The 56,452-nt window shown below is 66.2% G+C and carries 53 protein-coding genes (1 of these 53 running past the window's edge); 27 read left to right on the plus strand and 26 right to left on the minus strand.

All coding sequences use genetic code 11. The annotated features are described in order from the left end of the window. A protein-coding gene (locus tag ACQPYR_RS41135) for a TetR family transcriptional regulator (protein WP_433625183.1) crosses the window boundary here: on the minus strand, window positions 1-578 show its 5' portion. Its footprint begins 13 nt before the window's first position; only the first 578 of its 591 coding nucleotides appear in the window; its start codon is at window positions 576-578; the stop codon falls past the left edge of the window. A gap of 100 nt (window positions 579-678) precedes the next feature. Between ACQPYR_RS41135 and ACQPYR_RS41140 the strand changes: the two genes are divergently transcribed. Further along, window positions 679-1,860: an FAD-dependent oxidoreductase gene (locus ACQPYR_RS41140; protein WP_433625185.1), complete on the plus strand. Its 1,182-nt coding sequence runs from the start codon at window positions 679-681 to the stop codon at window positions 1,858-1,860. A 115-nt stretch (window positions 1,861-1,975) separates the two neighbouring features. On the opposite strand, the gene ACQPYR_RS41145 is transcribed toward ACQPYR_RS41140, so the two are convergent. Together ACQPYR_RS41145 and ACQPYR_RS41150 are read right to left on the minus strand one after the other, a co-directional pair. Beyond that, window positions 1,976-2,803, minus strand: a complete 828-nt coding sequence (locus ACQPYR_RS41145) for a thioesterase family protein (protein WP_433625188.1) — start codon at window positions 2,801-2,803, stop codon at window positions 1,976-1,978. A gap of 97 nt (window positions 2,804-2,900) precedes the next feature. Further along, the gene (locus ACQPYR_RS41150; protein ID WP_433625191.1) at window positions 2,901-4,550 is read right to left on the minus strand and encodes an acyl-CoA synthetase; all 1,650 of its coding nucleotides are present in this window, start codon (window positions 4,548-4,550) and stop codon (window positions 2,901-2,903) included. Between the two features lie 86 nt (window positions 4,551-4,636). Here ACQPYR_RS41150 and ACQPYR_RS41155 point away from each other — a divergent pair, with 86 nt between their 5' ends. Then, complete coding sequence (locus ACQPYR_RS41155) at window positions 4,637-5,413, plus strand: crotonase/enoyl-CoA hydratase family protein (RefSeq protein WP_387286449.1); 777 nt, start codon at window positions 4,637-4,639, stop codon at window positions 5,411-5,413. Between the two features lie 78 nt (window positions 5,414-5,491). Here the strand turns inward: ACQPYR_RS41155 and ACQPYR_RS41160 are convergent, their stop codons facing one another. Then, window positions 5,492-5,908, minus strand: a complete 417-nt coding sequence (locus ACQPYR_RS41160) for a VOC family protein (protein WP_433625194.1) — start codon at window positions 5,906-5,908, stop codon at window positions 5,492-5,494. Between the two features lie 254 nt (window positions 5,909-6,162). Between ACQPYR_RS41160 and ACQPYR_RS41165 the strand changes: the two genes are divergently transcribed. Further along, window positions 6,163-7,155, plus strand: a complete 993-nt coding sequence (locus ACQPYR_RS41165; protein WP_433625197.1) for a sigma-70 family RNA polymerase sigma factor — start codon at window positions 6,163-6,165, stop codon at window positions 7,153-7,155. 647 nt (window positions 7,156-7,802) lie between these two features. On the opposite strand, the gene ACQPYR_RS41170 is transcribed toward ACQPYR_RS41165, so the two are convergent. Together ACQPYR_RS41170 and ACQPYR_RS41175 are read right to left on the minus strand one after the other, a co-directional pair. Continuing rightward, window positions 7,803-9,335 (minus strand): acyl-CoA synthetase, encoded by a 1,533-nt coding sequence (locus ACQPYR_RS41170; protein WP_433635385.1) that lies wholly within the window; start codon window positions 9,333-9,335, stop codon window positions 7,803-7,805. Between the two features lie 85 nt (window positions 9,336-9,420). Next, window positions 9,421-10,458 carry an LLM class F420-dependent oxidoreductase gene (locus tag ACQPYR_RS41175; protein WP_433625200.1) on the minus strand — a complete coding sequence of 346 codons (1,038 nt, stop codon included), beginning with the start codon at window positions 10,456-10,458 and terminating at the stop codon, window positions 9,421-9,423. Window positions 10,459-10,627: 169 nt separating this feature from the next. Here ACQPYR_RS41175 and ACQPYR_RS41180 point away from each other — a divergent pair, with 169 nt between their 5' ends. The 5 genes from ACQPYR_RS41180 to ACQPYR_RS41200 are packed head-to-tail and all read left to right on the plus strand — an operon-like array spanning window position 10,628 to window position 15,169. Further along, a complete protein-coding gene (locus tag ACQPYR_RS41180; RefSeq protein ID WP_433625202.1) occupies window positions 10,628-11,590 on the plus strand; it encodes a Zn-ribbon domain-containing OB-fold protein in 963 nt (320 codons plus the stop codon). Between the two features lie 9 nt (window positions 11,591-11,599). Beyond that, window positions 11,600-12,637: a thiolase domain-containing protein gene (locus ACQPYR_RS41185; RefSeq protein WP_433625205.1), complete on the plus strand. Its 1,038-nt coding sequence runs from the start codon at window positions 11,600-11,602 to the stop codon at window positions 12,635-12,637. Beyond that, on the plus strand, window positions 12,634-13,857 hold the full coding sequence (locus tag ACQPYR_RS41190; RefSeq protein WP_433625208.1) for a thiolase domain-containing protein: 1,224 nt from the start codon (window positions 12,634-12,636) through the stop codon (window positions 13,855-13,857). The genes ACQPYR_RS41185 and ACQPYR_RS41190 overlap by 4 nt, the downstream gene beginning before the upstream one ends. A gap of 8 nt (window positions 13,858-13,865) precedes the next feature. Next, window positions 13,866-14,756 (plus strand): TIGR03619 family F420-dependent LLM class oxidoreductase, encoded by an 891-nt coding sequence (locus ACQPYR_RS41195; protein WP_433635386.1) that lies wholly within the window; start codon window positions 13,866-13,868, stop codon window positions 14,754-14,756. Beyond that, window positions 14,753-15,169 (plus strand): nuclear transport factor 2 family protein, encoded by a 417-nt coding sequence (locus ACQPYR_RS41200; protein ID WP_433625210.1) that lies wholly within the window; start codon window positions 14,753-14,755, stop codon window positions 15,167-15,169. Before ACQPYR_RS41195 ends, ACQPYR_RS41200 begins: the two co-directional genes overlap by 4 nt. A gap of 137 nt (window positions 15,170-15,306) precedes the next feature. On the opposite strand, the gene ACQPYR_RS41205 is transcribed toward ACQPYR_RS41200, so the two are convergent. Beyond that, on the minus strand, window positions 15,307-16,614 hold the full coding sequence (locus tag ACQPYR_RS41205) for a cytochrome P450 (protein ID WP_433625212.1): 1,308 nt from the start codon (window positions 16,612-16,614) through the stop codon (window positions 15,307-15,309). Between the two features lie 98 nt (window positions 16,615-16,712). On the opposite strand from ACQPYR_RS41205, the gene ACQPYR_RS41210 reads away from it, so the two are divergent. Both ACQPYR_RS41210 and ACQPYR_RS41215 read left to right on the plus strand, forming a co-directional pair. After that, the gene (locus ACQPYR_RS41210) at window positions 16,713-17,876 is read left to right on the plus strand and encodes a steroid 3-ketoacyl-CoA thiolase (protein WP_433625214.1); all 1,164 of its coding nucleotides are present in this window, start codon (window positions 16,713-16,715) and stop codon (window positions 17,874-17,876) included. Window positions 17,877-18,237: 361 nt separating this feature from the next. Beyond that, complete coding sequence (locus tag ACQPYR_RS41215) at window positions 18,238-18,654, plus strand: helix-turn-helix domain-containing protein (RefSeq protein WP_011207048.1); 417 nt, start codon at window positions 18,238-18,240, stop codon at window positions 18,652-18,654. Window positions 18,655-18,958: 304 nt separating this feature from the next. Here the strand turns inward: ACQPYR_RS41215 and ACQPYR_RS41220 are convergent, their stop codons facing one another. From ACQPYR_RS41220 to ACQPYR_RS41240, 5 genes are all read right to left on the minus strand, one after another. After that, window positions 18,959-19,969: a hypothetical protein gene (locus ACQPYR_RS41220; RefSeq protein WP_433625216.1), complete on the minus strand. Its 1,011-nt coding sequence runs from the start codon at window positions 19,967-19,969 to the stop codon at window positions 18,959-18,961. Beyond that, the gene (locus ACQPYR_RS41225; protein WP_433625219.1) at window positions 19,966-20,481 is read right to left on the minus strand and encodes an ImmA/IrrE family metallo-endopeptidase; all 516 of its coding nucleotides are present in this window, start codon (window positions 20,479-20,481) and stop codon (window positions 19,966-19,968) included. Before ACQPYR_RS41225 ends, ACQPYR_RS41220 begins: the two co-directional genes overlap by 4 nt. Before the next feature lie 10 nt (window positions 20,482-20,491). Next, window positions 20,492-21,613: a hypothetical protein gene (locus tag ACQPYR_RS41230; protein ID WP_433625222.1), complete on the minus strand. Its 1,122-nt coding sequence runs from the start codon at window positions 21,611-21,613 to the stop codon at window positions 20,492-20,494. 513 nt (window positions 21,614-22,126) lie between these two features. After that, entirely contained in the window at window positions 22,127-23,038 is a 912-nt protein-coding gene (locus ACQPYR_RS41235; RefSeq protein WP_433600000.1) for an SDR family oxidoreductase, read from the minus strand. A 36-nt stretch (window positions 23,039-23,074) separates the two neighbouring features. Further along, window positions 23,075-23,872 carry an SDR family oxidoreductase gene (locus tag ACQPYR_RS41240; protein ID WP_433523407.1) on the minus strand — a complete coding sequence of 266 codons (798 nt, stop codon included), beginning with the start codon at window positions 23,870-23,872 and terminating at the stop codon, window positions 23,075-23,077. Between the two features lie 60 nt (window positions 23,873-23,932). Between ACQPYR_RS41240 and ACQPYR_RS41245 the strand changes: the two genes are divergently transcribed. The 4 genes from ACQPYR_RS41245 to ACQPYR_RS41260 are packed head-to-tail and all read left to right on the plus strand — an operon-like array spanning window position 23,933 to window position 27,481. Further along, window positions 23,933-24,706 carry an enoyl-CoA hydratase family protein gene (locus tag ACQPYR_RS41245; RefSeq protein WP_063047705.1) on the plus strand — a complete coding sequence of 258 codons (774 nt, stop codon included), beginning with the start codon at window positions 23,933-23,935 and terminating at the stop codon, window positions 24,704-24,706. Then, window positions 24,706-25,590, plus strand: a complete 885-nt coding sequence (locus tag ACQPYR_RS41250) for a CoA transferase subunit A (protein ID WP_433625225.1) — start codon at window positions 24,706-24,708, stop codon at window positions 25,588-25,590. The genes ACQPYR_RS41245 and ACQPYR_RS41250 overlap by 1 nt, the downstream gene beginning before the upstream one ends. Next, window positions 25,587-26,396 carry a CoA-transferase subunit beta gene (locus ACQPYR_RS41255; protein WP_433625228.1) on the plus strand — a complete coding sequence of 270 codons (810 nt, stop codon included), beginning with the start codon at window positions 25,587-25,589 and terminating at the stop codon, window positions 26,394-26,396. The genes ACQPYR_RS41250 and ACQPYR_RS41255 overlap by 4 nt, the downstream gene beginning before the upstream one ends. Next, entirely contained in the window at window positions 26,393-27,481 is a 1,089-nt protein-coding gene (locus ACQPYR_RS41260) for an NAD(P)H-dependent flavin oxidoreductase (RefSeq protein WP_433625231.1), read from the plus strand. The genes ACQPYR_RS41255 and ACQPYR_RS41260 overlap by 4 nt, the downstream gene beginning before the upstream one ends. 135 nt (window positions 27,482-27,616) lie before the next feature. On the opposite strand, the gene ACQPYR_RS41265 is transcribed toward ACQPYR_RS41260, so the two are convergent. The 5 genes from ACQPYR_RS41265 to ACQPYR_RS41285 all read right to left on the minus strand — a co-directional run bounded on the left by ACQPYR_RS41265 (window position 27,617) and on the right by ACQPYR_RS41285 (window position 32,539). Then, a complete protein-coding gene (locus ACQPYR_RS41265) occupies window positions 27,617-28,804 on the minus strand; it encodes an acetyl-CoA C-acetyltransferase (protein WP_433625233.1) in 1,188 nt (395 codons plus the stop codon). A 95-nt stretch (window positions 28,805-28,899) separates the two neighbouring features. Further along, window positions 28,900-29,505: a TetR/AcrR family transcriptional regulator gene (locus ACQPYR_RS41270; RefSeq protein WP_040696837.1), complete on the minus strand. Its 606-nt coding sequence runs from the start codon at window positions 29,503-29,505 to the stop codon at window positions 28,900-28,902. 45 nt (window positions 29,506-29,550) lie between these two features. After that, window positions 29,551-30,279: a hypothetical protein gene (locus ACQPYR_RS41275; RefSeq protein ID WP_433625236.1), complete on the minus strand. Its 729-nt coding sequence runs from the start codon at window positions 30,277-30,279 to the stop codon at window positions 29,551-29,553. 224 nt (window positions 30,280-30,503) lie between these two features. Then, a complete protein-coding gene (locus tag ACQPYR_RS41280; protein WP_433625239.1) occupies window positions 30,504-31,355 on the minus strand; it encodes an SDR family oxidoreductase in 852 nt (283 codons plus the stop codon). Further along, window positions 31,352-32,539 (minus strand): acyl-CoA dehydrogenase family protein, encoded by a 1,188-nt coding sequence (locus ACQPYR_RS41285; RefSeq protein ID WP_433625242.1) that lies wholly within the window; start codon window positions 32,537-32,539, stop codon window positions 31,352-31,354. The genes ACQPYR_RS41280 and ACQPYR_RS41285 overlap by 4 nt, the downstream gene beginning before the upstream one ends. A gap of 97 nt (window positions 32,540-32,636) precedes the next feature. Here ACQPYR_RS41285 and ACQPYR_RS41290 point away from each other — a divergent pair, with 97 nt between their 5' ends. The 7 genes from ACQPYR_RS41290 to ACQPYR_RS41320 all read left to right on the plus strand — a co-directional run bounded on the left by ACQPYR_RS41290 (window position 32,637) and on the right by ACQPYR_RS41320 (window position 39,762). Next, entirely contained in the window at window positions 32,637-34,184 is a 1,548-nt protein-coding gene (locus tag ACQPYR_RS41290) for a FadD3 family acyl-CoA ligase (RefSeq protein ID WP_433625244.1), read from the plus strand. Further along, entirely contained in the window at window positions 34,184-35,071 is an 888-nt protein-coding gene (locus ACQPYR_RS41295) for an enoyl-CoA hydratase (protein WP_433625247.1), read from the plus strand. The genes ACQPYR_RS41290 and ACQPYR_RS41295 overlap by 1 nt, the downstream gene beginning before the upstream one ends. After that, a complete protein-coding gene (locus ACQPYR_RS41300; protein WP_433625250.1) occupies window positions 35,071-36,288 on the plus strand; it encodes an acyl-CoA dehydrogenase family protein in 1,218 nt (405 codons plus the stop codon). The genes ACQPYR_RS41295 and ACQPYR_RS41300 overlap by 1 nt, the downstream gene beginning before the upstream one ends. After that, entirely contained in the window at window positions 36,285-37,316 is a 1,032-nt protein-coding gene (locus tag ACQPYR_RS41305; RefSeq protein ID WP_433625252.1) for an acyl-CoA dehydrogenase family protein, read from the plus strand. Before ACQPYR_RS41300 ends, ACQPYR_RS41305 begins: the two co-directional genes overlap by 4 nt. A gap of 20 nt (window positions 37,317-37,336) precedes the next feature. Next, window positions 37,337-38,416 carry an acyl-CoA dehydrogenase family protein gene (locus ACQPYR_RS41310; RefSeq protein ID WP_433635387.1) on the plus strand — a complete coding sequence of 360 codons (1,080 nt, stop codon included), beginning with the start codon at window positions 37,337-37,339 and terminating at the stop codon, window positions 38,414-38,416. A gap of 90 nt (window positions 38,417-38,506) precedes the next feature. Beyond that, window positions 38,507-38,971, plus strand: a complete 465-nt coding sequence (locus tag ACQPYR_RS41315; protein WP_433625254.1) for a MarR family winged helix-turn-helix transcriptional regulator — start codon at window positions 38,507-38,509, stop codon at window positions 38,969-38,971. A 38-nt stretch (window positions 38,972-39,009) separates the two neighbouring features. Beyond that, a complete protein-coding gene (locus ACQPYR_RS41320) occupies window positions 39,010-39,762 on the plus strand; it encodes a DUF427 domain-containing protein (protein WP_433625256.1) in 753 nt (250 codons plus the stop codon). Window positions 39,763-39,778: 16 nt separating this feature from the next. Here the strand turns inward: ACQPYR_RS41320 and ACQPYR_RS41325 are convergent, their stop codons facing one another. The 4 genes from ACQPYR_RS41325 to ACQPYR_RS41340 form a co-directional block, all read right to left on the minus strand. Then, entirely contained in the window at window positions 39,779-40,141 is a 363-nt protein-coding gene (locus tag ACQPYR_RS41325; RefSeq protein ID WP_433625258.1) for a DUF5615 family PIN-like protein, read from the minus strand. After that, window positions 40,138-40,371: a DUF433 domain-containing protein gene (locus ACQPYR_RS41330; RefSeq protein ID WP_433625261.1), complete on the minus strand. Its 234-nt coding sequence runs from the start codon at window positions 40,369-40,371 to the stop codon at window positions 40,138-40,140. Before ACQPYR_RS41330 ends, ACQPYR_RS41325 begins: the two co-directional genes overlap by 4 nt. 118 nt (window positions 40,372-40,489) lie before the next feature. Then, complete coding sequence (locus tag ACQPYR_RS41335; protein ID WP_433625264.1) at window positions 40,490-40,750, minus strand: type II toxin-antitoxin system Phd/YefM family antitoxin; 261 nt, start codon at window positions 40,748-40,750, stop codon at window positions 40,490-40,492. Between the two features lie 37 nt (window positions 40,751-40,787). Continuing rightward, the gene (locus ACQPYR_RS41340) at window positions 40,788-41,708 is read right to left on the minus strand and encodes an AraC family transcriptional regulator (RefSeq protein WP_433625267.1); all 921 of its coding nucleotides are present in this window, start codon (window positions 41,706-41,708) and stop codon (window positions 40,788-40,790) included. Between the two features lie 95 nt (window positions 41,709-41,803). Here ACQPYR_RS41340 and ACQPYR_RS41345 point away from each other — a divergent pair, with 95 nt between their 5' ends. Beyond that, entirely contained in the window at window positions 41,804-42,124 is a 321-nt protein-coding gene (locus ACQPYR_RS41345; protein ID WP_433625270.1) for an NAD(P)H-binding protein, read from the plus strand. A 210-nt stretch (window positions 42,125-42,334) separates the two neighbouring features. On the opposite strand, the gene ACQPYR_RS41350 is transcribed toward ACQPYR_RS41345, so the two are convergent. Further along, complete coding sequence (locus ACQPYR_RS41350) at window positions 42,335-44,944, minus strand: LuxR C-terminal-related transcriptional regulator (RefSeq protein WP_433625272.1); 2,610 nt, start codon at window positions 44,942-44,944, stop codon at window positions 42,335-42,337. Between the two features lie 81 nt (window positions 44,945-45,025). Further along, window positions 45,026-46,315, minus strand: coding sequence for an adenylosuccinate synthase (locus ACQPYR_RS41355; RefSeq protein ID WP_040696877.1), 1,290 nt, complete (start codon window positions 46,313-46,315; stop codon window positions 45,026-45,028). Between the two features lie 307 nt (window positions 46,316-46,622). On the opposite strand from ACQPYR_RS41355, the gene ACQPYR_RS41360 reads away from it, so the two are divergent. Together ACQPYR_RS41360 and ACQPYR_RS41365 are read left to right on the plus strand one after the other, a co-directional pair. Next, window positions 46,623-47,285 carry a hypothetical protein gene (locus tag ACQPYR_RS41360; protein ID WP_433625275.1) on the plus strand — a complete coding sequence of 221 codons (663 nt, stop codon included), beginning with the start codon at window positions 46,623-46,625 and terminating at the stop codon, window positions 47,283-47,285. 2 nt (window positions 47,286-47,287) lie between these two features. Next, window positions 47,288-48,073 carry a site-2 protease family protein gene (locus tag ACQPYR_RS41365; protein ID WP_433625278.1) on the plus strand — a complete coding sequence of 262 codons (786 nt, stop codon included), beginning with the start codon at window positions 47,288-47,290 and terminating at the stop codon, window positions 48,071-48,073. Window positions 48,074-48,369: 296 nt separating this feature from the next. Here ACQPYR_RS41365 and ACQPYR_RS41370 read toward each other — a convergent pair whose 3' ends face one another. Next, window positions 48,370-49,473, minus strand: coding sequence for an FUSC family protein (locus ACQPYR_RS41370; protein WP_433635388.1), 1,104 nt, complete (start codon window positions 49,471-49,473; stop codon window positions 48,370-48,372). Window positions 49,474-49,575: 102 nt separating this feature from the next. After that, on the minus strand, window positions 49,576-50,025 hold the full coding sequence (locus tag ACQPYR_RS41375; RefSeq protein ID WP_040696903.1) for a DUF3151 domain-containing protein: 450 nt from the start codon (window positions 50,023-50,025) through the stop codon (window positions 49,576-49,578). A gap of 1,876 nt (window positions 50,026-51,901) precedes the next feature. On the opposite strand from ACQPYR_RS41375, the gene ACQPYR_RS41380 reads away from it, so the two are divergent. The 3 genes from ACQPYR_RS41380 to ACQPYR_RS41390 all read left to right on the plus strand — a co-directional run bounded on the left by ACQPYR_RS41380 (window position 51,902) and on the right by ACQPYR_RS41390 (window position 54,797). Next, on the plus strand, window positions 51,902-52,168 hold the full coding sequence (locus ACQPYR_RS41380) for a hypothetical protein (protein ID WP_433625280.1): 267 nt from the start codon (window positions 51,902-51,904) through the stop codon (window positions 52,166-52,168). Next, on the plus strand, window positions 52,165-53,610 hold the full coding sequence (locus ACQPYR_RS41385) for an Rv0361 family membrane protein (RefSeq protein WP_433625283.1): 1,446 nt from the start codon (window positions 52,165-52,167) through the stop codon (window positions 53,608-53,610). Before ACQPYR_RS41380 ends, ACQPYR_RS41385 begins: the two co-directional genes overlap by 4 nt. Before the next feature lie 116 nt (window positions 53,611-53,726). After that, entirely contained in the window at window positions 53,727-54,797 is a 1,071-nt protein-coding gene (locus ACQPYR_RS41390) for a fused (3R)-hydroxyacyl-ACP dehydratase subunits HadA/HadB (RefSeq protein WP_433625286.1), read from the plus strand. Between the two features lie 10 nt (window positions 54,798-54,807). Here ACQPYR_RS41390 and ACQPYR_RS41395 read toward each other — a convergent pair whose 3' ends face one another. Next, the gene (locus ACQPYR_RS41395; protein ID WP_433625289.1) at window positions 54,808-56,262 is read right to left on the minus strand and encodes a DUF4185 domain-containing protein; all 1,455 of its coding nucleotides are present in this window, start codon (window positions 56,260-56,262) and stop codon (window positions 54,808-54,810) included. Window positions 56,263-56,452 lie beyond the last annotated feature (190 nt).

Here is a 56,452-nt window from a genome sequence, read left to right on the forward strand (position 1 = left end):
GGCGCCGATGTCAGGTAGCGCTGGAGGGTCGGTGCGATATCGGCGATGATCTGCTCGCGCGTCAGGCCGACCACCGGCGCCAGCTCGAGCACATAGCGGCACAGCGCGAGCCCGAGCAACTGGGTGACGATCAAACCCCCGCGGCGCTGCGCGTCGGCCGGATCGCCGAAGCGCAGCACCGCGGGCAGCACCTGTTCGGCGAAGATCTGCCGAAAGCGTTGGCTCACCCCCTCATCGGTGATGGACGAGCGCAGCAAGATCACCAGCACCTTGTTGTCGGGCTGGTCCTCCCAGACCGCCAGGAATCGGCGAACCAGCAACTCCCCGAGGGCATCCGGATCGGCCGCGGCGAGATCCGGCAGGTCCAGGCGCACATCGACGGCCGCGGCGAAGAGTCCGTCCTTACTGCCGAAGTAGCGCATCACCATCGACGGATCGATCGCGGCATCGGCGGCGATGGCGCGAATGGTCGCCTTGCGAAACCCTTCGGCGGCGAAGCGGGCGCGCGCCGCCGCCAGGATGGCCGCGCGGGTGGCATCGGAGCGACGTGCAGGTGGTTGATCAGGGTCGATGTTCATGCCAACAAGTGTAGGCCAACAGCTGTTGACTTCCGCGAGCCGGTAGCGCTACGGTTATGCCAACAAGCGTTGGCCTACAGATGTTGACCTAGGAGTTCCAATGAACACCACCCCGCTGCCGGAGACCACTTCCGTCGTCATCGTCGGGGCCGGTCCGGCCGGACTGACCACCGCGATCACCCTGGCCGACGCCGGTATCGACTTCGTTCTGCTGGACCGGCTCACCGAGGGTGCGAACACCTCGCGCGCCGCGGTGGTGCACGCCAGGACCTTGGAGGTGCTGCGGGAAATCGGCATCGCCGAGGAACTCGTGGACCGTGGCATCGTGGTGCCGACCTTCCGGGTGCTGGACGGCAACCGCACACTGGCGACAGTGCCGTTCGGCGGACTGCCCACCGAGTACCCGTACACGCTGATGGTTCCACAGGACACCACCGAGGCCGTACTGCTCGCACGGTTGCGCAAGGCGGGCGGGGATGTGCACCGGCCCTATCGGATCACCCAGGTTCTCGATGAAAATGACGGCGTCACAGTCGAATACATCGACGGCGCGGGCGCGGCAGGCACGATCCGCGCGGGCTATGTGGTCGGCGCGGACGGGATGCACAGCGTCGTGCGGGAGCAGGCGGGTATCGGCTTCACCGGCGACACCTACCCGGAATCCTTCGTCCTCGCCGATGTACGGATGGACTGGCCGATCGCGCGTGACGAAGTGGCACTGCACCTTTCGCCGGAGGGCGTGACGGTGGTCGCGCCGCTGCCGGACGAGAGCGATCCGAATCGGTACCGGGTCGTCGCGACCGTCGACGAGGCCCCCGAGCACCCGACCATCGAGGATATCCAGGCCATCCTGGACACCCGCGGCCCCGGCGGCACCGTGAAAGTACGTGAGGTGCTGTGGAGCTCGCGCTTCCGGGTGCACCACCGCGTCGCCGATCACTACCGCGCGGGTCGTCTGCTGCTGGCCGGCGACGCCGCACATGTGCACAGCCCGGCAGGTGGACAAGGTATGAACACCGGCATCCAGGATGCGGCCTTCCTCGGTCCGCTGCTGGCCCGGGTCGTCAGCGGCGAGCCCGACAGCGTGCTCGACGCCTACGAGACCACCCGTCGCCCAGTGGCTCTCGGCGTCGTCGCCTTCACCGATCGCATGACGAAGATGGCCACCTTGCACCCGCTCCCGGCACGCATCGTCCGCAATACCGTTATGACGGTGGCGACTCGCATCCCGGCGGTCCGGAACAAGCTGGCATTCCGCCTCGCGGAACTCGCCAACCGCTGAAACCGGGCCACGCCAGCGTGAAGGCCTCAGCCGCCGCGCACCGATTTACCTGCCGCACAAGGATTTGCCCGGTCATTCGATGCGCGCCGGACGGTGCGCGGCGTCGGGCATCGTCCTACCGGATGCCGACTCTCCGGAGCGGATCGCCATTGGCGAAGTCGACTTGGCGGTCCGCGTTGGACAGCGCCGTTACGACGCAGGTGCCGAAGGAACCGGACCGGTCGAACAGTGTCGCGCTGCCGACGGCGATTCCGTCCGCGCTGATGTGGCTGTCGGCCTCCACACCGATCTCCAATCCGATGACAGGTCGGGCGAGCGCGAGCGTCAGATCGGCATTGATAAAACCGATTCCGGCCGTACCCCAGTTGGTCATGAGGCTCGTCGATTCACCGATCATCGCGGCAGCGGCGAAGGCCGAGGGGGGCTCATCCTCGACCACCGAAAGCGGAGCCTGCCACATGCGTTTGCGTCCGTTGTTCTGATGCTCACTGATCCGGGATGACCAGCCATCGGCGGTGCCGTCGCTGTTCCACATCGGCGTGGTAGGGCCGTCTGCGATCGGAACCAGCGGCGGCCGGGGCGATTCCGCACGCGTCCACAGCTCGCCCGGAGGCTGCACCGACCGCTTCAGGAAGACCGCGCTGGCGCGAGCCACGTCCGCGCCGTCCTGCATCAGTGCGGCATCGGCGACACGGATGCGCCGACCCTCGCGTACCAGCTCGGTCACCACCGTCACGGGTTTTCTCAGGGTGGGACGGAACAGGTCAACGGTCAGCCGGGCCGGGGTGAATCCCGTGGCACAGTGCTGCTGTTCCAGCGCCCTGGCCAGCAGGCCGCAGATCGCGGGCCCGTTTACCATCTTTGATGACCAGCTGCTTGCCGCAAACGGCAACGGCTCGAAACCGTCGTCCTTTGCCGCGAAAAACGCATAGGGCGTTGCCAATTCGATCTCCTGCCGCACCGGCCCACTCGGATACCGCAACGGCAAGGGCCACCGCGATGTCGCGGCAGCCCTTGCCGTTAACGGTCGAACCTACTGTCTACTTGCTACTCGCCTCGATGTGCTCGTCGGCCGGGCGCTCCTCGGTTTGCGCCTTGGCCCAACGGTAATCGGGCTTGCCCGCCGGATTGCGCTTGATCTGATCGACGAACCACACGCTGCGCGGCAGCTTGTAGGACGCGATCTCCTGGGTGAGCACCGGACGCAGTTCGTCGAGGGTGGGTCGCTTGTCGCCGCGACACTGCACAACCGCGGCCACCCGCTGTCCCCACCGCTCGTCCGGAACACCGACCACGAGCGCGTCGAAGATCTCGGGGTGGATCTTGAGCGCGCCCTCGACCTCCTCCGGATAGATCTTCTCACCGCCGCTATTGATGCTCACCGAACCGCGGCCGAGCATGGTGACGGTGCCGTCCTCCTCGACCCGGGCGTAGTCGCCGGGAATGGAGTAGCGAATTCCGTTGAACTCCTTGAACGTTGCCTTGGTCTTGGCCTCGTCCTTGTAGTAGCCGACCGGAATGTGGCCGCTGCGCGCGAGGAACCCGACCTGCCCGGAGCCCGGCGCCACCGGATTGCCCTGGTCGTCGAGCACCTGGGTAGCGGCATCGATCTTCACCCGCGGACCGCCGGTGTGGTTGGCGCCCTTGGCGACAACGGCGAGACCGCCGAAGCCGGTCTCGGAAGACCCGATGGAGTCGGTGATCATCCGGTTCGGCAGGCGTTCCAGGAACTGGTCTTTGAGCGTCGGGGAGAACAGCGCCGCACTGCTGGCGATCAGATACAGGCTCGAAAGATCGTACGGCTCACCGGTTTCCGGATTGCCCTCGGCCAGCGCATCCATCATCGGCCGGGCCATGGCGTCACCGGTGATGAAGATGAGGTTGATCTTGTGCCGGTCGATGTGCTGCCACACGCCGTGTCCGGTGAACTCCGGAATCATCACGGCCTTACCGCCGTCGAACAGGCTGTGGAAGGTCGCGGTCTGCGAACCGCCGTGGATCATCGGCGGAATCGGGAACCGCACCATCTGCGGATTGCCCGCACCGGTCTTGGCCTGATGCCATTCGTCCTCGACGTATTCGCCGGTGAGGAAGTTGATGCCGCCGCCGAGCACGCGCCACCAGTCCTCGTGCCGCCACATGACGCCCTTGGGCAGGCCGGTGGTGCCGCCGGTGTAGAGCATGAAGATGTCATCGGGCGAGCGCTCGCCGAAGTCGCGCTCACCGGAGGACTCGGCCAGCACCGTCTCGTATTCCACCGAATCGGCTGCGGTCGCAATGGTGCCGGTCGTATCGTCGTCCACGACGATGACCGTCTTCAGCAGGGGCGTATTCGGGCGAACCCCGGCCACCCGGTCGCTGTAGCGGCGCTCGTGGATCAGCGCGACCATATCCGAATTGTCGAAAATGTACTGCAACTCGTTCTCGACGTAACGGAAGTTCACGTTGATCATCACGGCGCGTGCCTTGAAGACCGCGACCATGGCCTCGACGGCCTCGACCGTATTCCGTGAATAGATGCCCACCTTGTCACCCGGTTGGACACCCTGTTGCAGCAGGTAGTTCGCGAGTTTGTTGGCCCGCTCCTCCAGCTGCGCGTAAGTCACCTCGCGGCCGTCGTCGGCCAGCGCTACGCGGTCGGGCATCAGATCGATGGCGTGTTCGACTAGGTCCGCTATGTTGTAGCTCACAAAGCTAAAAATAGAACGTGTTACTGTTTCTGACAAGGCTGAATTCGACTCACCCCGGCCCCCTGGAAAGTCAGGAGAATCTCCCAATGCCAGATTGCCTCGTCGAGAAGCGCGATCACGTCCTCATCGTCACCATGAATCGGCCCGAGGCCCGCAATGCCCTTTCGGCCGAGATGATGGCGATCATGCGCGACGCCTGGGACCAGGTGGACAGCGATCCCGATATCCGTGTCGCGATCCTGACCGGTGCGGGCGGTGCGTTCTGTGCGGGCATGGACCTCAAGGCGATGACCGCGCGGCACCCCGGCGACAACGCGAGCAGCTTCGATCCGACCAAATTGGAGGCGCTGCTCAAGGGCCGCCGACTCACCAAACCGCTGATCGCGGCGGTTGAGGGTCCGGCCATCGCCGGTGGCACCGAAATCCTGCAGGGCACCGATATCCGGGTGGCCGCCGAAAGCGCGAAATTCGGTGTATCCGAGGCGCGTTGGGGCCTGTTTCCGCTCGGCGGCTCGGCCGTGCGGCTGGTCCGCCAGATTCCCTACACCGTGGCCGCCGACATTTTGCTGACCGGTAGGCACATCACCGCCGGCGAGGCCAAGGAAATCGGGCTGATCGGGCATGTGGTCCCGGACGGCACCGCCTTGGACAAGGCGCTCGAACTCGCCGCGCAGATCGCCGCCAACGGTCCCCTCGCGGTGCAGGCGATTCTGCGCACCATCCGGGAGACCGAGGCCATGCCGGAAGAGGACGCCTTCCAGATCGAGGCGAAACTCGGCATGTCGGTCTTCCGTTCGGCCGATGCCAAGGAGGGCCCGAAGGCCTTCGCCGAGAAGCGCAAGCCCACCTTCACCGGCAGCTGAACTACGTTCGCGCCGAGGCAAGTCGAGTGGTGCCCACCCGGATCACTCGGGCCACCATTCGACCGGCATCGGCGTCGATCAGTTGCCGGGGTAGTCCATCCAGAAGGGCTCCCACTGGTGGCCGTCCGGATCGATGAACGTGCGGCCGAACATGCCGACCTGGGCTTCCTGGGCGCGGCGGTCGTCGTTGATTTCCTCGGTGGCGCCTGCGGCCAGGGCGGCATTGGTGAGCGCGTCGACCTCCTGTGCGCTGGCCAGGGATAACGCGTAAGCGCCGCCGCTGGTCGCGATCGTGTCGGCGATCGGGCGCTTGCTGAAGTTCGAATAGAAGTCCTTGGTCAGCAGCATGGCGCAGATGTTGTCGTCGATGACGATGCACGCGGCATTCTCATCGGTGAAGTCCTGATTCACCTTCCAGCCGATCGCCTCGTAGAAGTTTCTGGACCGGCCCAGGTCCGCGACGGGAAGGTTGATGAAGAGCATCTTGCTGGGCATGCGGGATCCCTTACGTCGGCTTCGGCGGTCTCTATGTAGAGACGGATCGAGCGCGCGAAACTCATCGCTTCCAGGCACTGTGTGGCCGAACACATCTGCCACACCGCAGCGATGATCTTGAAACCGCTGGTAGGCGGTGGTCTCGCATTCGCTCGCCCAAGCGCAAGAGACTAATGACGGACTGCGTCCGGCGGCGCCCGATCGTGGCAATTCAGGTCTCGAATGTGTCGGTGGGCTGTGGCAGGGTGACACCCATGAACGACTCCGTCGGCCTCACCCCGGACGTCCTCGATTCCTTCGAAGGACACCGGCGGGAACTGTGCGCCTACGCCTATCGCATGCTCGGTTCCTCCTTCGAAGCGGAGGACGCGGTGCAGGAGACCTTCACGCGCGCGTGGAAGTCCTACGACTCGTTCGAGGGTCGCGCCAGCCTGAGGTCCTGGCTGTACAAGATCACCACCAATGTCTGCCTCGATATGCTCGACGGCCCGCAGCGCCGGGCCCGGCCGATGGATCTGTCCGGTCCGTCGCGGCCGGATTCGCCGCTGCCGATGCCGCAACCGGATTACGTCTGGATCGAACCGATCCCGAATGCACTGGCCTTCGGATCGGATCCGGCCGAGCACGCCTCGGCCAAGGACACATTGCGGCTGGCGTTCGTCGCGGCCTGTCAGCATCTGCCCGCGACCCAGCGCGCCATCCTGATCATGCGCGAGGTGCTGCGGTTCTCGGCCAGCGAGACGGCCGAGGCACTCACCATGTCCCCCGCCTCGGTGAACAGCGCACTACAGCGCGCCAGGGCCACCATGTCGAAGGTGCAGCCGACGGCCACCGATACTTATGACGAAACCGATGACGATCAGCGCAAACTCGTCGACGATTTCGTCAAGGCGTTCGAGGCCTACGATATGGACACCCTCACCACCCTGCTGAAAACCGATGTGGCACTGTCCATGCCGCCGATCGAACTCTGGGTCTCGGGCCCCGAGAATGTGGCCGCGTTCATGCTCGGCCACGGCAAGGGCTGCCGCGATTCCCGCATGATCCGGTTGGCAGGCGCCAACGGGTTGCCCGCATTCGGCCACTACAAGCCGAGCGAGACCGAGCCGGGCGTCTGGGTGCCGTGGTCCATCACCGTGCTGGAGTTGGACGGCGACTCGATCGCCGGACTCAATTTCTTCCTCGACACCGAAAAGCTGTTCCCGCTCTTCGGTTTGGCGCCGGAGTTGCGCGAACCGGTTGCGTGAGGCTGCGCCGCCAGGGTTCGGGCAGTCCGGGGAATGGGCAGGTCGGGCGGCGGCCGAGCATGGCCTAGCCGGTCACAGTCGGACCACATAGGGGCAGGTCGGGCGGTGAGGTCGAACAGGCTAGGACGGGCGACCAGGCAGGTGGGGCTGCACGTCAGGTGGTGCCCGGATGCTGTCGCACAGCCCGTAAGGGTCGCGCAGAGGCAATGACTGTCGCATAGCCCGTAAGAGTCGCGCAGAGGCAATGACTGTCGCACAGAGGGCACAGCCTCTGCGCGACGTTCACCCGATATGCGACAACCAGTTTCGCTACATCCACCGGCCGAACAAGCCAAGCGAGCGACAAACCGAGCACTCAGATGGCACCCCGACGCATCACACAGAAAGTGAACGTCGCACAGAGGCAACGGCTGCCGCACAGAGGACACCCCTCTGCGCAACGCTCACCCGATATGCGACAACCAGTTTCGCTACATCCACCGGCCGAACAGGCCAAGTGACGGGACAAGCCGAGCACTCAGGCGGCACCCGACGCCATCACACAGAAAGTGAACGTCGCACAGAGGCAACGGCTGCCGCGCAGAGGGCACACCCTCTGCGCGACGTTCACTCGGTATGCGACAGCAGATCCGCTGCGTTCGAGGGCGTTACGATGCCGGGATGTAGCGGTCGCGGAGTTTGCGCTTGTAGAGCTTGCCGTTGGGGTCGCGGGGGAGTTCGTCGAGGTAGTCGATGGAGCGGGGCATCTTGTACTTGGCCAATTGGGTTGCGGCGAAGGACATCAGTTCGGCGGTGAGTTCTTCGTTGCCCTCGACACCGGCGACCGGCTGGACGACGGCCTTGACCTCCTGGCCCCAATCCGGATGGGGCAGACCGAAGACCGCGACATCCTCGACCTTCGGATGGGTGGTCAGCACGTTCTCGATCTCGGCCGGGTAGATGTTCACACCGCCGGACAGGATCAGATCGGAGCGGCGGTCGTGCAGGTAGAGGTAGCCGTCCTCGTCGAGGTGGCCGATATCGCCGACCGTGAAAAGGTCACCGACCCTTGCCTCTTCGGTCTTCTCCTTGGCGTGGTGGTATTCGAAGCTGGACGCGCCCATGCGCATGTAGACCAGACCGGTCTCGCCCGTGGGAACTTCGGATCCGTCTTCCTCGCTCAGCACCTTGATCACCGACCAGGGCCAGGCCTTGCCGACCGAGCCGGGCTTCGTGAGCCATTCGGTCCCGTTGATCACCGTGCCGCCGCCCTCGGTGGCCGCGTAGTACTCGGTGACCGTCGGGCCCCACCACTCCAGCATCTGTCGCTTGGTCTCGGCCGGACACGGCGCCGCGCCGTGCACCATGCTGCGCAGCGACGAAACGTCATATTTGGCGCGCACATCCGCGGGCAGCGCGAGCAGGCGATGGAATTGGGTCGGCACCATATGGCTGTGGGTGACCCGGTGCTTGTCGATGAGCCGCAGCATTTCCTCGGCGTCCCAGCGATCCATCAGAACGACCTTGTGCCCCAACTGGATCGAGATCGTCGCGAAGTTCAGCACGGCGGTGTGGTACAGCGGCGAACCACAGATGTGCACGTGATCGTCGTAGGGCTTCAGCCCGAACAGGCCGAAGAAGGCGGGCGAATGCGGCGGTACGACATCGGGGTCGGTGCCGGTGAGCGGACGCCGAACACCCTTGGGCCGCCCCGTGGTTCCCGAGGTGTAGAGCATCGGCGCGCCGGTGGTCCGGTTATCGGGGCGACCGGTATCGGCCGCACCCAGCCACGACACCGACTTGAAGCCCTCGATCTCACCGACCGCGAAGCGCGCGGCGGCGGGCAGCCCGGCCTCATCCGCCGCGGCGATCGCGGCGGCGGCGAACCGGTCGCTGGCGATGAAGGCCTTGGCCTCGCTGTCGCCGAGGATGTAGGCGACCTCTGGGCCGGTCAGATGCCAGTTCACCGCGACGATGTACAGCCCGGCCTGATAGGCCGCGAAGTAGGCGGCGACCGCCTCAACGCAGTTGTGCACCATGCTGACCAGCACGTCGCCGGGCTGCAGGCCGAGCGCCCGCAGTCCGGTGCCGTAGCGGTTTGCGAGCGTGGCCAATTCGCGATAGCTCACCTCGCGGCCGGATGGATCCACCAGTGCGAGCCGATCGGGTTCCGCGTTCGCGATGTTCCAGAGACCGAGAATTTCTACTGACTCCCTCTGGGGATGGTGAGGAGGCGGGGCCGACGGGGTGGGTGAATCAGTCACCCCTACGAATCTAGAACGTGTTCTACATCTGTACAAGGGGTGCGAGCCGATGCAATTGCTCGATATCTGGAACCGACACGAGCATCTCGGTGACGCCTGCGGCTTCCCACACGCCGAGTTGCTTACGCACATGCTCCTCGTCGCCGATGATCGATGTATCCAGAATCAGCTCATCCGGCACGATGGCGGCGGCCTCGGCCTTCTTCCCGGCTTGGAACAGCCTGCCGATCTCGTCGACCTCGCGCTCATAGCCCATCCGGCGGTAGACCTGGGCATGGAAATTCAGTTCAGGCGCGCCCATACCGCCGATGTAGAGCGCCATGATCCAGCGCATCCGCTCCAACTCGCTCTTGGGATCGTCGGTGATCACCACCTGACAGCTCGCGGCGATCTCGAAATCCGCCCGCGAACGCCGTGCGCCCGCCCTCGCGAAGCCTTCGTCGAGCCAGTCGTTGTACATCCCGGCCAGCCGCGGCGCGTAGTAGATCGCCAGCCAGCCGTCGGCGATCTCGGCCGTCAGCGCCACATTCTTCGGCCCCTCCGCACCCAGCCAGATCGGCAAATCCGCTCGTAGCGGATGCACGATCGGCTTGAGCGGCTTGCCGAGTCCGGTGGCACCTGGTCCGGTGTAGGGCAGCGGGTACTGCGGCCCGTCATTGGTGACCGGCGCCTGCCGCTCCAGGATGCGGCGAATGATGCCGACGTACTCCCTGGTGCGTTGCAACGGCTTAGCGAACGGCTGGCCGTACCAGCCCTCCACTACCTGCGGCCCCGAAACGCCGAGCCCGAGGATGGCCCGGCCGCCACTGAGATGATCCAACGTCAGTGCGTGCATGGCCGTCGCGGCGGGCGTGCGCGCCGACAACTGCACCACCGAGGTGCCCAACCGCACCCGATTCGTGGACGAGCCCCACCACATCAGCGGCCCGAAGGCATCCGACCCCCAGGATTCGGCCGCGAAGACCGCGTCGAAACCGGCCGCTTCGGCGGCGACCACTATCTCACCGGCATTCTGTGGCGGCTGCGCCATCCAGTACCCGAGTTGCAATCCGAACTTCATGGGAGACCTCTTTCCAGCCAACTTCTTGCCACCAGAATAAGAACCTGTTCTACTCGATTTCGTGGCTGAAGAAAATACAGCGTCGCGGAGCGACTCCGTGAGGGGTGGTGGTCGGGCGACGGGTGGGCATACCGCATCCGGCACAATCACGGATGAGAGAGGGTCGGATTTGAACACCGGACCCGATGTACTCAGCGCACCCCTGCGGGTGCAATTCGACTACACGCGATCGGTCGGACCGACCATCGGCACCTTCCTGGCCAAGCTGCGCGCCCGCCGGATCGTCGGTGTGCGCGGCTCGGACGGGCGGGTATTGGTGCCGCCGCCGGAATACGATCCGGTCACCTCCGCACCGCTGACCGAATTCGTCGATGTGGCCGATACCGGCACCGTCCAGTCGTGGACCTTCGTGCGCGAACCACTGCCCGGTCAGCCGTTCGACCGCCCGTTCGCCTGGGCGCTGATCAAGCTCGACGGCGCGGACACCACGCTGCTGCACGCCGTCGATGTTTCCACACCCGAGGACATCCACACCGGACTGCGCGTGGTCGCGCGCTGGGCCGAGGAGACCATCGGCAGCATCAAGGACATCGCCTGCTTCGAACCGGGCGAGACGTCCACCGCACCGGCGGAATCCAGCGCGGACGGCGAGCCGATCGAGGTGCTCATCACCCCGGTCGACCTGCAGTACATGCACAGCGCGTCGCCACAGGAGACCATCTACCTGCGCGGTCTGGCCGAGGGCAAGCTGCTCGGCGGGCGCACGGACGCCGCGGGCAAGGTGTACTTCCCCCCGCGCGGCGCCAATCCGACCGACGGCAGGCCGACCGACGAAATCGTCGAACTGCCCGACCGCGGCATCGTCACCACCTTCTGCATCGTGAATGTGCCGTTCATGGGCCAGCGGATCAAGCCGCCGTATGTGGCGGCATATGTGCTGCTCGACGGCGCGGATATCCCTGTGCTGCACCTGGTGCTCGGATGCGACGCGAGCGAGGTGCGGATGGGCATGCGGGTGGAGGCGGTGTGGAAACCACGCGAGGAGTGGGGCTTCGGACTCAGCAATGTGGACCACTTCCGACCCACCGGCGAGCCGGACGCCGACTACGAGACCTATAAGCACCATCTCTGAGAGGCCACGTTGACGAACAACGATAGCGGCATAGCGGTTGTGGGCTTCGCCCACGCACCGCATGTGCCGGAGACCTTCGGCACCACCAATGGTGTCGAGATGCTGGTGCCCATTTTCCAGCAGCTCTACGCCCGGCTCGGCATTACCAAGTCCGATATCGACTTCTGGTGCTCGGGGTCCTCGGATTACCTTGCGGGCCGCGCCTTCTCGTTCATCTCGGCGGTCGACGCCATCGGCGCGGTGCCGCCGATCAACGAATCGCATGTGGAAATGGACGCCGCGTGGGCGCTCTACGAGGCCTTCGTGAAACTCCGCTCCGGCCAGGCGCAGACGGCGCTGGTGTACGGCTTCGGCAAGTCGTCGGCGGGTACGCTGCGCCAGGTTCTGACCATGCAGCTCGATCCGTATCTGGTCACTCCGCTGTGGCCGGATGCGTGGTCCATCGCGGGTCTGCAGGCACAGGCCGGACTGGATGCGGGACGCTGGACCGAACGCGAGATGGCGGCGGTGGCCGCCGGTGATTCCGGCGATATCGAAAACCTGCTCGCCGCACCGTATGTCGCCGATCCGCTGCGCGCGCACGATATCGCACCGGTCACCGACGGCGCGGCCGCGATTGTGCTCGCGGTCGGTGATCGGGCGCGTGAACTGTGCGAGCGTCCGGCCTGGATCACCGGTATGGCGCATCGGGTGGACACCCCCAATCTCGGCGCCCGCGATCTGACCGTCTCCCCGTCTACTTCGGCTGCGGCGCAGTCGGTTACCGGCGGCGATACCAGCGGATTCGATATCGCCGAACTACATGCGCAGTTCAGTCATCAGCAGCTGATCCTCGCCGAGGCCATCGGCCTGCGTCCCGAGACCAAGGTGAATCCGTCGGGCGGCGCACTCGCCGCCAATCCGATGTTCGCGGCGGGTCTGGAGCGCATCGGCTTCGCGGCCGAGGCGATTATCGCGGGCACCGCGAATCGCGCGCTCGCCCATGCCAGCAGCGGTCCGGCCCTGCAACAGAACTTGGTAGCCGTTTTGGATTCGGAGGCGAGATGAGCACAGCATCGCGTAGCGATTCGGTGAGGGGCGGCGGTCGGGTGACGGGTGGGCGTTTTCCCGCTGCGGTGCTCGGCACCGGACAAACCCATCACGTGACGAAACGAACCGATGTGTCCATGGCGGGCATGTGCCGCGAGGCGATCGATCGTGCACTCGTCGACGCCGGACTCACCATCGCCGATATCGATGCGGTGGTGGTCGGTAAGGCGCCGGACTTCTTCGAGGGCGTCATGATGCCCGAGCTGTATCTGGCGGATGCGTTGGGCGCCACCGGAAAACCGCTGCTGCGCGTGCACACCGCCGGATCCGTCGGCGGCTCCACCGGTATCGTCGCCGCCAATCTGGTGCAGGCGGGGGTGCACAAGCGCGTACTCGCGATCGCCTGGGAGAAGCAGTCGGAATCGAATGCCATGTGGGCGTTGTCGTTTCCGGTGCCCTTCACCATGCCGGTCGGCGCGGGCGCGGGCGGCTACTTCGCACCGCACGTGCGTTCCTATATCCGTCGCTCGAATGCGCCGGGCCATATCGGCGCGATGGTGGCGGTGAAGGATCGCCGCAACGGCGCGAAGAATCCGCTGGCACATCTGCACCAGCCCGATATCACGCTGGAGAAGGTGCTGTCCTCCCAAATGCTGTGGGATCCTATCCGATTCGACGAGACCTGCCCGTCCTCGGACGGTGCGTGCGCCGTGGTGATCGGTGACGAGGATGCCGCGAAGGCCATCGAGGCCACCGGCAAGAAGGTCGCGTGGGTGCACGGCACCGCCATGCGCACCGAGCCGACCACCTTCGCCGGACGCGATCAGGTCAATCCACAGGCCGGACAGGATGCGGCGGCCGCACTGTGGCAGGCCGCCGGAATCACCGACCCGCTCAACGAAATCGATGTCGCCGAGATCTACGTGCCGTTCTCTTGGTTCGAGCCGATGTGGCTGGAGAACCTGGGGTTTGTCCCGCAGGGCGACGGCTGGAAGCTCACCGATAAGGGTGAGACCGAGATCGGCGGGACCCTGCCGGTCAATCCGTCCGGCGGCGTGCTCTCCTCGAATCCGATCGGCGCCTCCGGACTCATCCGATTCGCCGAGGCCGCCAAGCAGGTCATGGGCCGGGCCGGGGACTACCAGGTCGCGAATGCCAAGAAGGCGCTCGGACACGCGTATGGCGGTGGGTCGCAGTACTTCTCGATGTGGGTGGTCGGCTCGGAGCAACCGAACTGATGACCCCGCTGAAGTTCACCGTCGGTATCGCGCTGAGTCCGCTGGAGCAGCTGCCGGAATTGGCGAAAACCGCTGAGGACTGCGGGTTTTCGTCGATCGCCCTACCGGATTCGCTGTTCTATATGCAGTCGGCGGCGGCGAAGTATCCCTACACCGCCGACGGCAGCCGCTTCTGGGGCCCGGACACGCCATGGGTCGACCCGCTCATCGGAGCGACCGCCATGGCGGCGGTGACCAGCCGGATTCGCTTCTACACCAACGTGCTCAAGCTCGGCTCACGCAATCCGCTGCTGCTTGCCCGCCAGGTGGGCTCGGTCGCCAATCTGTCCGGCAACCGGTTCGGGTTCGGCGTTGGAATCGGCTGGGCACCTGAGGAATTCGAATGGTGCGGCGTGCCCTACGCCGACCGTGGCGCACGGGTCGACGAGATGATCGAGGTCATCAAGCTGGTACTCGACGGCGGCATGGTCGAGTACCACGGGAAGTTCTTCGACTTCGAGCCGCTGCAGATCAGCCCGGCGCCGAGCGAACCGGTGCCGTTCTACATCGGCGGCCACACGGGGCCCGCACTGCGCCGGGCCGCCAAGGTCGGCGACGGCTGGACCTCGGCGATGATGACCTACGACGAACTGTGCGTCACCATCGGCAAGCTCGGCGCACTGCGCACCGAATTCGGCCGGGAGAGTGTGCCTTTCGAAATCCAAGCGGTGTGCATCGACAAGTTCGGGCGCTCCGGATATCAGGATCTGGCCGATGCCGGGGTGACCGACGCGATCGTGGTCCCATGGCTGGCCGACGGCATCGGCTTCGACGGTGAGCTGGCGGCAAAGCAGGATTCGCTGCGCCGCTTCGCCGCGAAGAATATCGAGGACCCCATCGTCGCGAAGGCACGCGTATGAGTACTTCCGAACATCCAGCAAGGACCGCCGGGCTCGCCTCGCAGGCCGCGGTGCGGGCCAGGGACAAGCAGGCCTGGGTCGATCTGTTCGCAACCGACGGCATTGTCGAAGATCCCATCGGCCCTTCCGGTTTCGATCCGGAGGGCAAGGGCCATCGCGGCAAGGAGGCCATCGCGGCCTTCTGGGATATGGCGATCGCGAAGACCGATTCGATCGAGTTCCTGTTCGAGGACTCCTTCGCCTGCGGTAACGAGATCGCCTTCACCGGTCTGATCCGCACCAAGATGGGCGGACACCAGATCGATGCCGAGGGCGTGTTCACCTACAAGGTCGACGAATCAGGCAAAATCGCCGCGCTGCGGGCCTTCTGGGAGGTCGACCGCGCCATGGCTACGGCCAAGCCGATTACCTGAGCGCGCTGCCCCTCCCCTCGGGGGCAGCACAACAAGGGCCCCCGCACCGGCTATTGGGCAAACCGGTGCGGGGGCCCTTGTCTGTCACCGAGGGCCGGGGACCCAGGCTGCCGACACAAGCCTGGATCCCCGGCGATTCAGTGCGCGACCGGGCAGCCCGAGGCTTTGTAGTCGACCTGGAATTCCTTGACCCCGTTGAGCCAGCCGGACCGCAGCCGCTTGGGGTCACCGAGCTTGGTGATATCGGGCATGGCGTCGGCAATGGCGTTGAAGATCAGATCGACCTCCATCCGCGCCAGATTCGCACCGATGCAGAAGTGCGCGCCGGTACCGCCGAAGGACAAGTGCTGGTTGTCCTTTCGCATGATGTCGAACTTCTCCGGGTGCTCGAAGACCTCTTCGTCGAAGTTGGCCGAGCGGTAGAGCATGACCACCCGCTGCCCCTTCTTGATCTGCACGCCGCCGAGTTCGGTGTCCTCCAGCGCGGTCCGCTGGAACGAGGTGACCGGGGTGGCCCAGCGAATGATCTCGTCCGCGGCGGTGGTCGGACGCTCCTTCTTGAACAGCTCCCACTGGTCCGGATGCTCCAGGAAGGCCGCCATGCCGTGGGTGATCGCATTGCGGGTGGTCTCATTGCCCGCGACGGCGAGCATGATCACGAAGAAGCCGAACTCCTCCGGCGTCAGCTCGTCACCGTCGACGTCCGCCTCGATCAGTTTGGTGACGATATCGTCGGCCGGACATTCCTTACGCGCCGCGGCCATTTGGTAGGCGTAGCCGAGCACCTCGGCGGAGGCGGCGACCGGATCGGCCGTGCTCTCCGGATCGTCGTAGCCGGTCATATCGTTGGACCAGGTGAAGACCTTCCTGCGGTCCTCCTGCGGGATGCCGATCAGCTCGGCGATCGCCTGCAGCGGCAGTTCGGAGGCCACCTGGGTGACGAAATCGCCGGCGCCGTTCTCCGCCGCCTCCTTCACGATGGCCTCGGCCCTGGTCTTCAGTTCTGCTTTCAGGCCATTGATCACGCGCGGGGTGAAACCGCGCGAGATGATCTTGCGCAGTTTGGTGTGCTGGGGCGCGTCCATGTTCAACAGGACGAAGCGCTGCAGTTCGATCTGCTCGCGGGTGATGTCGTCGTTGAAGCGCGGGATGGCGGTGTTCTCGAAGGTGGAGAACACATCGCTGCGGCGCGAGACCTCCTTGACGTCCGCGTGCTTGCTGACCACCCAGAAGCCCTCATCGTGGAAGCCGCCGATTTCCGGTGGCTGCGGATTCCACCAAATCGGCGCGGTACGGCGCAGTTCGGCGTACTCCTCGACCGGAACACGCTCGGCATAAATGTCCGGGTCCGTGACATCGAACCCATCCGGCAGGTTCGGCCGGGCATTGCGCTGGTCTACCACCAGATGTCTCCTTCGACAAACTGAAACACGTTCTACAATCATTGAAGCATAGGCTGCATAATGAGGGAAGAACAGGACAGATTCCGCCGTATTGCGCGTAAACACACGTTTCAGTTTCTGTCCCGAAAGAAAGGTTGGACATGGGCACACCCGTCATCGTCGAGGCCGCTCGCACCCCCATCGGCAAGCGCGGCGGCTGGCTCGCCGGTCTGCACGCCGCCGAACTGCTCGGCGTCGCGCAGCGCGGACTGCTCGAGAAGGCGCACCTGGATCCCGCAGCGGTGGAACAGGTCATCGGCGGCTGCGTCACCCAGGCCGGCGAACAGTCCAACAACGTGACCCGCGTCGCCTGGCTGCACGCCGGACTGCCGTGGCAGGTCGGCGCCACCACCATCGACGCGCAGTGCGGATCGGCGCAGCAGGCCAACCATCTGATCGCCGGACTGATCGCGACCGGCGCCATCGATATCGGCATGGCCTGCGGCGTGGAGGCGATGAGCCGAGTTCCGTTGGGCGCCAACGTCGGCGAGAACGCGGGCCCGCGTCGCCCGGCCTCCTGGAATATCGATCTGCCGAATCAATTCGAGGCCGCCGAGCGTATTGCCAAGCGGCGCGGCTTCACTCGCGGCGATCTCGATGAACTCGGCGTCCGCTCGCAGCGGTTGGCCGCTCAGGCCTGGGCCGAGGGACGCTTCGATCGCGAGGTGCTCACCGTGACCGCGCCCGGTGTCGACAAGGAAGGCAAGCTCACCGGCGAAAAGCTGGATGTGACAAGGGATCAGGGGCTGCGCGAGACCTCGCCCGAGGGGCTGGCCAAGCTGAAGCCGGTACTCGAGGGCGGAATCCACACCGCGGGCACCTCCTCGCAGATCTCCGATGGCGCGGCCGCCGTGCTGCTGATGGACGAAAAGGCCGCGCAGCGAGCGGGTTTGCGCCCGCGCGCGCGGATCGTGAGCCAGGTGCTCGTCGGCGCGGAGCCCGAGTTCCATCTCGACGGTCCGGTGCAGGCCTGCACCCGGCTGCTCGAACGCTCCAGAATGAATATCGGCGACATCGACCTTTTCGAGATCAATGAAGCCTTTGCGGCAGTGGCACTTTCATGGGCTTCTGTACACAAACCAGACATGGACCGGGTGAATGTAAACGGTGGCGCCATTGCCCTCGGACATCCCGTCGGTTCAACCGGATCTCGGCTCATCACAACGGCTTTGCACGAACTGGAGCGTTCCGGTGGCAGCACCGCGATGGTGCTCATGTGTGCAGGTGGCGCATTGGCGACAGGCACCATCATCGAGCGCTTGTAGCACTTTCAACCAATTCTGCTACAAAGTTGAACGTTCATCCCAATGAGCCCAAAACGTGTCGTACGCCACACAAACTCCAGCACAGGCACGTAGATGACCTATCAGCTATCTTTTCGCTATCGTAGACCTATCGGGGAAGACCCTCGCGACGGGCCAGAACCGGTGCACACCACCCCTTCTCAAGAGCCGTTGGCGTGACCCGCAAACGCAACCGTCGCAGTGACTTCACCGGAGCGGTACCTAGAAGCTTCAAGGAAATCCTGAATCAGGCGTAGGTTTTCAGTTACTGAGCCGCTAATATCAATGATACGTATCCGAGATAACGACTGTTAGTACAGCGAAGGGAATTGGGCGGCTCACAATGGCTGATTTCGCGGCGCGGCTGAACAAGCTGTTCGAAACCGTGCATCCCCCGGGGCGCAAGCCGCACACCAACGCGGAGGTTGCGGCTGCGCTGACGGCCTCCGGGCATCCGATCTCGAAACCGTACCTCTCGCAGTTGCGGTCGGGACAGCGGACCAACCCGTCGGACGAAACGGTGGCTGCACTGGCCAAGTTCTTCAAGGTCAAGCCGGACTACTTCTTCAACGACATCTATGCCGCCAAGATCGATCACGATCTGGAGTTGCTGTCCCAGCTGCAGGGCTACGGACTGCGACGGTTGTCGAGTAGGGCGTTCGATCTGTCCGAAGAATCACAGAACCTCCTCACCTCCATGGCGGAGAAATTGCGGGCAAGCGAAGGTCTGCCCGAAATTCCTCCGGACGGTACCGAATAGGTTCTCCCACAGCGCAGTACGGTGCGACCCACAGGGTCGCACCGTACTGCGTCATGGGTATGGATGCTTCTCGACTTGCGCCACCCATGAATTATGGGCTTGGCAACAAGTGCAGGGTTGCGATAAAAGCGCGCGCCTGGAGTGACCGCGTTGTGACGAAATCAGTTGTGCGGATACGTCGGTAGACAGATGGAATCCGGCAGGCCATCAGAGCCTTGCCGGATTCCTTGCTATGTCAACCGTATTGAATACCCGGAGCGAGTCCTCGGAATGCTTCGGACTGATCGGTTTTGATTGCACACGATCAATTTCGGGCAGCGGCTTCGGCACCCGCTTCGTAGGCGCGCGCGATTGCCTGGACCCAACCGCGAGGACTAATGCCCTCGGGCGGAGCAATCCACCGTGCGTCTACTACTACATCACCCAATGGGTTTCGCGCCCACTGCGCAACTCGGTCCGCACGCGCCGATACCAGTGGCGGCGGTGGGCCCGCGGTGACAATTTCGACGCCGCCGCCGGATTGCAGATACAGCGCGTCCATGATCTGCGCGACCTGATCGGATGCCTTGAGCTGCGTCGAGGTACCGGTCTGCTCGTGGGCGACCACCTCCGGAAACCGGCCGACCATGATGCCGTGCAAAACCTTGATCTGCCGCAACAGGATTCGCGCACGCACCCACAACTCCACCACGATCCAGACCGCACCGAACGCGATGAGCAGCGCGGCCGCCGCCCAGATCGGCCAGGCCCAGTCCGGTTCGCCGGCCCGCGCGGGCGGCGCATCGATGGAGGCCCGGCGGACCTGCAGTGCGGCCAGCACCGCGACGACCGCGGTGCCCGCGGTATAGATCGCGATACCGCGACCGAGGGTTGTCCAGTCCAGATTGCGCACACCGGTGACAACGATGAATACACAGCCGAGTGCTACGACTATCCAGCCGAAGGTGGTGGACCAGAACAGATTCACCGCCACCGCGAGCACACCGACGCCATAGATGACCAAGGCGATCTGGCGCAGATTGCGGCGGGAGACGACCGGCCATGCGGCCGAGGCGACCACCGAGGTCGCGGCCGCGAACAGGATCCAGGCCGAGGCGACGACGCCGTCGGAGAGCAGGCCCGAACGCAGGCCGCGCGGTCGCAGGTTGTCCAGCGCCAGCGCGATTTCCGGAACCGCGACGGTGGCCGCGAGTGCGACCGCCGCGACCGCGACGACGATCGCCACCCGGGCGGTCGTCGCGGGCTTCACCAGCACGCGCCCCACACGCGCGCCGGCGGCAACCCAGACCAGCATGGCCGTCAACCAGAGGGTCATCCCAGCGCCTCATCGAATCGAAGGACCGAGACGCCTGCGCCCCGGCTGTTGAACACGCGGAGTCGGGTCATCAACATGGCGGCGAAGGTTTCGGCCTCCCATTCGGCGAGTTCGTCGGCGCCGTCGTCGACGATCTGCTCATGCGCCCGCTGACTGAGCATGTAGGCGATCAGATCGTCGCTGGCTTCCAGCGTCACCTCCGGCGCGGGCGCACCCTCGTGATCGAAGACGATATGGCCCAATTCGTGTGCGAGCGTGTGGTCGCGGCTCGGCAGCGCCGTGGCGAGCACGATGACATCGCGGTCCGGATAGAACCGGCGCTGGCCGCAGACACCGGGACCCAGTTCGGCACTGGCGATTTCGATCTCGCGGCGCCGCTCGCTGGCAATGGAGGCGACGACCTCCTCCAGGGTGGTCGCATCGGAATCCGCGGCGACGGCGCATACCGCGTCGACGGCCGCCGCGACCCGGCGGTAGGCCCGGAGTCCGCTTTGGGTCCTGCTCTCAGTCATCGGAGCCCCTTTACGTCCTCGGTCCGAAGAATTCGGCACGAGCGGCGTCAATGCGGGCCTGTGCGGCTGACGCGCTCTGGAAACTCACTGCGCCGGAACCGGTTCCGGCCAGTGCGAGCGCGATCAGGCCGCCGACGACGCCCAGTACGTTGGGCTTCGGCAGGCCGTCGTCTGCACTGGTGTGCCGGACGTCCGAATTCGGCTTGGCCGATGGCGCGGGAGGTGCGGCGGGCGGCGCAGGCGGTGGTGCCTGCTCAGGAGCGAGCGCGGGCGGCGCGGCCACCGGAACCGGCGCGATCCGCGGTGCTGCCGGTGCGGGCGGAACAATGATCGGAACGGGCGGTACCGCGGGCGCGGGCGGCGTCGGCAGCGGGATCAAGAGCAGCAGCAGCGGCGAAGCCGAACCGACCGCAGCGGAACCGACGGCCGCCGAACCCACAGCGGCAGAACCGGTTCCGGCCGAGCCGACGCCCGCGGAACCGACACCAGCCGAACCGACCGCGGCTGAACCCGTACCCGCCAGCGCCGAGCCGGCGGAACCGACTGCGGCGGAACCAGTTCCGAGCACAGCCGAACCCGCACCGAGCACAGCCGAGCCCGTACCGGCGGCCGCGGAACCGACGGCGGCGGAACCAGTTCCGAGCACAGCCGAACCCGCACCGAGCGCAGCCGAGCCCGTACCGAGCGCAGCCGAGCCGACGGCAGCGGAACCGGTCCCGAGAACGGTGGCGACCCCGGCCGAGCCGGCGGCGATGATCGCGCCGACGCCCGCGGAGCCGGTGCCGACGATGGTGCCCACGCCTACCGAGCCACCGCCGAGGAGTGCGCCGAGCAGACCCGTCGCGGCTGAACCAGCTGCGGCTGAACCGGCGGCGGCCGAGCCGGGACCGGCGGCGGGGTTCACACCGGCTGCGGCGTCGGTCGGATCGATCGGCGAACTGACACTCGACTGGCCCGGAATCGTCAGCGGCATCCAGACATCGCCGTTCGAATCCGGCGTCGGATTATTCGGGTCCGCACACTGCGCACAGGCGCCGCCGGGCTGCGCCTCGGCCGAAACACCCCCGAGTAGCGCAAAGCCGGCGACAGTCGCAAGTACTGCGACCACACGCGACGTGCGACCAACGGCCATGCGCCAGCCTTCCCCTCATCCGAAATAGCGCAGATCTCTTGCCCGGTCGCAACACTTCAGTTCCGGGACTTCAACGAACGGGAGCCCATAGTAAACCCCAGCCCAAATCCGCGCAGTGGCTCGGGCCACGCCGGGTATTCGACACGCCCGACCCGCCACATGCCGGTTCTCGGTCGAACGCCCAGATCATGCCATCGGGAGTTCGGCTGTAATCCCGAGCACATTCCGCGTCGATCCCCCGAACGCGCGCTGGACTAAACGGGCAGACCAGTACGTATGTCGATGCCACGCAACGGCGAATCGGACGTGCTCACAGTGGAACCCGGGTCGGTCCGTTCGCCCGGCGACGAACCCACCGCGGACCGCATCCGCGCACTCCTACCGCCAGAACACGAATCGAGGGACGCGCCGACACGACCCCACCGAACCGGAGAGACAAATAGTACGGCCGTACCGATCTGTGCCGGATGAAGCAACCGTCCAGCTTTCGGCGCTGCCGGAACTATTCGGCGCTCAGGCGCCGTACACCGCCTCCGGCGGAACGGACTTGGCGATCAGGTCGGCGACCACCGGGCCGAGCTCGGCCGGATTCCAGCGGGCGCCGCGGTCCACGGCGGTGCCGTGCCGCCAGCCGTCGGCGAGCGCGACCTTGCCGCCCTCGACCTCGAACATCCGGCCCGTGACGGCCGCGGATTGCGAACTGCCGAGCCAGACCACGATCGGCGAGACATTCTCGGGAGCCATCGTGTCGAAGCCGTCCTCGGGTGCGGTCATCATCTCGGCGAAGACGGTTTCGGTCATGCGCGTGCGGGCCGAAGGGGCGATGGCATTGACAGTGACGCCGTAGCGTGCGAATTCGGCCGAAGCGGTGAGGGTCAGGCCCGCGATACCCGCCTTGGCGGCACCGTAATTGCTCTGGCCGACACTGCCCTGCAGGCCCGCACCGGAGCTGGTGTTGATGATGCGGGCATCGACCGGGCGACCCGCCTTGGACTCGCCCCGCCAGTACTCGATCGCATGGCGCATGGTCGCGAAGTGGCCCTTGAGGTGGACCCGGACCACCGCATCCCACTCGTCCTCGCCCAGGTTCACCAACATGCGGTCGCGCACGAAACCGGCATTGTTGACCAGCACGTCCAGGCCGCCGAAGGTGTCGACGGCCTGGCGGATGAGATTGCGGGCGCCGTCCCAGTCCGCGACGTCGTCACCATTGGCCACGGCCTCGCCGCCGAGTGCTTTGATCTCGGCGACGACCTGTTCGGCGGGCGTCTCACCGGTCGCCGCACCGTTCAGCGCGGAGCCGAGATCATTGACCACCACGCGGGCTCCGGCGGCGGCGAAGGCGAGCGCGTGCGCCCGGCCGATACCGCGGCCGGCGCCGGTGACGATGACAATGCGCCCCGCGCAGATCTGCTCGGTGTCCATACCTGTTGTGTCCTCTTCGTTTTCAGGTTCGATTGTTCAGGCCTTGGCGGTCTGCTCGCCGACTTTCGCATTCGACGCCGCGAGGAATGCCGGACGCTCACCGCCGCCGTGCACCAGCAGCGTCGCGCCGCTGACGAAGGCGGCCAGGGATGAGGTCAGGAAGGCGGCGCAGCGGCCGATGTCCTCGGGGCGGGCCATCCGACCGAGCGGGATGGTCGCGCCGACAGCGTCGATACCGTCTTGATCGCCGTAGTGCAATTCGCTCAGTTCGGTGACAACCGGGCCCACGACCAGCGAATTCACCCTGACCTTCGGCGCCCATTCGACGGCGAGCGAGGAGGTCAGGCTGTCTACGCCCGCCTTGGCCGCGCCGTACGCGGCGGTACCCGGCGACGGTCGATGCCCGCTCACACTCGACACCATCACAATGGAGCCGCCGCCCGGCTGCTGCTGCATCACCGCATTGGCGGCCTGCGAGACCAGCAGGGGCGCGAGCAGATTCAGCTCGACGATCTTGCTGTGGAAGTTCTTGCTGGCGTCGGCGGCGAGGGCGAACGGGGCGCCGCCCGCATTGTTGACCAGGTGATCGAGGCGGCCGTGCCGCGCGACGATCGCGTCGACCAAACCCTGCACGGCATCGGCATCGCGCACATCGCAGGGCAGGTATTCGATCTCCCGGCCCTCATGCTCCACCAGCTCTTCACCGGGCCGTCGCGCGCAGGCCACGACGGTCGCTCCGGCAGCCAGGAAGGCCCGGCTGACGCCCGCGCCAACCCCGCGCACACCGCCGGTGACAAGGACGACGTTGCCGGTGAGGTCTATTTCGAGTGCCACCGTGCTAACCTACCAAGCAACTGCTTGCTTTGCCACCTCGTACACACGATGGGACTTGCGATGGGGATCAACCGTCACTCCGAATCAACCGGCATCACCGTGGTCACGGTCGACTACCCGCCGGTCAACGCCATACCGTCCGACGGCTGGTTCACGCTGGCGGATGAGATCCGCGCGGCCGGGCGCGATCCGGAAACCAAAGTGGTGGTCTTGCGCGCCGAGAACCGCGGCTTCAATGCCGGTGTCGATATCAAGGAAATGCAGCGCACCCCCGGTCATCAGGCGCTGATCGACGCGAATCACGGCTGTTTCGAGGCGTTCGCGGCGGTCTACGACTGCCCGGTGCCGGTGATCGCGGCGGTGCAGGGCTTCTGCCTCGGCGGCGGCATCGGCCTGGTCGGCAATGCCGATGTCGTCATCGCTTCGGATGACGCCACTTTCGGGCTGCCCGAGGTCGACCGCGGTGCACTCGGTGCGGCCACGCATCTGTCCCGGCTGGTGCCGCAGCATCTGATGCGAGCGCTGTTCTATACCGCGAGCACCATCACCGCACAGCAGTTGCAGCACTTCGGCTCGGTGTACCAGGTGGTCCCGCGCGCCGAACTCGATGCCGCCGCACTTGAGGTCGCCAAGAACATCGCGACCAAGGACAGCCGGGTCATCCGGGCGGCCAAGCGGGCGCTCAATGGCATCGATGTGCAGGACGTGCACCGTAGCTACCGCTACGAACAGGGCTTCACCTTCGAACTGAATCTCGCCGGTGTCGCGGATGAGATCCGCGCGCGGTTCGACGACGATCTGGCCGCACGCAAGGAAGAGAGCAAGGAAAACTGATGCGGGACAAGCGAATGTCGCTCGACGAGGTCGTCGGCGAACTGCGCAGCGGTATGACCATCGGCATCGGCGGCTGGGGCTCGCGGCGCAAGCCGATGGCGCTGGTGCGGGCCATCCTGCGCTCGGATATCACCGATCTGACCGTGGTCAGCTACGGCGGCCCCGATCTCGGTCTGCTGTGTTCGGCAGGCAAGGTGCGCAAGGCGTACTACGGCTTCGTCTCGCTGGATTCGCCGCCGTTCTACGATCCGTGGTTCGCCAAGGCGCGGACGTCCGGCGCGCTGGTGGCGCGGGAGATGGACGAGGGCATGTTGAAATGCGGGCTGGAGGCGGCGGCCGCGCGACTGCCGTTCCTGCCGATCCGCGCCGGTCTCGGATCCGATGTCGTGAATTTCTGGGATGGCGAGCTGAAGACCGTCGCATCACCGTATCCGGATGGCGACGGACGAACCGAGACGCTGATCGCGATGCCCGCGCTGAATCTCGATGCGGCGCTCGTGCATTTGAATATCGGCGATAAGCACGGCAATGCCGCCTACACCGGTGTCGATCCGTACTTCGACGACCTGTACTGCCTGGCCGCCGAACGCCGGTACGTGTCGGTGGAGCAGGTGGTGGAGACCGAGGAACTGGTGAAAGCTGTTCCGCTGCAGTCGTTATTGATAAATCGGATGCTGGTGGACGGTGTGGTCGAGGCGCCCGGCGGCGCGCACTTCACCCTGGCCGCCGATAGCTACGGCCGGGACGAGAAGTTCCAGAAGCACTATGTGGACTCGGCCAAGACGCCGGAGTCCTGGCAGCAGTTCGTCGACAAGTATCTGGCGGTCTCCGAGGACGAATATCAGGCCGCCGTTCGCGAGTTCGCACAGGAGGCGCAGAAATGACAGCATCGCGAAGCGATTCCGTGCGGGGTGGTGGCCAGGTGCCGGGCGGGCCTACTACAGAAACGGTCACCAGGGCCGAGATCTGCGCCATCGCCTGTGCCGAGATCTTCAGCGGCGCAGGGGAAATCATGGCCTCGCCGATGTCGCCGATGACGATCATCGGCGCGCGGCTGGCCAAGTTGACCACCGAACCGGATCTGCTGCTCTCCGACGGCGAGGCGCTGTTCTTCGCCGACACTCCCCCGCTGGGCGGTAAAGCGCCGATCGAGGGATGGATTCCGTTCCGCAAGGTGTTCGATGTGGTCGCCTCCGGGCGGCGCCATGTGGTGATGGGGGCCAATCAGCTCGATCGGTTCGGGAATCAGAATCTGTCGGCATTCGGTCCGTTGCAGCAGCCGACCCGGCAGATGTTCGGTTCCCGCGGCGCGCCGGGCAACACCATAAATCATCCGACCAGCTACTGGGTTTCGCGGCATACCCGCAGGGTGTTCGTGGATCAGGTCGATATCGTCTCGGGCGTCGGCTATGACAAGGTCGATCCGGCCAATCCGGCGTATCGGTTCCATCACCTGCACCGGGTCGTCACCAATCTCGGCGTCTTCGATTTCGAGGGACCCGACCATACGATGCGGGCGCGCAGTCTGCATCCGGGCGTCAGCGCCGACGAGGTCGCGGAGAACACCTCGTTCGAGATCGCCGGACTGGCCGAACCGGGCCAGACCCGGCTGCCGACCGCGGAAGAGCTGCGGTTGATCCGGGATGTGCTCGATCCCAAGAAGGTTCGAGAATCGGAGGTGCCGTCATGAGTTCGCTGCGGACACCGCTGACCGAATTGGTCGGCATCGAACATCCGATCGTGCAGACCGGCATGGGTTGGGTGGCCGGGCCGAGCCTGGTGGCGGCGACGGCCGAGGCGGGTGGGCTCGGGATTCTGGCCTCGGCGACCATGACATTCGCCGAATTGGAAGCCGCGATCGCGAAGACCAAGGCGCATACCGACAAGCCGTTCGGCGTGAATATGCGCGCCGACGCCACGGATGCGCCCGAGCGGATCGATCTGTTGATCCGGGAGAAGGTGGCCGTCGCGTCATTCGCGTTGGCACCGAAGCAGGAACTCATCGCCAAGCTGAAAGATGCCGGTGTGGTGGTGATTCCGTCGATCGGCGCGGCCAAGCACGCGGTGAAGGTCGCGTCCTGGGGCGCCGATGCGGTGATCGTGCAGGGCGGCGAGGGCGGTGGACATACCGGCCCGGTCGCGACCACGCTCTTATTACCGTCGGTGCTGGATGCGGTCGATATTCCGGTTGTCGCGGCGGGCGGATTCTTCGACGGACGTGGTCTGGCGGCCGCATTGGCCTACGGCGCCGCGGGTGTCGCGATGGGTACGCGTTTCCTGCTGACCAAGGAGAGCACCGTACCCGACGCGGTCAAGCAGGAATACCTGAAGCGACAGCTGCAGGACACCGTAGTCTCGCTCAAGGTCGACGGTATGCCGCACCGGGTGCTGAATACCGAACTCGTTGATCGCCTGGAACATTCGGGGCGCTGGCGGGGGTTGGCCGCCGCGGTCTCCAATGCGGCGAAGTTCAAGGGCATGACCGGCATGAAGTGGTCGACCATGGTCCGTGACGGTCTGGCCATGCGAAAAGCCAAGGACCTCAGCTGGTCTCAGGTAGTGATGGCCGCCAATACCCCGATGCTGCTGCGCGCCGGACTCGTCGAGGGCAATACCCACGCGGGTGTGCTCGCCGCGGGCCAGGTCACCGGAATCATCGACGACCTGCCCACCTGCAAGGAACTCATCGACCGCATCGTTGCCGATGCCGTCACGCGGATCGACACCATCGCCGCGCTGACTGCGGATCACAAGACAGCGCCGAACGCGACCTGATCGAACCGGCGCACAAATCGGAAGGCCGCAGGCTCGTGCACCGAAAGGCCGCCCCTTGGAATCGCTTCCAAGGGGCGGCCTTTGGTTACTCAGCCGGAGTTGACGAAGGGCTCTCAGCTAAGACATCCATCACGCTCAGCTGAGGCGTTCGATGATGGTCGCGTTGGCGGTGCCACCGCCCTCGCAGATGGTGAGCAGGCCGTAGCGGCCGTTGCGGCGTTCCAGCTCATTGAGCAGGGTGGCGAAAAGCTTTGCGCCGGTGGCGCCGAGCGGGTGGCCGAGGGCGATCGCGCCGCCGTTGGCGTTCACCTTCTCCGGATCGGCGCCGGTCTCGCGCAGCCACGCGAGCACGACCGGGGCGAAGGCCTCGTTGATCTCGACGACATCGATATCCTCGATGGTCAGACCGGTCTTCTCCAACGCCCACTTGGTGGCCGGAATCGGGCCGGTGAGCATCATGATCGGGTCGGCGCCACGGGCGCTCACATGGTGGATGCGGGCGCGCGGGCGCAGTCCGTATTCCGCGACGGCCCATTCGGAGGCGAGCAGGGTCGCGCTCGCGCCGTCGGAGATCTGGCTGGCGACCGCGGCGGTCAGTGTGCTGCCCTCGGCGAGCACCGGCAGCGACGCCATCTTCTCGAGCGAGGTCTCGCGCGGTCCCTGGTCGATCCAGAAATCACCGACGGGCACGATTTCGCCGTCGAAGCGGCCGTTCTTGATGGCATCGCGGGCGCGCTCATGGCTGCGCAATGCCCAGCGCTCCATCTCTTCTCGGCTGATATTCCACTTGTCGGCGATCATCTGGGCACCGTTGAACTGCGAAACTTCCGCGGTGCCATAGCGATGGTCCCAGCCCTGCGCCCCGACGAACGGTGCGTCGAAACCATATTCCTTGCCCGCCAACATGGCCGCCGAGATCGGAATAGCGCTCATATTCTGCACACCACCCGCGACGATCACCTCAGCCGTGCCGCTCATGATCGCCTGCGCGCCGAAATTGATGGCCTGCTGGGAAGATCCGCACTGCCGGTCGACGGTGACACCAGGAACTTCCTCCGGATAACCGGCGGCCAGCCACATCGTGCGACCGATATTGCCGGCCTGCGGACCGATATTGTCGACGCAGCCGACGATCACATCGTCGACCACCGCCGGATCAACAGGGTTGCGATCCAGCAGCCCACGCAATGCGGCCGCGCCGAGATCGGCCGGATGCACCGCGGCCAGCGCGCCATTGCGCTTGCCGACCGGCGTACGCACCGCGTCGATCACATAGGCGTCCCGCAGCGGGGTGTACGGGCGGCGAGCGGATGGTGCTGACATGGAGAACTCCTACTTGGTGTTGCCCGGCGGGAGCGACGGGCCTGGAGGCGGTAGCTCGCGTAGCCCACGCTGGGCCACGCGACCGCCGAAATCGACTACGGCACGGTCAGGCCGTCCAGCACGATGGTCAGGTACTGCTTGGCGAGGTTCTCGACGGTGATCGAGCCGCCGGGCTCGTACCACCGCACCGCAACCCAAACCGTGTCCCGGAGGAACCGGTAGGCCAATTCGACGTCGAGTTCCGGCCGGAAGCTGCCGTCCTCGACGCCATTGATCAACACCCGGTGCCACAGCTCGCGGAATTCGCGGTTGTAGTCCGCGATATAGGTGAACCGCTCCGAATCGCGCAACCGCTTGGCCTCGGCCTGGTAGATCGCCACCGCGGCGTGTGAGCGGTCGAAGGATTCGTAGGACGCGATCACCAAGGCTTCCAAGGTATCTCGCGAACTGAGCCCGGAGGCCACGATCTCCCGGTACCGCCCGAACAGATCGTCGAGGAAGCCGCGCAGAATCTCGTCGACCATCGACTCCTTGGAATCGAAGTGGTGATAGAGGCTCCCCGATAGAATTCCGGCCGCATCGGCGATATCCCGCACGGTGGTCGCACGCAGCCCACGCTCGGCGAACAGTTGGGCCGCGAGTGCGAGCAATTCATTGCGCCGAGCTGATTTCGAGGCGTCTGGTGCGGTCACACGGCTCATAATACAACCAAGCATTTGCTTGGGCCAGCCGCGTGCCTCGATTGGTCAGCGCATCGAATAGCGCAGTGGTGACGACACCGACAGGTCGGCAAGGAGTCGGTCGCAGATCACGACCGGTGAGACGCCCGCGCGCGCCATCCGGGCGACCAGCGCGAGTCTGCGCTCACAGCTGTCCCATTCGACGGTCAGCGGGCTGCGATCCGGGCCTGCGTCGACAGTGGCCATGACGCGCGGTGGACCGAATGGGACCGGCTCCTCGATGAGTTTGAGGATCATGCCGCGCTGCCAGGCACGATAGGTATCCATATCCGCACCGACCACCAGCTTGTCCGTAGCGGCGCACAGACCTTGGGCGATCTCGTCGGCGAATGCCACGCGATCGAAGCGGAATTTGCGGCATTTGCGAATGACGTCGAGCAGATCCGCTCGCACCTCACACAGCAGTGCCGTCTGCCGCCGCCGTCTGCGGTCCTGTTCGGATCCGAGCGATGCGGCACTGAGCCCGACGCGGCAGGCGCGTTCGTAGTCGCGTGTCATATCGGCGCGCAACGCACCCCGCGGATCACGGGCGACCTCGGATTCATCGATCGCGTACTGCTCGAGAATCTGGGCGGTCCGGGTCGCGGTCGCGCGCTCGGACGTGTGGTCCATGAGTTCGGCACCGAGGGTGAGCGCCGCGAGCACCATGCTGTCCAGACGTCGCCTGGCCAGCACGACTTCGCGCACCAATTCGAGTTCCAGTTGTTCGCGGGCCGGTGGGCGATCCTGCCCCATAGCCATCGCCCCTTAGGGGAGTGCGGGATTCGACCACTCCCAGCATTGCACAGGTATACGGCCCGCGTCCCCGCCTTTTTACCTGATCAGGCAGTGTTTGATGGCCGCGCCTTCGGCGCGGCGTGTTCGCTCGTAAGACTCGCTCCGTCGTGGTCGCTGATAGCGGGACGTTCAGCACTCGTGGCGCGCCCGACGGTCGAGTCACGCGCATGTGGTTGCGTCGATCAGGCGCGCTGGCTACTGACCGATACCACTTCGCCGGTGAGGTATGAGGTGTAGTCGCTAGCGAGCATGGCGATGGTGGCAGCGACTTCCCAGGGTTCCGCCGCGCGGCCGAAGGCTTCGCGTTCGGAGAGGCGGTCGAGGAGTTCGGTCGAGCTGACCTTGTCGAGGAAGGCGTGCCTGGCGATGCTCGGGGCGACGGCATTGATGCGGACGCCGAGTTCGGCGGCCTCGACGGCGCTGCAGCGGGTCAGGGCCATGACGCCGGCCTTGGCGGCGGCGTAGTGCGCCTGGCCGTATTGCGCGCGCCAGCCGAGCACGCTGGCGTTATTGACGATGACACCGCCGTGGCCCGCATCGCGGAAGTAGCCGAGGGCGGCACGGGTGCAGCGGAAGGTGCCGTTGAGGGTGATGTCCAGGACTCGGTCCCACTGCTCGTCGGTCATATCGACGACCGGTGTCTCGCCGCCGAGTCCGGCATTGTTGACCATGATGTCGATGCGTCCCAATGCCGTCGCGGCACCGCGAATCAACTCGTTGACCTGTTCGCTGCTCTGCACATCGCACACGATCGAGGCGACCCGGCGCTCCGGGAATTCGGCCTTGAGCTCGACCTCGGTTTCGGCGAGACGCCGCTCGTGCCAGTCGGATACGACGACATCGGCGCCCTCGGCGAGCAACCTGCGCGCGGTCGCGGAGCCGATGCCGGTGCCCGCCGCGGCGGTGATCACGGCATTGCGTCCGGTCAGCAGACCGTGCCCCGGAATGGGCTGCGGCGCAATGGAAAGCGGTCCGTGCCCACCCGTCACCCGACCACCACCCCCCGTGGAATCGCTATGCGATGCAGTATTCATCGAGCCTCCCGCGGCAGTCCGAGCACGCGCTCGGAGATGATATTGCGCTGCACTTCGTTCGAACCTCCGTAGATCGTGTCGGCGCGGGTGAACAGATACAGCCGCTGCCATTCGTTGAGATCGTGCTCATCGGCCACCAGCCCGGCGGGGCCGAGCACGGCCATGGCCAATTCGCCGAGGCCGCGATGCCAGTTGGCCCACAGCAGCTTCGATACCGAGGCCTGGCCGCCGTCGTCGGCGGTGCTGTCCTGCATGGTGCGCAGCGCGTGCGCGCGCAGCACGCGCAGGCCGACCCATGCCCTATCGATGCGGTCGGCGATCAACGGGTCCTCGGCCGCGCCGGTGCGGCGGGCCAATGCCTCGATATCGGCCAGTTCGCGAGCGAATCGGATCTGCTGGCCGAGGGTGGAGATGCCGCGCTCGAAGGTGAGCGTGCCCATGGCGATGCGCCACCCGTCACCGGGTTCGCCGACGACCAGGTCCGCGGCGGTGCGGGCGTCATCGAAGAAGACCTCGTTGAATTCCGAGGTGCCGGTCAGCTGGATGATCGGGCGGACCTCGATACCGGGCTGATGCATCGGAACCAGCAGGTAGGAAAGGCCCTTGTGCCGGGTCGAACCCTTTTCCGTGCGTGCGACGACGAAGCACCAGTCGGCCACATGGGCCAGCGACGTCCAGATCTTCTGGCCGTTGATCGACCATTCGTCGCCGTCGAGCTGGGCGCTGGTGGTGATGGCCGCCAGGTCCGAGCCCGCGCCGGGTTCGGAGTAGCCCTGGCACCACAGCTCGGTCACATTCCGGACGCCCGGCAGGAACCGCTGCTTCTGCGCCTGGGTGCCGAAGGCCAATACCGTCGGACCGAGCAGTTCCTCACCGACATGGGAAACCCGCGCGGGCGCGTTCGCCTTGGCGTATTCCTCATGGAAGATCACCTGCTGGCGCACCGAGGCCTCGCGCCCGCCCCACTCCTTGGGCCAGCCGAGGCAGGTCCAGCCTGCGGCGGCCAGATGCCGGTCCCAGGCGAGGCGTTCTTCGAAGGCCTCGTGTTCGCGGCCGGGCCCGCCGAGTCCGCGCAGCGCACGGAACTCGCCGTCGAGGTTCTCGGCCAACCACTCGCGCACTTCTGCGGAAAACCGCGCGTCCTGTGCCGCAGTGTCGGAATCTGAGGTCTGGATAGCAACCACGCCGGTAGGATAACCTACCAAGCACTTGCTTTGTTAGAGCCGGACCGCTTTTATCGAGCAAAGGCAGCAAAAGACCCCGCCGACGGTGAGGACACCCGTGACAACCCCTGCACAAACGACACCCATGGCACTGCACGATGCCGCGCGCACCTTCGGCACCGCGCCCGCCCTCGGCGACGGCGACGTACGGCTGGACTGGGCGCAGTTGCTGGCGGCGGTGCAGGAGGTGGCGCGGGCGCTGATCGCCCGTGGCGTGCAGCCGGGAGATCGGGTCGCCATGTGGGCGCCGAATACCTACCACTGGGTGATCGCCGCCCTGGCCGCGCACTACGCGGGCGCGGCCTTGGTGCCGTTGAATACCCGCTACGTCGCGGACGAGGCCGCCGATGTGCTGGAGCGGGTCGAGGCCAAGGCGCTGTTCATTGCCGGGACCTTCCTCGGAAGGGATCGGTTGGCCGAATTGCGTGCCGCAGCACCGGAATTGCACATCGATACAGTGGTGGTCATTCCGGTCGAGTCGGATACCGACGATCCCACCGCGCTGAGCTGGTCGCAGCTGGCCGAAGTTGCCGAATCCGTCACGCCGGCCGATGCCGTGAAGCGTGCCGAAGATGTCGACCCCGAGGACATTTCCGACATCCTGTTCACCTCCGGCACCACCGGACGCAGCAAGGGCACATTGGTCGCGCATCGGCAGGCGCTGGCGGTGGTGCGGGCCTGGGCCGAATGCTCCACCCTCGACAGCTCCGATCGCTATCTGGTGGTCAGCCCGTTCTTCCACAACTTCGGTTACAAGGCAGGCATTCTCGCGTGCCTGGTGACCGGCGCGACGATCATTCCGCAGGCGACCTTCGATGTGCCGGTGACCATGCGACTGGTCGGCGAAGAGAAGATCACGGTATTGCCCGGACCGCCGACCATCTACCAGACGATCCTGGACTTCCCGGACCGGGACAATTTCGACCTGAGCACCCTGCGGGTCGCCGTCACCGGCGCCGCGACCGTACCGGTGGTGCTGGTCGAGCGCATGCGTTCGGAACTCGACTTCGATGTGGTCATCACCGGCTACGGGCTGTCCGAGGCCGCCGGATTCGGCACCATATGTCGCGCGGACGACGATGCCGCGACCATCGCGGGCACCTGCGGTCGGCCGATCGCCGATTTCGAGCTGCGGCTGAGTCCGGAAGGTGAGGTACTGCTGCGCGGCCCGAATGTCATGCTCGGCTACCTCGACGATCCGGAAAGCACCGCGGAAACCATCGATACCGAGGGCTGGCTGCACACCGGCGATATCGGCACGATCGACGAGCGCGGCTATCTGAAGATCACCGATCGACTCAAGGATATGTACATCTCCGGCGGATTCAATGTGTATCCGGCGGAGGTGGAACAGGCGCTGGCCCGGCTCGACGGGGTGGCCGAATCCGCGGTCATCGGAGTCCCGGATACCCGAATGGGCGAGGTGGGCAAGGCATTTGTGGTGCGCAAGCCCGGCGCGGGACTCACCGAGGAGCAGGTCCGCGCACATGCGAGCACGGTGCTGGCGAATTTCAAGGTGCCGCGGTTCATCGAATTCCGGGACCAATTGCCCTATAGCGCGGCCGGGAAGGTGCTGAAACGTGAACTACGTGAGGAGAAGTCGTAATGTCCGAGATCCCCTATGAGCCGGACGTCGTCACGTACGAACGGCGCGGGCGGGTCGCCATCGTGACGCTCAACCGGCCCGACTACCGCAATGCGCAGAACTCGGTGATGACCTACGCTCTCGACGCCGCCTTCGAGCGCGCGGTCGAGGATCCCGAGGTCGGCGTAATCGTCCTGGCGGGCAACGGAAAACACTTCAGCGCCGGGCACGATATCGGCACGCCCGGCCGTGATCACCATGTGCGCTACCAGAACAAGGCCGCGCTCTGGTGGGATCACGTCGACAAGGTCGGCGGTGACCAGCGTTTCGCGCGCGAGCTCGAGGTGTACCTCGGCATGTGCCGACGCTGGCGGGAAATTCCGAAGCCGACCATAGCCATGGTGCAGGGCGCCTGCATCGCGGGCGGGCTCATGCTGGCCTGGGTCTGCGATCTGATCATCGCTTCCGATGACGCCTTCTTCTCCGATCCCGTTGTGCGCATGGGCATTCCGGGTGTGGAGTACTTCGCCCATCCGTGGGTGATGGGTCCGCGCGCGGCCAAGGAGTTCCTGTTCACCGGTGACCGCTTCGATGCGGCGCAGGCCAAGCAGTGGGGCATGGTCAATCGCGTCGTGCCGCGCGAGCAGCTCGAGACCGAAACCCTCGACCTGGCCGAAAAGATCGCCACCATGCCGCAATTCGGGCTCGCGCTGACCAAGAAGGCGGTCAACCAGGCCGAGGATCTGATGGGCATGCGGGCGGGCATGGATTCGGTATTCGGCCTGCATCACTTCGCACATGCGCACAATGCCGAGGTCGGCGCGGATTCGCTCGGCGGTATGAACGCCAAGTCGATGAAGGCCAACGCGACGACGGCCTCGACGTCCGAGCAGAACGGGACAACGTAGTGGATCTGGATCTCGATCAGGCGACGCAGGAATTCCAGCGGGAAGTCCGCGAATTCCTCGCCGCCGCCAAACCCGCGAAGCCGCTGCCTTCGATGGATACCAAGGCCGGGTTCGAGGCGCATCGCGAATGGGAGCGCACGCTGGCCGAGGCACGGCTGTCGGTCGTCGCCTGGCCGCAGGAGTACGGCGGCCGCAATGCCTCGCTGCTGGAGTGGGTGCTGTTCGAGCAGGAGTACTACGCCGCCGGTGCACCGGGGCGGGTCAGCCAGAACGGAATATTCCTGCTGGCGCCGACACTTTTCGAGCACGGCTCGCCGGAGCAGTTGGAACGGATCATGCCGCGGATGGCACGCGGTGACGATATCTGGGCGCAGGCCTGGTCCGAGCCGGAGGCGGGCAGCGATCTGGCCGGTATCCGCTCGACCGCGCGACGCACCACCGGCGGCTGGCTATTGAGCGGTCAGAAGACGTGGAGTTCGCGAGCAACATTCGCGGACTGGGCCTTCGGACTGTTCCGCAGCGATCCCGAGGCCGAGTCCGATGCGGCGGATGCGGAGCCCTCCGTGGTTACGCAGGCTGCCGCCTCCGGGCCTGACCGCAGCCGCCGGGGGCGGCATCGCGGACTCACCTATGTGATGTTCCCGCTGTCCGCGGATGGTGTTTCGGTGCGGCCGATTCCGCAGTTGGACGGGGAACCCGGCTTCGCGGAGATCTTCCTCGACGATGTCTTCGTGCCAGATCGCGATGTGATCGGCGAGCCCGGCGACGGCTGGCGGGTGGCGATGAGTACGTCGAGCAATGAGCGCGGACTGTCGCTGCGGTCCCCTGGCCGCTTCAGCGCCACCGCGCAGCGGCTCATCGATCTCTGGCTCGACACCGGCGACCGCACCAATACCGCGCAGCGCGATGCGGTGGTGGACGCCTGGATCGGCAGCGAGGCCTATCGGCTGCACACCTTCGGCACGGTCACCCGGTTGAACGAGGGCGGCAAGCTGGGCGCGGAATCCTCGATCACCAAGGTGTTCTGGTCCGAATTGGATATCGCCATGCACGAGACCGCGCTGGAGGTGCTCGGCAGTGCGGCCGAGCGGTCCGGATCCTGGACCGACGGCTATCTGTTCTCGCTGTCCGGCCCGATCTACGCCGGCACCAATGAGATTCAGCGCAATATCATCGCCGAGCGGCTGCTCGGACTACCGAGAGGGAGCAGCCGATGAGATTCGCGCTCAGCCCGGAACAACTCGACTTCGGCACCAGCCTGCGCAAGCTGCTCGACGCCGGACGGACACCAGCCGCGGTGCGCAGCTGGGCCGCGGGCGATCCCCGGCCCGGACGCGCGCTCATTCGGCAGCTGGCCGGTGCGGGTGCGCTCGGTCTTGCCGTCGAGGAGCAGCACGGCGGTGTCGGTGCGGAGCCGATCGATCTCGTCGTCGCATTCCAGGAGATCGGCCGCGCCGCCGCGCCCGGCCCGCTGGTCGAGACGGCGGCCGCGATACCGGTACTGCTGCAAGCCCTTCCGGATACCGCACCGGCCGCGCGCTGGCTGCCCGAGTTCGCGGACGGCGCGGCGCTCGGCACGCTGGCATTCACCTCGGCCGAACACGGCACGGTCGCGTTGGATGCCGATACCGCCGACGTCGTGCTCATCGCCGACGGTAATCAGCTCCGCACCGGACATCGCGCGGGTCTGGTGCGATCGGTCGATCCGGCGCGGCGACTGTTCGTCATCGAATCCGATGCCGTTGTCGCCGAAGGTGAGCAGGTACTCGATGCGGTTGGGGCGGCCTTCGACTCCGGCGCGCTGGCCAATGCGGCGCAGTTGCTCGGTGCGGGTCGAGCATTGCTGGCCGCGGCGACCGAATATGCCAAGCAGCGCAAGCAGTTCGGTAAACCGATCGGCGAATTCCAGGCCGTCAAGCAGAAGTTGGCCGATGTGCTGATCGGGCTGGATCTGGCCGAGCCGCTGCTCTATCGGGCGGCATTGACGATGGGTGAAACCACGCGCGGGCGCGACGTTTCGGCTGCGGTGATCGCCTGCGGCGATGCGGCCTATCGGGCAGCGCGCGCGGCGCTGCAGGTGCACGGCGCGATCGGCTACACCGCCGAGTACGACCTGTCGCTGTGGTTGACCAGGGTGACCGCGCTGCGGTCGGCCTGGGGTACACCGGATCTGCATCGTTCCCGGATTTCCCGCGCACTTCGCGACGAGGCTGTTCGGGATCGAGCCTTGCGAGGTATGAAATGACTGCATCGCGTAGCGATTCGATGGGGGGTGGTGGTCGGGCGACGGGTGGGCCGAGCACCGAGCATCAGGAGTTCATCGCCTCGGTCCGGGCGCTGCTCGCCAAGCACGCCGGATCAGCCGCCGTGCGCGCGGCAATGGATACCGAACTCGGCTATGACGCGAGGCTGTGGCGGCTGCTGTGCGAGCAGGTCGGTGTCGCGGCGCTGGCGATTCCGGAGGAATACGGCGGATTCGGCGCCAGCCTGGTCGAATCCCTATTGGTGGTAACCGAATTGGGGCGCACGCTGGCCGGGGTGCCGATGCTGGGTTCGGCCGTGCTCGGTGCGCAGGCGGTGCTGTTGTCCGGTGACAGTGCGGCGTGTGCGCGGCTGCTGCCCGAGGTTGCCGAAGGCGCCCGCACGATCGCGGTGTGCTGGGCGGGCACCGGCGGCTGGGATGAGCCGGGCGTGCATTCCGAAGGCGGAACACTGTCCGGCACAGCGCATTACGTGCTCGACGGGTTGCCTGCGGACACTCTTGTCGTGGTGACATCTGACGGACTGTTCGAGGTCGAGTCGGGAGCCGCGGGCGTCACCCGACGTGCCGTCGCGACTATGGATCCCACTCGCAAGCTCGCCGAAATCACGTTTGCGGAGGTTCCGGCGCGGCGGCTCGCTTCGGCGGATCCGGCGCTCACCGCACGGCTGCACGAAATCGCTTGGGCCGCAGTGGCTGCTGAGCAGGTCGGTGCGGCCGAACGGTGCCTGGAGATCACGGTCGAATACGCCAAGTCCCGGGTGCAGTTCGGGCGGGCGATCGGCAGCTTCCAGGCGCTCAAGCACCGCATGGCGGATATGTATGTGCTGGTGGAGTCGGCCAAATCCGCGTCCTATGCGGCGACGGTCGCGGTGGCGGAGCAGAGTCCGTCCGCTGCGGAGGATGTCTGGGTGGCGCGGACGCACTGTTCGGAGACATTCACGACCATCGCGGCCGAGATGGTGCAGTTACACGGCGGCATCGCCATCACCTGGGAACATGACGCGCATTTGTTCTTCAAGCGCGCACATGGTGATGCGGAGTTGTTCGGGCAGCCGCGCAGGCCGCGCACACCAACCCCCTGATGGTCACGCGCCCCGGCGGATTCGCCGGGGCGCTATCGTTTGGACGGCCCCGGCCTCGCCATACATAGTTAGCGTATGTAATAATATTCTATGCAGCAGGCTCAGGCGGCAACAGCAGATGACATCGTGGTCAACCTTCTTGTCACCGCCGGTCGGCTGACCCGGCTGGCCGGGGTGATCAGCGGCGACGATCTGCCGCGAGCCGTGATGCGCGCACTGGCGGTGCTCGATGAACACGGCGCGGTACGCGTCAGCGAATTCGCTCGTATCGATCGATGTTCACAGCCGGCGGCAACGGCGCTGATCGGCAAACTCGTCGCGGACGGATACGCCTCCCGACGCAAGGATCCGGATGATTCCCGGGCCGTCGTCGTCGAGCTCACCCCGGCCGGACGCAGTCGCCTGAGGCGTGCCCGCGGCGCCTTCGGCGAGGCGATGGCGGCGGGGCTCACCGGTTTCGATATCGAACGTTTGGCCCGCATGGAAAGCGATATGAAGGAACTGCTGGACGCGCTGAAGAAGTCGGTGCCGCAGCATCTGTCCAGGTCGCGATAGCCGACTCGGCTGGTCGGACCGGAGTACGGTCGGAGAGTATGACCGATGAGAAGCGTGGCCGAGTCAAGGTAGCGACCAGCCAGAAGCGAGTCCGGGTCTATCTCGGCGGCCAGTTGGTCGCCGATACCGCCCGACCGGTCCTGGTCTGGGAGAGTCCGCACTACCCGACCTACTATCTGCCCGTCGCGGATCTGCACGCGAAACTCGAGCCGAACGGCACCAGCGCGAAATCCCCGAGCCGCGGCACCGCGACCGGATACGACGTGGTCGTCGACGGCACCACCGCGTCCGGAGCCGCGGTGCGCTATCACGACTCCCCGTTCACCGAACTGAACGAGCTGGTACGCCTGGACTGGAACGCCATGGACGAATGGTTCGAAGAGGACGAGCCGGTCTATGTCCACCCGCGCGATCCGTACACCCGCGTCGACATCCTCGCCAGCTCGCGCCATATCCGCGTCGAAATCGACGGCACCACCGTCGCCGACTCGAACTCCCCCCGCATTCTTTTCGAAACCGGCCTCCCCGCAAGGTATTACCTCCCCCTGACCGACGTCCGCCAAGACCTGCTGAAGCCCTCGGCAACCCACACCAGCTGCCCGTACAAGGGCACCGCCGACTACTGGACCGTCCACATCGACGGCAAGGAATACCCGGACATCGTCTGGGGCTACCGCACCCCGCTCCCGGAAAGCCAGAAGATCGCGGGCCTGGCCTGCTTCTACAACGAGAAGGTCGATATCTACCTCGACGGCGAACTCCAGGACCGCCCCAACACCCCGTTCAGCTGACGCGGCAGTCGATCGCTCACTGTGGATCGCTGTGCGCGACCAGCCGATCGTGGCCGACCTCAACTACCGCACACTCGTCGAGCAGGCGCACAATCTCGCCGAGATGTTCGCTGAACAGTTGAAGCAGAACAGCATTGGCGATATTTCCGGTCGAGACAATCAGCAGCGACCGTGGCGACTGGTCGAGTATGTGCCCGATCCAGAAGTCGCGATCCTTGGTGACGACGACTCGACCTTCTCGATCAGCGATCGCCGCGATCTCACTATCCGTTGTCCGGTTTCCTTGTGCGATCGTCGAGGTGTGCACGACGTCATGCCCAGCATTCTTCAGCAGGACCGCCAGCTTGCGAGGAAGCTGGGCGTCTACGAGGAATTTCACGCCGCGTTGAACGGGATCGTTGTCTGGCGAGCAGTCACGATCGCGGCGTATTCGAGCACCGCGAGTATGTCGTCGGCCTCCAGATCCGGGTAGTCCGCCAGGATCTCATCGATACTCATGCCCGCTGCCAGCAACTCCAGCAGCATCTCCACGGGATACCGCAACCCGCGTACCACCGGTTTGCCGTGGCAGATGGCGGGGCTCGAGGTGATGCGATCGAGACGGGACATGACGACGATTCTACCCGGACGGCGAAGTCCAGGACCGCCCGAAGACCTCTTCAGCCGACCTTCGGCGCGTCAGATCGCAACGATCTCGGGCGTGCTCTCGAGGCCCGCGGCGCCCTGTTCAGCTCCGCCAGGGTGATCGCGTGATTTCGGGGGCACTGAAGAACTCGTCGGACTCCGGTCGCATCCGAGCATGGTCTACGCGGGGCAGTTTGCGGTGCCGTTCCACGAGTTCCGCAGAGGTCAATCGGCGGCGGCCGACAGGCCGCAGTTCGGCGACCTCCACGCCATTGCGGGTGACCCGAAATACCTCGCCCGCCTCGACAGCGTCCATGACCGCTGCGTGGTTATTGCGGAACTCTCGCTGTGTGGTCACCTTCATAACACCAGTTGTAGCCTACATAGCGCTAAGGCGGCGATCAGACCGCGATCAGTGGGGGCTGCTCGTCTGCGCGGCGGTATTGGCCTGGGGCCTGGCCGTATTCGCGTTTGAAGGCCTTGGCGAAGGCGAATTCGGAGGTGTAGCCGACCTTTCGGGCGATGGCGCCGAGGGGGCTGTCGGTGTCGCGGAGCAGGCGGGCGGCGGTGAGCATGCGCCAGCGGGTGACGTAGGCCAGGGGTGGTTCACCGACGGTGGCGGCGAAGCGGCGGGCCAGGGTGGCTCGGGAGACGCCCGCGATATCGCTGAGGTCGGGGACCGTCCAGGTGCGGGCGGGTGCTTCGTGTACGGCGCGCAGTGCCGCGGCGACCGCCGGATCGGCGAAGGCCCCGGCCCAACCGGTGGCGGGTTCGTCGGCGGCCTGTTCGTCGAACCAGGCGCGCAGCATGAACAGGAGCAGGGTTTCCAGGATGACCGGGACAGCGGCATCGCTGCCCTGTTTCGGTTCGGCGACCTCGGCGGCGAGCAGGTCGACAGCGGCGCGCAGGGACGGGTGGCGGCCGGGACGCGCTGGGAGATGGATGAATTCGGGGAGTTCGTCGAGCAGTGGGTGGCTGCGCTGCCTACCGAGTTCGTATGCGCCGCACAGCAGGGCGGTGCGCGCACCCGGTCCGGTGATCTCGCGCGGTTCCCCCGGTTGCGCCTGCTCGGTGACCGGGCTGTCCAGGCGGTCGAGCAGATCGTGGTCGGCGCCGCGCGGCATGAACAGGACGTCGCCGACGCCGAGAGCTATCGGTTCGCCGCCCGTCGGCACCGCCCAGCACGAACCCTGCAGCACCACATGGAAGCCCGCGCCGGGAACGACCGGATAGGCACGGCCCCACGGCGCGTGCCGGACAAACAGGCCGGAGGTCGGGTTGCCGGTCCGGATGGCGGCGATGGTTTCGCTGAGGATGTCCACCTGTTCACCATACCTCCACTTAATGAGTGTTTCAGACATCAGACTGCGCATATTGGCCATTCATATACTCATACGCTGTCGATAGAGTCTTACTCATGACAACGACGAAGATTGCCGTCTACGGCGCCACCGGCCACACCGGCGGCTACCTACTCACCGAATTACATCGACGCGGAATTGCCCCGATCCTGGTGGGCCGCAGTACATCCCGGATGCGGGCGGCAGCAGTGGCAGCCGGGGTGCCGGATGCCGAGATCCGGGTCGCGGCACTCACCGATCACGACGCACTGGTCGCCGCCTTCATCGACGCGGACGTCGTCATCAGCAGCCTGTCCGCGTATGTACACAATGGCGAGCCGGTGCTGGCGGCGGCCATCGCGCACTACACGGATCTGTCCGGCGAACAGCTTTCCTGAAGCGGGTTTTCGACGAGTACGGCGCGAAAGCCGAGGCCGCGGGCGTGACGGTGATCCCGGCGTCACCGACTCACTCCCCGACGAGCCGAGCTCCGACCTCCGCTACGACGTGGTCGTGGATGCCTATGACACCAGCGGACATTCGGCCCGCGGCGTGGTGAGCGGCGGCGACTCCTACCGTGATTCAGCTTTCCCCGAATAACGCCGCACTCAGCCGACCCCGCCGGAGGACTCACCACGCATCAGCGCCCCTAGGGACTCGCGGTCGGTCACGTCCATCTTGATGCAGGCGCGGTAGAGGTGACCCTCGACCGTGCGGACGGAAACCGTAAGGCGATCGGCGATCTGGCGGTTGGACAGGCCTGCCGCAACGAGATTCGCGATTTCACGCTCGCGGGAGGTCAGTGGCAAGGGCTGGGCTGCCTGGCGCAAAGCGGGCGTGCCTGCACCGCCGCAGGCCGCGGCGAGACGGTTCGCGGTGGCCGCGGATTCGAGGAGCCTGCGGCGATCACCGGCGCGTTCGTGGGCGGATGCGGCTTGGGCGGCGGCATCGGCGGCGGAGAGCATGGCGCCGATACGCTCGAATTCGGCTGCGGCCGCGTCTAGTCCGGATCCGTCGTGAGCCGCGAGCGCCACCGCATGGCGGGCCTGGACCTGCACCAATTCGCCGTCGACCCGCGCGGCCAGGTCGGCGAGTCGGCCTGCCACGGAATGCTCGCCGAAGCGCGCGGCGGTATGCAGTGCCATGGCCTCGATGGCGTGCTGATGTGCGCGCGCGGCGGCGTCAGCGGCGCCCATGGCCAGTCGGATGGCGGGGGTGACGGTGCCTTCCGCGGCGGCCGCGCAAGCACGCGCGATCTCCAACTGCGGGTCGTAGACCGCGCTGTGCCTGCCACCGCGAGCGGCCGCCTCGGCAATGGATTCGGCCGCCTCCGGAGCGCGCCCGAGTGCCGAATATGCCTCGGCCAGGCGGATTCTCGCCGGAATATGCCAAGCGGCGGCACCCTCGGCGGTAAGCGCGGCCAGAGCCTGTTCGAGATGTTCGATCCCGTCCGGGAAGCGGCCCTGCGCCACGTCGACGGTGCCCTGCAAGATCTTCGACATGCCCCACGCCAGGTACTGGCCCGGTGCCGAGTAGCCGAAATACCCCGAGGCGCGCCGGCGTGCGGCCTCGAGATCACCGGTGCAGATCAGCGCGAGCACCTCGGCATGGGTCGAGATGAACCGGTTGAGTCCGTCGATATGCGACTCCACCTGATGCCCGCGGGCCGCGTACTGCCGCGCTGCATCGCCCTTGCCCATCAGCGCCAGTGCCAGTCCACCGCCGAAGGCCGCCCACCAAACCGCCCACGGTGGGGCGCCTTCGGTCTCCATCACCGACTCGGCTCCGGAAAACGCTTCCTCGAGCAGATTTTCGTGAACCGCGCACGCCGCGGCCAGGCCGTCGAAGGTGGCCATGATCTTCGGATGCTGCACCTTGCCGCGCAGCATCGCGAGCACCTCGTCGGCACGCTCGGCATCGCCCATGGCCCAGAACAGGTTCGAGACCCGGGTGCTGCCCCACCGGCCCAGTTGCACCTCGTTCATCTGATCCGGATCGAAGCTGGCGAGGGTGCGTTCGGCCTCGATGCGATGGCCCTGCCACAGCAGCGCCCGAGCCAGCAGATCCGCGGCCTCCACTCCGCCGCGACGTTCCACCGCGGCCCTGGCGAAGCGCTCACCGAGCGGCAGATTAGCCAGCCCGATCGCATCGGCCGCGGCCGCCTCGAAGAGTTCGAGATCGGCGGATTTATCACTGTCCAAGGCCAATTCGGCCAGCCGGATGCGGTCGGGCGCGGAATTGATCGCGCGTTCCTTGAGCGAGGAGTACAGCCGACCGCGCAGCCGCCGGGCCGAGGCGATGCCGAGCCTGCGCCGGATGACCTCACCGAACAGCGGATGGTTGTAGCGCACGATCAACTGGTGGGTGTTCTCGACAACCCGGATGAGACCGCGGGTTTCGGCGGCCTCCACGGCTTCCTCCCCGGCCAGTTCGGAAAGCACGTCGAGATCGATGGGCTCGCAGAAGGTGAGCAGTTCGAGCACTCGCAGCACCGGTTCCGGCAGCTGTTCGACCCGATCCTCCAGTAGCGCAGCCAATTCCGAGGTCACCGCGGCCCGGCCGCGCAGCTGCCAGACGCCGTTCACCTGCCGCAGCGCGCCCGCCTCCAGCGCGCCCTCCACCAAATGCCGCAGAAACAGGGCGTTTCCGCCCGAGGACTCCCACATCAGGTTCGCGGTGAAGCCTTCCAACTGCCCACCGAGCATGGACTCGACCAGATCGACGCTCTGCTGCTGCGTGAACGGAGTGAGGTCGATACGCAGCAGATGGCCGTCTTTCCATAACGAGGTCACCGCATCTGGCACCTGCACCCCGCTGCGCACGGTCGCGACGATATGCGCGGCCTTATCGATGGCCAGCTGCAACAGCAGTGTGGCCGAAAGCTGATCGAGCAGGTGCGCATCGTCGACACCGATGATCGCGTGCCCGTCGGCGAGCAGCGCCTCGCGCGCCGCCGACATGAATGTCACCGGATCGTGTGCGGTATAAATGCCGACCATATGGGCGAATACGCCCAGCGGAATGCTGCGGGCCGATTCCGTACCCGCCACCCACCGCACATTGCCGCCTACCGCAGCCGTCGCCTGTCTCGCCAGCGTCGTCTTCCCGACTCCGGCGTCGCCCGTCAATACCGCACCGACGTATTCAGTTCCGGTGAGTGCCGCGCGGATCGCTTCGAACTCGGTCTCGCGCTCGATCATCGGCCAGTTCCGAGCCATAGCTCTTACTGTAGTTCGTCACGGATCATGATCGATGACAACGAACCATGAACGGGCGCACCGGCTCCGCTGCTCGGGCTCCTAACCGAGTACGTCGTGACGGACAATGGTCTGGTCACGACCCGGTCCGACGCCGATGCAGGAGATGCGCGCGCCGGACAACTCCTCCAGGCGCAAGACATAGGCCTGGGCGTTGGCGGGCAATTCCTCGAACGTCTCGACATGTGAAATGTCTTCCCACCAACCGGGCATCTCTTCGTAAATCGGCTTGGCGTGGTGGAATTCGGTCTGTGTGGTCGGCATCTGCTCGACCCGCTTGCCATCGATTTCGTAGGCGACGCAGATCGGCACCCGCTCCAGACTCGACAGGACGTCCAGTTTGGTGAGGAAGAAGTCGGTGACGCCGTTGACCCGGGTCGCATAGCGTGCGATGACCGCGTCGAACCAGCCGCAGCGGCGGGCCCGGCCGGTGGTCACGCCGACCTCACCGCCCTGCTTGGCCAGGAATTCACCGAAATTGTCGAATAGTTCGGTCGGGAACGGACCCGAGCCGACGCGGGTGGTGTAGCACTTCAGGATGCCGAGCACCGTCGTGATCTTGTTGGGTCCGACGCCCGCGCCGACGGCCGCACCACCCGAGGTCGGGTTGGACGAGGTGACATACGGGTAGGTGCCGTGATCCACATCGAGCAGGGTGCCCTGTGAACCCTCCAGCAGCACGGTCTCGCCGCGCTCGAGCGCCAGATTCAGTTCCAGGCGGGTGTCGGCGATGCGGTGCTTGAAGCTCTCCGCCTGTCCGAGAACCTCATCCACCACCTGCTGCGGGTCCAATGCGCGACGATTGTAGATCTTCACCAGAACCTGATTCTTGAACTCCAGGGCCGCCTCGACCTTCTGAGTCAAGATCTTCTCGTCGAGCACATCGGCGACGCGCACACCGACGCGGGCGACCTTGTCCTGATAGCACGGACCGATGCCGCGACCGGTGGTGCCGATCTTCTTATTGCCGAGGAAGCGTTCGGTGACCTTATCGATGGCCACGTGGTACGGCATGATCAGATGCGCATCGGCCGAGAGCAGCAGCCCGGAGGTATCGACGCCGCGCTCCTCCAGTCCAGCCAGCTCGGCGAGCAGGACGCCGGGATCGACCACGACACCATTGCCGATGACGTTCGTCACGCCCGGCGTGAGAATGCCGGACGGGATCAGATGCAACGCGAACTTGTCGCCATTGGGCAGCACGACCGTGTGACCGGCGTTATTACCGCCTTGGTACCGGACCACCCACTGCAACCTGCCACCGAGCAGATCGGTTGCTTTGCCCTTACCCTCGTCGCCCCACTGGGCGCCGATCAGGACGATTGCCGGCATGGTCGTGTCTCCTACGGTTCGACGCGCAACAGCCATCTGTTGCAGCTACCTGCCGTATCGAGGCGGTGGCCGGAAGCACATTCTACCCAATGCCCAGTTGCGTCCTGGCTGCCGTCCGGATCGCAGTCAACGGTCGATGTCTACGCAGCCACAACGGAGTAAGCCTTACGAGCGAGGAGTTCGCGCCGCAGGCGCTGCCAATCAAACACAGCTATGGTTGCGAGGCACTGGCGGACCAGGGGTCCGCCGACAGGTGGCGAGGGTGACCGACGGGTTGTCGGCCGAACCGAGGAGGGTGTACGGCAGTTTGAGTACCCACGTTCTCCGTTGCGACGGCGCACCGGTACCCATCGCCCTCGCGTCGCTGCCGCTCTCGCAGACGACCGCCATCCCGGAAAACAGCGTCATCGATGAGCTATTGCCCGTCCTCGCCGCCGACAGCCTGCCCCGGCTGATCGTGCTCGGCGACGATGCCGCCCTGGCCTCCGTGCTGACCCATCTGATGCGGACCGAGCGACTGCATGTGGAGATCGGGTACGTGCCCGTCGACAAGACCTACGGCTCGCGTGCCTACCAGACCGGCACCGGCAACGCCGCCGCCAAACGAGCGGTGAAGGGTCGGCCCGTCGAAACCCCGCTGATTCGCGACGACACCGGAACCGTGCTGGTCGGACGGGCCGAGATCACCGGGCCCGGTGGCGAGAAGCTCGAGGGCGAAGCCTATGTGGACGACGCCCAGTTGTTCTCCGGCAAGGTCGACGCGATGATCGTCTCCCCCATGCTGGATATGCCGGGAGTGCGGGCGAGCGTGCAGAAGAACATCATCCGCAGGCGCCGCTGGCTGGAAGGGCGGGCCGCGCAGCTCGGCACACCGGGGGCCGTGGTGACCAGGGACGGCATCGCCAACGATCGGGTGCTGCCGCGCTCGTCGTTCTATCGGCATCACGAAAACTGGCTGCTGGTGCGTTGACGATGCGTTTCCCGAGAGACGGCCGCCCCGCATCGGGTGTTTCGCGACGGCCGAGCCCGATATTCCTGCTGGTGATCGCGATCGCGGTGGCCGGCGGCGCGCTCGCATGGAACGCCGACGTGCAATCGACGCGGGCGAAGTTCGGGGTATTTCTGCTCGTCGTATTCGGCTGGATCGTCACGCTGTGTCTGCACGAATTCGCGCATGCGTACACGGCGTGGCGGGCGGGCGATCGCGAGGTCGAGTTGCGGGGCTATCTCACGCTGAATCCGCTGAAATACAGCCATCCGCTGCTGTCGATCGTGTTGCCGATGGTGTTCATCGCACTCGGCGGAATCGGCTTGCCGGGCGGTGCGGTGTACGTGCACACGCATAACGTGAGCGCGCGCATGCAACGGATCATCAGCGGCGCCGGGCCCGCGGTGAATGCGGTATGCGCGGTGCTGCTGCTGGTGGTCGTGCGGTTTCTCGGCAGTGACAGTTCGCATCGCGCGTTCTGGTACGGCCTGAGCTTTCTGGCGTTTCTGCAGATCACCGCAACGCTTTTGAACATTCTGCCGGTGCCCGGGTTGGACGGATACGGCGTGATCGAGCCGTCGCTGAGTTATCAGACCCGGCGGGCACTCGATCAGTTCAAGCCGTTCGGGATGCTGATCCTGTTCGCGCTGCTGTTCACGCCGTCGATCAACAAGGTGTTCTTCGATGCGGTGTACTCGCTGTACGAGTTGTCCGGGGTCGATGCGGACTGGTCGCGGTACGGCAGCTGGCTGACCCGGTTCTGGACCTAGCCGATTGTCCCGGCCGCCCGATCCGACCTCCCGGACCGGGCGACCTCTTCGCACGACGGCTGCGCGCCCGTACCCGCCCGGCCACCACACCATATGGCCGGTAGGGCGGTTCGCCGTCGGGCGAAGCGTCCCAACCGCGCTACCCCTCGTAACCGCGGTTGCCTCTCGAGGCTATGACCGCGGGCAGCCGCGAACACGAGTAGCGGACTACGCGAAGATCATGATTCAGGTGCCGGGGGCCGAGCATGCGGTTCCGCAGCGGCGGGAGTATGTCCGAAATCCGCTGAGTAGTCGGTTCATTCCGCCGGCGGCACGTGCGGATTCGGGACCGTCGGGGGCAGCAGAGCCATGGCCGAGATGCGCTGCATACCGCAGACCTGCATCAGATCGACCAGCATGGAGCGCATCTGCGCGAAGACCACATGGGCCGAAAGTCCCGCGCCCTCAACGAGTTCCGGTCGCGCGGCCTTGGCTATGCCGCGCAGCACCCGGGCGGCCTCGGCCTGATCCGGCTGCTGGCCCGGATCGGCGAGCATCATCCGGCGCACCACCTCGACGGCTTGGGCCAGGCGCTCCAGTCCCTCGATCAGTCGCGGGTCGAGGATTTCGTCGTCCTGGACCAGGGTGAGGGAACGGCGCAGCAGCACCCTCGTATTGCGGACGGCATTGTCGAGCGGGTCGGCGGTGGCGCGGATACGGTCGAGGCGCTGACGGGAATTCCAATAGAGCGGAGAGATCCGGCTGATCTCGCGGCCGCCCTCCAGGGTGGAGCGCAGTCCATCGATCTGGGGCTGGGTCGCGCGGGCCGCGGTCAACGACGTGCGGATCTTCTCCGGATCCTGTTCGAGCAGACCGTCGGCGCAGTCGTGCAGCGACTTCGCCAGTACCGCAAGGACTTCCGCGGCTTGCTCGCGGGCCCGACGCACCGGATGCAGTGGTATCGATGCGACCACGACCACGCCGACCAACCCGCCGACGAGCGCGTCGATCATGCGCGAGAAGCCGCCGCCCGCCGACGGCGGCAGCAGCGTCGCGACCAACACCGCCGAACCGGCGGCCTGCATCGTGATGATCGAACCGCCGTCCAGGAATACCGCCAGCGCCATGGCCACCGCGACGACGAGGGCGATCTGCCAGACGCCCGTGCCGGCGCGGGTGATGAAAAGGTCGCCGATGCCGATGCCGACCGCGACACCGACCACCAACTCCACCGACCTGCGCAGCCGGGCGCCGAACGAAATGCCGATCGAGACCACGGCCGCGGTCGGTGCGAAAAAGGGCTGGGTGTGCCCGACTATTGTGTGCGCGATAAACCAGGCCAGCGCCGCGCCGACCGCGCACTGCAGAATCGGCAGCGCGGACAATCGCAACCGCGCCCACGAGCTGCGCAGCTTCTGCATGCTGCTGTCGCGGGCGATGCCTACCGGGGAATTCGGGTCGAGCCCACCCGTCGTCGCCCGACCACCACCCCTCATCGAATCGCTCCGCAATGCTGCAATTACTTAGTCGAGGCCGAGCTCACCTGCGGCGCGCGGGTCGCAGTCTTCCAGCAGATCGAGGCAGCGTGCGTACTCTTCGGTCTCGCCGACCGCCCTGGCCGCCCTGGCCAGCGCGGCGACACTGCGCAGGAAACCGCGATTGGGTTCGTGGCTCCACGGCACCGGCCCGAAACCCTTCCAGCCATTGCGCCGCAACAGGTCCAGGCCGCGGTGGTAGCCGGTGCGCGCGAACGCGTACGCGGCGACGATGTCGTGATTGACCACCTGCGTATCGCCTTCGGCCCCGCCACGCTCCAACGCGGCCTCGGCGAGATGGGCCCAGGCGATCGAAGCCGACGGATGCGCGGCCGCGACCTGCACCGGATCGGCATTGTTCAGCAGCGCCTCCTCCGCATCGGAGTCTTCGGGCAGGAGTACCGGTTGCGGTCCGAGCAAGTCACCGAACGAGGTCATGCGGTTCATTGTGCACTGCGCGTGCGTGTCGCGCCGACACGGCGTTCCCCTGGCTGAGCAGTGCCCAGCCCACCTGTCGCGCGCACCCGCCGCTGTCGAGCCGGACCAGGCGGCGTACGGCGCAGGGGAATCATCACAGTCGACCGAATTGCTGGCTAGGCTGGCCGTCGAGTTCAACTGTTCCGCCCGACCGAGGGGTTATAGGTGTCCGACCCGAACGACGAGAAGAGCCCGGCACAAAATCCCGGCCGCCCCACCGAAGCGGCAGCTGACCCGCGCCAAGCCGCGCCCGCTGACCGGACACCCACATCGCCCAACCCCTCCGAACGGGGTGCGCCCTCGCGCCCCGGTCCGGCCACAGACTCCCCGTCGGGAACGGGCAGCTCCTCGGGAGCCGGGGCCGCCGCGAAGGAAAGCGCGGCTGACGCGACCCGTCCGTTCCCCTCATCGTCAGGGCCCAGTTCGTCGGGATCCAACGCGCCCACGCGCCCTGGTCCAGCCACAGGCCCCAGCACTCCCTCGGGGCCTGGCGCTGCGGGAGGCGGCGGCTCGGCCACTGCTCCAACCCGACCGGTGCCCGCCTCGTCGGGGCCGAGCGTATCCCGGGGATCCGGTGCGCCATCGGGAAGCGGTTCGGCTGCGAAAGAAGGTGCGGCCACGCGGCCAGTTCCCGCAGCTTCGTCGCCAAGGCAGCCGTCGCCCGGGCCCTCGGGCGGGTCCGGTGCGGCGACCGGGGATATCGCCGCGCTCGGGAAACCCGCTGCACCAAGCCCAACCAATGCGCCGTCATCCACATCCGCCCCGGGTGGCGCAGGTCAACGGCCGGGCGGCGCAGCCCCATCCGCTCAGACCGCGAGCGGCGTCACACGGCCGGGCCAGCGAGATACCAGCGCAGCCTCGCCTCCCGTGCCGGGTAATGCAACCAGGCCGGGCACCGCAGGCGGCGCAGGCCAGCGAGACAGCGGCGGCGCGTCGCCTGCTCCTGCGCCGGGAAATACTGCCAAGCCCGGCGGCGGGGGCCAACAAGTTGGCGGCGCAACACCATCCGTTCAAACGCCGAGTGGCGCAACCAGGCCGGGCGGTGCAAGCCGACAAGCTAGCGGCACCTCATCGGTTTCCGCGCCGGGCGGCACAGCCAACCCGGGCAGCACAGCCCAGCCGGGTGGTGGCTCATCGGCCCCCACACCGGAAAACGCAAACAGGCCAGGCAACGCAACCAGGCCGGGCGGCCCAGCAAGGCCGGGTGACACAGTCAACCCAGGCGGCACAGCCCAGCCAGGTGGCGACTCATCAGCCCCCACACCGGAAAACGCAACCAGGCCAGGCAACGCAACCAGGCCAGGCAACGCAACCAGGCAGGGCGGCCCAGCAAGGCCGGGCGGCACAGTCAACCCGGGCGGCACAGCCCAGCCAGGTGGCGACTCATCGGCCCCCACACCGGACAACGCAACCAGGCCAGGCAACGCAACCAGGCCGGGTGGCGCAGCAAGGCCGGGCGGCACAGTCAACCCAGGCGGCGCAGCCAACCCGGGCGGCACGGCCCAGCCAGGTGGCGACTCATCAGCCCCCACACCGGACAACGCAACCAGGCCGGGCGGCGCAGCCAACTCCGGCGGCGCGGGCCAACGCAGTGGCGGCGCCGCCCTATCTGCTCCCGCACCGGGTAACGCAACCAGGCCCGGCATCGCAGGCCAACGAGACAGCGCCACAACCTCACCAGCCCCAACGCCCGGCAACGCCAACCCCAACGTCACGGCCCAGCGAGGTGGCAGCTCACCAACTCCCACGCCCGGCAGCACAAGCCAACGAGACAGCGGCACAACCTCACCAGCCCCAACGCCCGGCAACGCCAACCCCAGCGGCACAGCCCAGCGAGGTGGCAGCTCACCGGCTCCCACGCCTGGCAGCGCGGGCCAGCGAGATCGCGGCGCGGCTGCGTCTGGACCTGCGCAGGGCGGCGCAACCGGGCCGGGTGGTGTCGGCCGACGAGACGGCGGCACTGCCTCACCTGCGGCGCCCGGCGGCGGAACCAACCCGGGTCGACGAGATGGTGGCGCGGCGTCGTCTGCGCCCGGTTCCGCGAAACCGGGCGCAGCTGCCGATTCCACACGGTCCGGCGGTGACGCGGCGAATTCCGAGGTGAAGACCACGGAGATCTCGCGTGGTGGCGTCGAGGGCAAGACGGCTTCCACGAAGGCGCCGGGTGCGGCGACGCCGGTTGGCGGCTCCGGCGGAGCAACCGATACTGGCTCCGGGCCGAATGCACCGACCGTCGTGATCAAACGAGGTGGTCCCGCCGCCCAGTCCGCTGGCGGTACGGCGAAGTCCGCGGCTGCTGTTGCGGCAGGTGGAACTGCCGCTGCGGCCGCCGCAGGATCCGATGCTGAGGCCGCGGTAGAAGACGAGTCCGCGGGGGCGACCGCATCAAGTGCCGCTGAATCGACCGGAGCTGAGCCACCGTCTGCAACCTCGTCACCGGGTGACACCCCCGTATCGGCGACCGGATCCGCTGCGGAAACCACTGTAATTCAGCGGGATTCGGCTGCGGCCAAGTCCGCGACAGCGGCCGACGAGGTCGACGATGCCGCGGGTGCCGATGCGGCGACCATGGTGATGCGCCGGATCGATCCGAAGGCGAAGTCGACCGCCGAGGAAGCGACTGCTGCTCCGACGCAGGATGAGCCGGATTTGGCGGGCGCGGACGACAAGACGGTCGCCATGCCGGTGGTTTCGAAGCTGGATGCCGAGCAGACCGTCGCACTGCCGATTCAGAAGCCGGCCGACAAGGACGCCACGCAGCGAATGCGGACCGATGCCGGGACCAAGCCCGGTACCGACCGCGTCGTTGCGCCTGCGGCGCGGCCCGGTCCCATCAGCAAGCCGCCGAGCACACCACGTCCGGCGGCGGGTCCGAAACAGGCTGGGGCGCAAGGGCCTTCGCAAAGTGGGCCAGGGGTCGAGGAGACCGCGCCCTCGGCGCCGCGCGGGCCAGGGCGGCCGCGTCAGGTCGCGTCGGCCCCGTCACCAGCGGATACCCAGCTGACTCGACCCGCGCAGCCGGTCACCGGATCACGACCGATGGCCCAGCCGCAGCGCATCACGCCGCCCGGTCAGCAATCGGCGGCCGCCGAAGCACCGGCCGAGCGCTCGAAGCGCTGGTTGTTCCTCGGTGCGGCCGCGGTGGCGCTCATCGCGGTGATCGGGCTCGCGGTCGCGCTCATCGGGAGCCGGGGCGACAACTCCCCGGAGGCCAAGGTGCGCGCCACCATCACCGATTACACCCAGGCGCTGAAATCCGGCGATCTCGCGGCGCTGCGCAACACCACCTGTGGACAGTTGCACGACTTCTATCAGGGCATTGCGGCAGACCAGTTCGCGGGCGTGCATCAGCTGTCGACGGATCGCAAGAACATTCCCGTGGTGGCGGGCGTCGATGCGATCAAGATCACAGACAAGACGGCGATCGCGCAGGCCACCGTGTACACCGACGCGGATCCGACGAAGCGCTCGGCGCGGACTTTCGATCTGGAGCAGACCGCCGACGGCTGGAAGGTCTGCGACCCGCCGAGTGCCGGGACCCCCTAGCCGAACGGTGACGCCGAGTCCAGCAGGGCATATCCAAAAGGTAAGCCCTCTAACCGGTAGCGAACGTCACACTTACCTGGTCATCAGACCGGTTCGCCAGTAGCATGGCCCGGATCATGGTCAGGGAGCAGACAATCGAAAAACCGGAAGTCGAAGTGGTCGAGCAGACAGCCACGCTGGCGGGAAGCCGGTTCCGGGTTCGCGAACACTATTCGGTCGGCCGGGAGAAGGTCCGTGAGTTCGCCCGCGCGACGCAGAGTCGCCACGGTGCGCATTACTCCGAACCCGATGCGCTCGAGCTCGGTTACGACGGGATCATCGCGCCGCCGACCTTCGCCTCGGTCATCGGCATCAATGCGACCAGGGTCCTGCTGGACACGGTGCTCACCGAATACGACCTGTCCCAGATCCTGCAGACCGACCAGGTCTTCGAGCTCACCCGCCCGATCCTGGCGGGCGACCGGCTCAGCACCGAGATCGTGATCGACTCGATCCGCCAGTTCGGCGATAACGACTTCATCCTGGTGACCTTCTCGCTGACCAACCAGCAGGGCGAGATCGTGGTATCGGGTTCGACCACCATCGTGGCGCGCCGCGGTGTCGAGGTGGATCCGAATATCGCGGCCGCCGTCGAGAACATCATGATGCACGCGCGCCCGGTCACCGTCGGTGATATCACGGTGCCGGACAGCGGCCCGCTGGTCGCCTTGCCCGCGGATGCCCCGCCTCCCGGACAGCCCGCGGTGCGCAGCGCATCCGTGCGCTCGCTCCCGGACTTCGACCGGCTGGCCGTCGGCGATCAGCTGCCGGCCGGGACCGCGCATGTGACGCGCGGCGATCTGACCAACTATGCGGGCGTTTCCGGCGATCCCAACCCGATTCACTTCAGCGAGCGCGCGGCCCAGTTGGCCGGACTGCCGACAGTGGTGGCGCACGGCATGCTGACCATGAGCCTGGCCGGTGACTACCTGACCTCCTGGCTCGGTGATCCGACGGCCATCGAGAAGTTCAGCGTGCGGTTCGCCGGATTCGTTCCGGTGACCGCCGAGGCGCCGAGCGCCGTCGAATTCAGCGGGAAGATCAAATCGCTCGATCCGCGCCGACGGACCGCGACCATTGTGCTCGCGGGTAATTCGGAGGGCCGCAAACTCTTCGGCCGGGCCATCGCCGAGGTTCGCTTCGCCTAGCGGCGCAACCTCATTCGATGGTCGCGTGCACGAGATAGACGTTGTAGTCGCTCCAGGTCGAAACGTTGAAGTACAGGTCAGGACCCGAGGACCAGGGGTGGATGAATCCACCGTACAACTCGGGATATTCGCGCACCGTCACCGTCGGTGCGCCATCGGACCACACGCCCTGCGGTGAATTCGCTTCGCGGACGACCAGTGCCGCTTTCGCGGTGTCCAAATAGCTCATCTGCCAGACGTTTCGGGAGGCGTCGAAGCGCACCGACAACTCACCGACCGGTGCGTCGACGATAGGGCTCGCGGAGCCGAATCCGCCTACCGGAGTCCAGTTTCCGTCTCGCCAGTACTGGTAGGCGGTGGTGTTGAGGAGCTGATCCTTCGGCACTCGTGCGAGGCCGACCGAGCCGAGGCGGGTATTGGGCGTGCCGAACATGTACACGTAGCCGCCCTGCGGAACCATCGCGCTCACTTGGAAATTCGCGAGGCCGAAGATGTTGTCCCAACGCGCGTAGGGATCCTTGGTCCAGGTCTGACCGTGATCATCGGAATAGGCGATGCCGCCGTAGTTGGTGAGGAACGTACCCGGAATGCTGTTCCAGGTGCGAATCGACATGTAGCTCAGGTACTGTCGCGCACCGAGTGCGAATCCGGAGGTCGGAATCGTGGTGACCTCGACATTGTCGAGTTTGCGGCTGGAAAGCACCTCGGCCGCGTGGCAGCGGTCGTCGGTCACCATCCGGTCGTAGGTCATGCCGTCGGTGAGATCGCGATCGGTGCTGAATGCGAGCACATTGCTGCGCCAATCCGATCCCATTCCGCCCGGCGGGTGGAAGCCGCGTCCGACGGTGTCACCGAAGGCGGTCGCGATCTCCCCCGGCGCGCTCTCCCACATGATGCCGAGATCGGTGCCATCAACCTGCCAGCGCTTATCGGTCCGATTGACCGAATTCGCGCCGGTCTGCTTGGCCACCTCGGTGACCGCGCCGACCCGTGGCGTCGGGCGAGCCGCTGCCACAGGGGCGGGCTCGGTCGATGGATCCACCCGCGGCGGAGGCGGCGGCACCTGACCGGGGTCCGGTCCCGGTCCCGGAATCGCGAAGTGGAAAGGCTTGGGGCTCAACAGAATTTCCGGAATGCCGAGTTGGCTCGCCGGACTCGGCGGCAGCGAAGGTAAATCGGTCAGATCCGGGCACGGATTCGTGCAGGGATCCGGCGGCAACTGCATCTGCGTCCGAACCGGCGCGGGTTCGGGCCGATCCGGCGGCAGCACGGTGATCACCGGATACGGAATCGGCACGTCGAGCGTCTTGGGTATCAAGCCTTCATGCGTCGCGGGCGGATCCGTCACACACGGCCCGGCCGCGGGCCCGGTCTCCTCCGGCGCCGCACCGGCTCGTGCCGCGCACGTCAACGCCCCGGCCGCACAGACGACCACCCCGAACACCGCCACCCATCGCCGAGCCATCCGCAACCCCTCGATATCTCGCGCAAAATTGACACCCGCCGCATCAATGCTCTCCGCGATGCTGTGCACCAGCGCCCGACCCTACCCGTTTTGCCCGCTTCGCCCCGCCCGACTTACCGACCGAATAACCCATGCGCCGCACGGACATCCAGAATTAACAGGAAACTCCTACTCCATTTCCGGGACCGCA

The organism is Nocardia sp. CA-120079, assembly GCF_050955745.1.
In the GTDB taxonomy this organism is placed as follows: Bacteria; Actinomycetota; Actinomycetes; order Mycobacteriales; family Mycobacteriaceae; genus Nocardia.

Bases quoted from the DNA above. Each gene is read 5' to 3' on its own strand.
- ACQPYR_RS41205 (WP_433625212.1), bottom strand. From the start codon at position 16,614: ATGATTGTAGAACGTGTTTCAGTTTGTCGAAGGAGACATCTGGTGGTA.
- ACQPYR_RS41165 (WP_433625197.1), top strand. From the start codon at position 6,163: ATGAACGACTCCGTCGGCCTCACCCCGGACGTCCTCGATTCCTTCGAA.
- ACQPYR_RS41335 (WP_433625264.1), bottom strand. From the start codon at position 40,750: ATGAAGGTGACCACACAGCGAGAGTTCCGCAATAACCACGCAGCGGTC.
- ACQPYR_RS41225 (WP_433625219.1), bottom strand. From the start codon at position 20,481: ATGACTGAGAGCAGGACCCAAAGCGGACTCCGGGCCTACCGCCGGGTC.
- ACQPYR_RS41265 (WP_433625233.1), bottom strand. From the start codon at position 28,804: ATGTCAGCACCATCCGCTCGCCGCCCGTACACCCCGCTGCGGGACGCC.
- ACQPYR_RS41390 (WP_433625286.1), top strand. From the start codon at position 53,727: ATGGTCAGGGAGCAGACAATCGAAAAACCGGAAGTCGAAGTGGTCGAG.
- ACQPYR_RS41140 (WP_433625185.1), top strand. From the start codon at position 679: ATGAACACCACCCCGCTGCCGGAGACCACTTCCGTCGTCATCGTCGGG.
- ACQPYR_RS41250 (WP_433625225.1), top strand. From the start codon at position 24,706: ATGCGGGACAAGCGAATGTCGCTCGACGAGGTCGTCGGCGAACTGCGC.
- ACQPYR_RS41260 (WP_433625231.1), top strand. From the start codon at position 26,393: ATGAGTTCGCTGCGGACACCGCTGACCGAATTGGTCGGCATCGAACAT.
- ACQPYR_RS41220 (WP_433625216.1), bottom strand. From the start codon at position 19,969: ATGACCCTCTGGTTGACGGCCATGCTGGTCTGGGTTGCCGCCGGCGCG.
- ACQPYR_RS41355 (WP_040696877.1), bottom strand. From the start codon at position 46,315: ATGCCGGCAATCGTCCTGATCGGCGCCCAGTGGGGCGACGAGGGTAAG.
- ACQPYR_RS41395 (WP_433625289.1), bottom strand. From the start codon at position 56,262: ATGGCTCGGCGATGGGTGGCGGTGTTCGGGGTGGTCGTCTGTGCGGCC.
- ACQPYR_RS41370 (WP_433635388.1), bottom strand. From the start codon at position 49,473: ATGCAGAAGCTGCGCAGCTCGTGGGCGCGGTTGCGATTGTCCGCGCTG.
- ACQPYR_RS41175 (WP_433625200.1), bottom strand. From the start codon at position 10,458: ATGAAGTTCGGATTGCAACTCGGGTACTGGATGGCGCAGCCGCCACAG.
- ACQPYR_RS41215 (WP_011207048.1), top strand. From the start codon at position 18,238: ATGGCTGATTTCGCGGCGCGGCTGAACAAGCTGTTCGAAACCGTGCAT.
- ACQPYR_RS41200 (WP_433625210.1), top strand. From the start codon at position 14,753: ATGAGTACTTCCGAACATCCAGCAAGGACCGCCGGGCTCGCCTCGCAG.
- ACQPYR_RS41330 (WP_433625261.1), bottom strand. From the start codon at position 40,371: ATGTCCCGTCTCGATCGCATCACCTCGAGCCCCGCCATCTGCCACGGC.
- ACQPYR_RS41375 (WP_040696903.1), bottom strand. From the start codon at position 50,025: ATGACCTCGTTCGGTGACTTGCTCGGACCGCAACCGGTACTCCTGCCC.
- ACQPYR_RS41350 (WP_433625272.1), bottom strand. From the start codon at position 44,944: ATGGCTCGGAACTGGCCGATGATCGAGCGCGAGACCGAGTTCGAAGCG.
- ACQPYR_RS41320 (WP_433625256.1), top strand. From the start codon at position 39,010: ATGACCGATGAGAAGCGTGGCCGAGTCAAGGTAGCGACCAGCCAGAAG.
- ACQPYR_RS41310 (WP_433635387.1), top strand. From the start codon at position 37,337: ATGGGGGGTGGTGGTCGGGCGACGGGTGGGCCGAGCACCGAGCATCAG.
- ACQPYR_RS41230 (WP_433625222.1), bottom strand. From the start codon at position 21,613: ATGGCCGTTGGTCGCACGTCGCGTGTGGTCGCAGTACTTGCGACTGTC.
- ACQPYR_RS41365 (WP_433625278.1), top strand. From the start codon at position 47,288: ATGCGTTTCCCGAGAGACGGCCGCCCCGCATCGGGTGTTTCGCGACGG.
- ACQPYR_RS41315 (WP_433625254.1), top strand. From the start codon at position 38,507: ATGCAGCAGGCTCAGGCGGCAACAGCAGATGACATCGTGGTCAACCTT.
- ACQPYR_RS41245 (WP_063047705.1), top strand. From the start codon at position 23,933: ATGGGGATCAACCGTCACTCCGAATCAACCGGCATCACCGTGGTCACG.
- ACQPYR_RS41235 (WP_433600000.1), bottom strand. From the start codon at position 23,038: ATGGACACCGAGCAGATCTGCGCGGGGCGCATTGTCATCGTCACCGGC.
- ACQPYR_RS41280 (WP_433625239.1), bottom strand. From the start codon at position 31,355: ATGAATACTGCATCGCATAGCGATTCCACGGGGGGTGGTGGTCGGGTG.
- ACQPYR_RS41295 (WP_433625247.1), top strand. From the start codon at position 34,184: ATGTCCGAGATCCCCTATGAGCCGGACGTCGTCACGTACGAACGGCGC.
- ACQPYR_RS41155 (WP_387286449.1), top strand. From the start codon at position 4,637: ATGCCAGATTGCCTCGTCGAGAAGCGCGATCACGTCCTCATCGTCACC.
- ACQPYR_RS41210 (WP_433625214.1), top strand. From the start codon at position 16,713: ATGGGCACACCCGTCATCGTCGAGGCCGCTCGCACCCCCATCGGCAAG.
- ACQPYR_RS41190 (WP_433625208.1), top strand. From the start codon at position 12,634: ATGAGCACAGCATCGCGTAGCGATTCGGTGAGGGGCGGCGGTCGGGTG.
- ACQPYR_RS41255 (WP_433625228.1), top strand. From the start codon at position 25,587: ATGACAGCATCGCGAAGCGATTCCGTGCGGGGTGGTGGCCAGGTGCCG.
- ACQPYR_RS41275 (WP_433625236.1), bottom strand. From the start codon at position 30,279: ATGGGGCAGGATCGCCCACCGGCCCGCGAACAACTGGAACTCGAATTG.
- ACQPYR_RS41160 (WP_433625194.1), bottom strand. From the start codon at position 5,908: ATGCCCAGCAAGATGCTCTTCATCAACCTTCCCGTCGCGGACCTGGGC.
- ACQPYR_RS41345 (WP_433625270.1), top strand. From the start codon at position 41,804: ATGACAACGACGAAGATTGCCGTCTACGGCGCCACCGGCCACACCGGC.
- ACQPYR_RS41270 (WP_040696837.1), bottom strand. From the start codon at position 29,505: ATGAGCCGTGTGACCGCACCAGACGCCTCGAAATCAGCTCGGCGCAAT.
- ACQPYR_RS41305 (WP_433625252.1), top strand. From the start codon at position 36,285: ATGAGATTCGCGCTCAGCCCGGAACAACTCGACTTCGGCACCAGCCTG.